Below are 52,029 nucleotides of genomic sequence, written 5' to 3' on the forward strand. Positions count from 1 at the left end.
CGGCCAACGAGTGGCCACAATCCGTCCCCGCTCCCCAGTCCGACCCGCTGGGCCAGGCCTCCCCGGGCGGCAACGGCTGGGCACAGGCCACCGCACCCTCGCACGACGGCTGGGCGCAGGCATCCAACCCGCAGCACGACGGCCGGACGCATCCGTCAGGCCCGCAGGGGGATGCGCGCGGACAGCAGGTTCCCGGCGGGGGGGAGGCGTGGCAGGCCACGCCAGCGCGCGACGCCTCCGGCCGCCCTCCGGCTCAGCCAATGGAGAACAGCGTGTGGCCGCCCACCCCTCCGGCGTCCGGCGCCACCTGGCCACCCGCTCCCCCCATGGGAAACCAGGGTTTCACCGAGGCACAGACGTCGACGTTCCCCTCCTCCTGGGCCGGCCCTCCCACGGAGGGCCCCGCCGCCCATTTCGGCGACGCCCCCGCAGGCACCGTTCCCGCCACCTCCCCTGACGGGGGCGCCGGAAACGCGCGGCGCAGTTACGGCGTGCCGGACAATCCCGCCATGTGGGCCATGGCCGCGGCGAACGCGGCGGCGGCCTCCCAGGCCCCCTCGCAGGGAACTCCCGTTCACCCCGGAGCCGGCCCCCAACCGCCACAGCCCCAGCCGGGACAGCCCGCGCATCCGGGGCAGCCCGGCCATCACCTGAGCCGCGACCCCTCCGACCCGAACAAGCCGTTCGTCACCGCCGGCCAGATCAGCGGTCCGAAGACCCCTCCGCCCGAGCGCCAGCAGGAGCTGTGGAACACGGTCTTCGGCGACAACTACCAGGCCATGGAGGACGAGGACGAGTTCGAGGAGCGGGGTCGGCCGGTCTGGATCTTCGCGCTGGCCGGATCTGTGATCATCGCGCTGGTCGGCGCGGTGCTCTGGGCGTTCCTGGCCGGGCCGCTGGCCTCCGCGGAGGAGGAGATCACCGAACCCAAGCCCTCGGCGACTCCCCAGAAGACCGCCAAGCCCGCCGCCATCGGTCGTCTGCCGCGATTCACCGGCGATCCCTCGCCGGTGGCCGGTACGCTCACCGACCAGCCCGCGGGGATCACCCTGGCCCAGCTCGGTGCCCCATGGCGGCAGGACCAGCGCCCCAGCGTGCCCACCACCTACGGCTTCACAACCCGCCAGTACCTCCCCGCCGGTACGGACTCCACGGGCAAGACCCAGTTCGCGCAGCTGATGTCGGGCCCGCTCTCACCTCGTTTGAAGAGCAGGTACACCTCCCCGGAAAACCTCGCCCCGGTGATCAACGCGGTGGCCTCCAGCGGCCGCAAGCGGTTCTTCCCCGAGGACAACACCGCCCGCAAGACCGCCCAGCAGACCCTGTCCGTGAACGGCCTGCCCGGCCAGCTCGCCGCGTACGAGATCACCTCGGGCGGTTCGAAGACGACCATGGTCGTGGCGGCCGTGAGCACCGGCGCCGACCTGCCGGCGATCGTCTACATGTCGGTGCCGGACAGCAAGAAGGAACTGCTCCCCGACATCAACACGGTCTTCAAGTCGATCCGCGTGCCGGGGCGGTGACCTCGCCGGCCCGAACGGCCCAGCGGGCGCGCTCCATGTTCTGACCGGGGCCGGAGTCGTCCCCGTCCTGCTGGTGGTCTCGTTTCGCCGATCACCACCGGCAGGGCGTCAGAAGTCACAGTCGAGGTGCTTGATCCCGTTGATGAAGCTGGATCGCAGGCGGTCGGGCTCACCGATCGAGCGGATCGTGGGCAGGCGGGTGAACAGCTCGCGGAACATCACGGTGATCTCGCGGCGGGCCAGGTGGGCACCGAGGCAGAAGTGCGGCCCGGGGCCGCCGAAACCGACGTGCGGACCCTCGGTGCGCAGGATGTCGAAGCGGTGCGGGTCGGTGAAGACGCTCTCGTCGCGGTTGGCGGCCCAGTAGTAGAGCAGGACCTTCTCCCCCTCGCGGTAGAGGTGGCCGTTCATCTCGTGGTCGCGGGTGAGGCTGCGGCGCATCCAGGTGACGGGCGAGGCGAGACGGACGATCTCCTCCACCGCACCGGGCAGGCGCCCGTCGATGTCCTCCAGCAGCAGGGCGCGCTGGTCGGGGTTCTCGGTGAACAGGTGCAGGCCGTGCGAGATGGCGTTGCGGGTGGTCTCGTTGCCCGCCACCACCAGCAGGATGAAGAACGAGCCCAACTCCTGCATCGTCAGCTTCTCGCCGTCGATGTTGGCACTGGTCAGGGAGGTGGTGAGGTTGTCCCCGCCCTCGGCGGCCAGGGAGACGACGAGTTCCTGGAGCCGTTGGCCCGTACCGAGGAGCAACTCCGCCACGCGGCTGATGTCAGCGATGAACTCGGGGTCGCCGCCCGACAGGATGATGTTCGTGGCGTCGAAGACCTCCTGGTAGTGCTCGGGTCCGATGCCCATCAGATCGCAGATGATCTTCAGAGGCAGCTTGGCGGCCACCTCGGTCACGAAGTCGCAGCCGGGTCCGGCGGCGATCAGCTCGTCCACGATCCGCGCGGCGGCCGCGTCGACGTCCGCCTCGAACTTCTTGATCATCTTCGGGGTGAACGACCGGGCGACGATCCGGCGCAGCCGCGCGTGCCGGGGGTCGTCCATGTTGATCATCGAGCCGAAGTACTCGTTGAAGTCGGGACCGAGGTCCTGGATGGACGTCGCCCCCCGGCCCGAGGAGAAGATCTCGGGGTGACGGCTGGCCTCGGTGATGTCCGCGTGCCGGACCAGGGCGTAGGAGCCGGGGCCGGGCGGCAGGAAGGGAATCTCGGGCTCGGCGAACAGGATCGGGCCCGGCTGCGCGCGGAGCAGCGCGAAGGCGGCCTCCCGTTCGGCCATCGGACGCTCCCAGAAAGCGATGTCCGACAGGTCGATGTCCGCGAGTGAAACCGTCACGCCAACCTCCACTAGAATCCCATTCGGTTTTACCGATCCTGCCACAGGATCCTCAGCGCAACCAGTCGAGAACGATGTCGTTGACTTCCCTGGGCCGTTCCAGATGCAGGAAGTGACCTGCCTGGAGAACATGCTCCACCCTGGAACCCTGCGGAAGGAAGGCCGCGGCCTGATCGACCTGCCCTATCCCCAGGCAGCCGTCACGAACCCCGTGCAGGTAGAGGATCGGAACCTGCCCGCCGGTCGCGGACTGCTCGGCGGCGTAGCGACCGGTGGGTGCCACCGTGCCGAGCATCGCCCGGTAGTAGCCGATCGCGGCGGCGAGATTCTCCGGGGAGCCCAGAGCACGCCGTACGAACGCGATGTCCTCGGCCGCGTCGTAACCCGGCGACCAGTCGCGCCACAACCCCTCGATGAACCCGTCCCGCGACATGGCGGCCTCGGCGAGCCCGGTCTGGCAGAGGAAGATGTAGAACGACCGCTTGAGCTGCTCGTAGTCGAAGAAGGCGGCCAGCATCGCGCCCATCGGGGGCACCGCCATCGCAACCGCCCTGCGCCAGCGCTCGGGGGCGAAGGCGGTGGCGCCGTAGACGGGGAAGGCGCCCCAGTCGTGACCGATGAGCACGGCGTCGCCGTCGCCGCCGAGCGCCTCGTGCAGCGCGCAGGCGTCGGCGACCAGCGCCCCGCCCTCGTAGGCGCCGTCGGCGGGGATCGAGGTGGGCGCGTAGCCGCGCATGAACGGCGCGACCGCGCGGTAGCCATGCCCGGCGAGCTCGGGTATCAGATGCCGCCAGGTGTGCGCGGTGTCGGGGAACCCGTGCAGGCAGAGTGCGAGCGGCCCCTCCCCTGCCGACAGGTACGCGAACTCGACGCCGTTGGCGGTGACGGTGCTGATGTCCATGAGGCGGAACCTAGCATTCGCTTGGCCGACGCGGCGGCGATCGCCCCAACCCCTCGCCCGGCGCCGGCGGTCAGGTCGTGTACGACAGGTGCTTGACCCCGTTGATGAAGTTGGAGAGCAGATAGGAGGGCTCACCGGCCGACCGGATCTCGGGCAGACGGGTGAACAGCTCGCGGAACATCACCGTGATCTCGCGGCGGGCCAGGTGGGCCCCCAGGCAGTAGTGGGGGCCGGGGCCGCCGAAGCCCACGTGCGGGTTGGGGTGGCGGGTGATGTCGAAGGCGTCGGGGTCGGTGAAGACGCTCTCGTCGCGGTTGGCGGAGTTGTAGAAGAGCAGGACCTTGTCGCCCTTGCGGTACCGCTGCCCGTTCATCTCGTGGTCGCGAGTGACCGTACGGCGGAACTGGATGACCGGGGTGGAGTAGCGGATGATCTCCTCCACCGTACCGGGAATGTGCTTTTCGAAGTCGCCGACGAGTAGTTCGCGCTGCTCGGGATTGTCGGTGAGCAGCTTGAGGCCGTGCGAGATGGCGTTGCGGGTGGTCTCGCTTCCGGCGACCACCAGCAGGATGAAGAACGAGCCGAGCTCCTGCGGGGTGAGGTGCTCGTCGCCGTTGACCAGCATGCTGGTCAGGTCGCCGGTGGAGGCGCCCCGGCGCTCGCGGCCGAGCCTGGCCGCCAGCCTGTTCAGCTCGCGCCCGGCCGCCAGCAGTTTGACCAGACCCCGGGCCACGTTCCAGCGGTTCAGCTCGGGATTGATTCCGGTGTACTCGGAGTCGGCGTTGCCCAGGATGATGTTGGTCGCGCGCAGGACCCGGTGATGGAACTCCGGGGGGATGCCCATCATGTCGCAGATGACCTCGACGGGCAGCCGGGCGGCCACCTGGGTGACGAAGTCGCCCGGCCCCTCGACGATCGCCTCGTCCACGATCCGGGTCGCCGCCCGCTGTAGATCCTCCTCCATCTTCGCCAGGACCCTGGGGGTGAAGGCCCTGGAGACGATGCGACGGAGTCTGGCGTGCCGGGGGTCGTCCATATTGATCATCGAACCGAAATACACCGCCAGCCAGCGGGGCATGTCCGCGATGCTGTTGGCGGTCGGCTCACTGCTGAACACCCCGGCGTTCCTGCTGGCCTCGGAGACGTCGGCGTGCCGCACCAGGGCGTAGTAACCGGCCCCGTGCCCAATGAAGGGGATCTTGTTCTCCTTCGTGAACACCGGCCGGTCCAGCGCGCGGAGACGTCGGAACGCCTCCATGCGCTCCCGCTGGGAAAGCCCCCAGAACGGAATCTCTGACAGGTCGACATCCGCCATGTTCACGGTCATTGCCCTAGATTTATGCAAGTAGTTACTTACGTCAAGTGTGAGTCATAACACAATTTGTCCACATATACGGCTTAACGAGCTGCGGCGATGAGGTCGGCGGCCCTTTCCGCGATCATGACGGTGGGCGCGTGAGTGTGTCCCCGGTTGATGACCGGCATCACCGAGGCGTCGACCACCCTCAGTCCCGCGACCCCGCGGACCCTCAGGGCGGGGTCCACCACCGACTCAGGATCCTCACCCATCCGGCAGGTGCCGACCGGGTGGTAGAGGGTCTCGCTACGCTCGCGGATCCAGCGGACGAGCTCCTCGGTGCTCCTCGCCCCCCAGTACGGGTCCATCGGGGGTCCCGCGAGCGGCCGGAGCGCCTCGGTGGCGAACAGTTCCCCGGCCTTCCGCAGTCCGGCCACCTGCCGCCGGACGTCGGCCTCCGCCGTCAGGTAGCCGGGATCGATCACGACGTCGCGGCCGTCCAGCGAGACGCGGCCGCGGCTCTCGGGCTGGAGCAGGATCGAGGCGATGGTCAGGCCGTGGCCGGGCGGCGGGGTGAGGCCGTGGTTGACGAAGGGGCCCGGGGCGAAGATCAGCTCGATGTCCGGGGCGTGCTCCTCGGGAGAGGAGCGGATGAACGCCACGGCCTCGCCGACGTTGGAGGTGAGCATGCCCCGGCGGCCGACCAGGAAGCGGAGCAGGTTGCCCGCCGACTCGGCGCCGGCGAGCGTGATCGGCTCGGGGCAGTGCAGGACGACGCCCGAGGCCAGGTGGTCCTGGAGGTTGGCACCGACCTCGGGCAGTTCGTGGACCAGCTCGACCCCGGCGGCCCGCAGCTCGTCGGCCGGGCCGAGGCCCGACAGCATCAGCAGGTGCGGGGAACCGATCGCCCCCGCCGACAGCACGACCTCCCCGCGCGCCCGGACCACGGTGCCTCCACCGTCACCGCCGCCGTACTCCACCCCGATCGCACGCCCGCCCTCGATGAGCACCCGGCTCACCTGCGAGGAGGTCAGCACCGTGAGGTTGGGCCGCTTGGCCGCGGGTCCGAGATAGGCGTCGGCGGAGCTCCAGCGGCGCCCCCGGTGCTGGGTGACGGGCGTCGGCGAGCAGCCCTCGTTGGAGGGGCCGTTGAGCTCCTCCAGGCGGGCGATGCCCAACTCCTCACAGGCCCGCAGGAAGAGCGCGGTGGCGCGGTTCGGGGAGCGCAGCTCCGAGATGTGAATCGGGCCCTCCGTGCCGTACACACCGCCCCGGTTGGAGCCGGCGCGGCGCTCGGTCCGGCGGAAGTAGGGCAGGACCTCGTCGTAGGACCAGCCGGGCACGCCCCAGCCGTCGTAGTCCGCGCGGTGCCCGCGTACCCACATCTGGGCGTTCATCGAGGAGGAACCGCCGAGCATCCGGCCGCGCGGCCAGTAGAGCTCCCTGCCGGAGAGCTCGGGCTGCTTGGCGGTGGTGAAGTTCCAGTCGTGTTCGGTCTTGAACAGCTTGGCGAAGCCGGCCGGCATCCGGACCTCAAGCCTCTTGTCGGAACCGCCCGCCTCGATGAGGGCGACCCTCGTGCCCGGATCCGCGGAGAGACGGTTGGCCAGCACGCACCCCGCCGACCCCGCGCCCACGATGACATAGTCGTACTCCACGCTCACTGACCCCTCCTCGTACAGACGGTCAGCTCGCCTCCCCGTAAGCGGGCTCTTATCTACTTACTCCCCCATGGTTTGCCCGTCAATTTGTAATCAAAGTTACCTACCAGTAGGTATCTGAGGGCTGCCAGTATGAGCGAGTCAGAGCTCGCTCGGAGGAGGACGCACGATGCTCAACCTGTCGATCGCACTGGAGGACAGCGCCCGGGAGAACCCCGACCGCACCGCACTGGTCTTTGGTGATCTGCGGCTGCCGTACTCCCTGGTCAACACCGTCGCGAACCAGGTTGCCAACCTACTGGTCTCCAGGGGCGTCGGTAAGGGCGACAAGGTCGCGCTGGCCTGTCCCAACCTGCCGTACTTCCCCTTCGTCTACTACGGCATCCTCAAGACCGGCGCCACGGTCGTGCCGCTCAACGTGCTGCTGCAGTCCAGGGAGATCGCCTACCACCTGGACGACTCCCAGGCCAAGGCGCTGTTCTGCTTCGAGGGCACTCCCGAGTTGCCGCTCGGCGAGCGGGGCAGGGCGGGCTTCGAGGGGTCGTCGGCGGAGCACTTCTTCGTGCTGCCCGCCGCCGCGTTCGCCACCGAGTCCGAGTACGGCGAGACGCTCTGGGCGGCGCTCGACGGCGTGTCCGGCGAGTTCGAGACCGTGCAGACCGCACCCGACGACACCGCCGTGATCCTCTACACCAGCGGCACCACCGGCCAGCCCAAGGGCGCCGAGCTCAGCCATCAGAACATGCTGCTCAACGCCATGGTCTCCGATGAGATGTTCCCCCGCACCGAGAGCGGCGACGCCTACCTGGCGGTACTGCCGCTCTTCCACTCCTTCGGGCAGACCGTCATCATGAACGCCGGATTCCGGCGCCAGGCGACCATCGTGCTCGTGCCGCGCTTCGAACCGGGGCCCGCCCTGGAGCTGATGCGCACCGAGAACATCACGCTGTTCGCGGGCGTGCCGACCATGTACTGGGCCATGCTGACGAAGATCCACGCCGAGGGCGACGAGGTGCCCACCTCGCTCAAGGTCGCGGTGGCCGGCGGCGCGTCCTCACCCGTCGAGGTGCTCAGGGACTTCGAGAAGACCTTCGGGATCGGGATCCTGGAGGGGTACGGCCTGTCGGAGACCTCCCCGGTGGCCAGCTTCAACCAGTTGGGCAGGCCCACCAAGCCCGGCACGATCGGCACGCCGATCTGGGGTGTGGAGATGAAACTGGTGGACGGCGACTGGAAGACGGTCGAGGGCCAGGGCCCCGGCGAGATCGCGATCCGCGGCCACAACGTGATGAAGGGCTACTACAACCGGCCCGAGGCGACCGCCGAGGTCATGAGGGACGGCTGGTTCCGCACCGGCGACATCGCCACCCGCGACGCGGACGGTTACTACGCCATCGTCGACCGAGCCAAGGACATGATCATCCGGGGTGGCTTCAACGTCTACCCGCGCGAGCTCGAAGAGGTCCTGATCACCCATCCGGAGGTCTCCCTCGCCGCGGTGGTCGGAGTCGCCCACGACTCGCACGGCGAGGAGGTCAAGGCGTACGTCATCCGCACCCCCGGCGCGACGATCACCGAGGACGAGCTCATCGCCTGGGGTAAGGAGAACATGGCCGCGTACAAGTATCCGCGGATCATCGAGTTCCGTGACGCGCTGCCGATGACCGCGACAGGCAAGATCCTCAAGCGCGAGCTCCGTTGAGCGGTCCGCACCAGCCTGGCCGGTGAGGCCACGGCGACGGGGCCGGGTTCCGGGAGGCACGCGACGTGCCTCCCGGAACCCGGCCCCAAGGTGTCAGTCCGGGTAGACCCCGAACTCGCCCAGCCGCGTGGCCGGCCAACCGGTGTTGCCGGTGTACGGCCCTTGCCGCGAGGTGTCCGCGGCAAGGGCCGTACGGTCCGGTGTGAACGCGTCCGCGTGAGGGCCCGCGCGGATTCTCGTATAGGAACATCCCATATGAGCGTCTCCCGCGCGGGGTCCCGCGTGAGCGTGTGTCCCGGAGATCAGGGCCAGTCGAGCGAGGGGCGGAGCGGGACGCCGGCCGTGCCGTCGGCGTTGAGCTTCACCCCGAGGACCTGGTGGAGCTGGATCTTGTTGCGTTCGAAGCCGACCACGCAGGCCGCCATGTAGAGACGCCAGACCCGCGCCGTGCCCTCCCCTACCTCGGCGACCGCCTCGTCCCAGTGCTCGTCGAGGTTGGCGCACCAGTAGCGGAGGGTCTGCGCGTAGTGCTCACGCAGGTTCTCCTCATGCCGGATCTCGAAACCGGTGTCCTCGATCTGACGGGCCAGGTAGCCGACCGACTCCAGCTCCCCGTCGGGGAAGACGTAGCGATTGATGAAGCCGCCGGCGTTGAGGGTCTTCTCGGTGCCCGTCGGCCGGGTGATGCAGTGGTTGAGCAGCCGCCCGCCGGGGACGAGCTTGTCGTACAGGAAGCGGAAGTAGAAGGGCAGTTGCTCCTTGCCGATGTGCTCGGTCAGGCCGATAGAGCTGACGGCGTCGAAGCCCGTCTCCGGTACGTCGCGATAGTCCATGTGCCGGACCTCGGCGAGCTCGCCGAGACCGGCCTCCGCGATGGCCTTCTGCGCCCACTCGGCCTGCTGGCGCGAGAGGGTGACGCCCAGCGCCTTCACCCCGTACTCACGGGCGGCGTGGATGACCATGCCGCCCCAGCCGCAGCCGACGTCCAGCAGCCTCATCCCCGGCTTCAGGCCGAGCTTCCGGGCGACCAGCTCGAACTTGGCGTGCTGCGCCTCCTCCAGGGTGGACTCCTGCTCGGGGAAGACCGCGCAGGTGTAGGCCATGGACGGGCCGAGCACCCACGAGTAGAACTTGTTGGAGACGTCGTAGTGGTGGTGGATCGCCTCGGCGTCGCGCTGCTTGGCGTGTCTGCTGCCCATCCGGGCGAGCATGCTGCGCCGCACCTCCTGCGGAGGCGGCGGCATCCGGGTGAGCAGCGGGCGGACTCCGAGGGCTCGGATGGCCGCGAGCTTCTGCCCGACCGGGAGGTCGTTGACCGTGAGCGACCACATCCGGGAGAGCAGCGTGTACATGTCTCCCTGGACGTCGAGGTGGCCGGACACGTACGCCCTGGCCAGTCCGAGCTCCCCGGGAGCCTGTGCCAGGTACGCGACGGCCGCCGGGGTCTTCACCTCGACGCTGATGTCGGCGCTGGCCGATCCCGCCTTACTTCCGTCGTAGGCAACGAAGCGCACATCTGCCTCGGGGCCCATCACCTTTTCGAAGATCTCTGCGAGCAACACAGAATCAACCTCTCTTAACGCCCCCGCACACACTTGTCGTAGAGGTCGAGCAACCGGCCACCCCCGTCGTATGCCCGCTTGACCGGCCAGTAGGCGGTTCCGTTATAAAACCGCCAGAATTCATCCTCTGGGTAGAACGAGGTGGAGTACAGCGATTTATGGCCGTCCAGTTCGTGGACCCGGTTCTCGATGAGACGGTTGTGGTAACCGTCGAACTGCCCCCTGGGCAACGGGACCGTTCCCCAGAAGCCGAAGTTGACGTACAGCCGGCCGGGCTCCAGCGGATAGAGCGGCCACTCGCCCTCGGACCTCAGCGGGCACATCCAGACCGGCGCCATCCCGACCTTGTCATGGAAGAAGCTCAGGAACTCGGCACCGCGCTCGACGGGCACCTCGATGTCCTGGATGACCGACTCCTGCACCGGCAGGTCACGCCAGCGGTCGATCCTGGCGATCACCCCGTACTTGCGGTCAAGGCCCACGAGCTTGCGGTAGACGTCCGAGCGCATCCACTTACGCGGCATCAGGGAACGCACCAGCGCGGTCTGCACACCGAAGGCGCGCGAGCACCAGAACCAGTCGGTGTCCCAGCGCCACAGGTAGTCGCGGACGGTCAGCCAGTCGCGGGTCCTGGTCTGGATCGACCGGTAGTAGATGCGCATCCCGGTGTAGTCGGACAGGTACGGAGCACGCTCGGCGAAGCGTCCCACGGTGATGTAGAGCTCACCCGGACCGAAGAACGTGCCGTCCACGAAGTCGACGCGCTCGCCCTCGTACTCGCCGCTGTCACAGATCTCGCGCATCGCGAGCATGCACTTGTCGGCGTCCCCGAACGGGATGTGGGTCAGCCTGACGTACGGCTGGACGGGCTTGAGCTTGATCCGGATCCGCAGGGCGTAGCCAAGCGTGCCGTAGGAGTTGGGGAACGCCCGGAACAGGTCGCGGTGCTCGTTGTCGTCACGGGCCACGACGATCCGTCCGTCGCCGGTGAGGACCTCCAGCTCCTCCACCGACTCGTGCGGCAGCCCGTCCCTGAAACTGGTGGACTCGATGCCGAGTCCCGTCACCGCCCCGCCCAGTGTGATGGTCTTCAGCTGCGGCACCACGTACGGCATGAGCCCGTGGGCGAGTGTGGCGTCCACCAGGTGCTCGTAGGTGGTCATCCCCTGGACCTCGGCGGTCATCGTCTCCGGATCGACCGCGATGACCTGGTCCAGGTCCCTGGCGGAAAGCTTCGCCGACCGGGCGCCCTCTCTGAAGCGGAACAGGTTCGTGGTGGCCTTGGAGAGCCGGGGCACCGCGTCGCCGGGAATGGCGGCGTAGGAATCCCTGATCTGCTCCACCGCTTGCCGGTGCGCCGACATTTCTGTCATCTGTCGCACGGTAATCACCCCCATGACCATCGTTGGAAAGATCGCCCCTAGGCACGTTATATCTCGGATGTCTCCGGAGCCAGGCGGGGCGCGTTAAACACTGGAAAACTCTACGACTGTCCTTCCAGGAACCTGCGACCGACCACCGGATCGACTCCGTTGACCACGTTCGTCACCGGGCGACCGCCGATCGCAGCCTCCAGGTTGTCCAGCACGCACCGGATCAGGCGGCCGGTCGACTGCGGGGTCACCCCCGCCACATGCGGCGAGAGCAGGACCCTGGGGCTGTTCCGCAGCGGGTCGTCCGGTGGCAGCGGCTCGGTGTCGAACACGTCGAGCGCGGCGCCGCCCAGGTGCCCCGACTCCAGGGCCGACAGCAGCGCCGCCGAGTCGACCACCTGCCCCCGGGCCGCGTTGACGAGCAGCGAGCCCGCGGGCATCAGGGACGGGTCGATCAGCCTCCTGGTCCCCTCCACCAGCGGGATGACCAGGACGAGGACCTGGGAGCTCGCGACCAGCTCGGCGAGCCCCCGGTAGGTGTAGGGCACCTCGCGTGGCGTGCGCGTCCAGTAGGAGACCTCGCACCCGTGAGCGGCGAACATCCGCGCGCAGGTCTCGCCGATCGGGCCGAACCCGACGATGCCGACGCGCGAGCCGTACAGTTCGGTGGGCCCGAGATCCAGCTGCGGCCAGCGGCCGGCGCGGACCGCGGCGTCGGCCTCCATCAGCCGCCGTGACAGGGCGAGCGCGGCCGCGAAGCACCACTCGGCCACCCCTGTCGCGCTCACCCCCGCGGTGTTGGCCAGCGGCACACCGGCCTCGGCGAGCGCGGCGAGGTCGTGGCCGTCCACGCCCACCGACGGCTGCTGCACGAACGCCAGGTTCGGGGCGGACCTGACCGCCTCGGCGTCCAGGACGAGCTCGCCGCTCCAGTCGCCCACCACGATCTCGGCCTCGCCGAGCGCGGCGAGCAGCGACTCCCGGTCACGGGCCGCGGGGACCGACACCGCGACCCGGTCACCCAGCGAGCCGAGCAGGTTGCGTACCGCCCCCTCGGGGAGCGGTGGCAGCGCGAGCACCTTCCAGGTCATGTCACTCGCCTCCGCGGGGGTGGAAACTGCCGAACACTCGGTTCATGAGGGACCGCTGGGCGTCCCAGTCGTTGTCGTGGGTGGTCCAGCTGAGCAGCATCACCGTATCGCCCACCTCGATGAAACGCTGCACCTCGTGGTAGGTCACCCCGGCCGTGGCCCAGGGGGCTCCGCCGTTGTCCTTCATGCTCCAGGTGAACTCCCACTGAAGTCCGGAGCCGTAGGCCAGGGGGATCTTCGCCGTGTCCTCGGAGTGGATCTCGCTCCACTGGGCCACGTTCTCCTTGACGGTCTCCTGGAGGGAGACCAGACCGTCGGCGTTCGCCTCCAGCACCTCCACCGACAGGTGGGCGGCCCCGTCCCTGCGCAGCCACTGGGTGTAGCCCGTCTCGGCCGCCCAGTCGCCGTTCCAGCCGGCCGGATAGTTGATGGACCAGTTCTCCGGCGGACGGGCCCGCCACACCTTCAACCCTCCGGTGGGCACCACCGTTCTGGTCCTGGTGGGAGTGGGGGTGGGACTCGGGCTGGGCGTCCGGGACCTGGTCTCCTCCACCGGTTCGGGTGTCGCCTGCGCGGGGGCGGGCTCGGCGCGCGCCACCGGCTGCGACTCCGACTGTGACATCGCCACGGCCGCGACGGCGCCACCGGCGGCCAGCAGCACGACCGCCGCCAGGACCAGTGGGATCCGGCCGCCGCTCCGCCCCCCGCCGCGCCGGCGGCCGGACGCGGGTGAGGTCTCGGTCTCGCGCCTGTCCCACTTCCCGGTGCCACGCGGATTCTCAGCGGTCCGTGCCGTACGGTGGATCGCGCTCTCTCCGGTGCGCCGGGCCGCGGCCGACGGGTCGTCAAGGACCTCCGCCAACATGGCGTCGGCCTGCTGGGCGGTCAGCCGGTGGGCGGGCTCGCGCTGGAGCATGCCGGTGAGCACCGCGCGCATCTCCAGGGGCACCCTGCCGAAGTCGGGCTCCTCGGTGAGGAGCGCACCAAGGGTGGCGATGGCGTCTCGGCGCTCGAAGGGACCGTGCCCGACCAGTGCCGCGTAGAGGGTGGCGCCGAGCGCCCACAGGTCGGACCAGGGGCCCGCGTCGGTGCCGGTGGCGCGCTCGGGCGGCAGGAAGCTCGGCGAGCCCGTCACCATGCCGGTCTGGGTCAGCGAGGTGTCGCCCTCGATGGTGGCGATGCCGAAGTCGGAGAGCACCGCACGGCCGTCGGCCTCCAGCAGGATGTTGCTGGGTTTGACGTCGCGGTGCAGGATTCCGGCCTCGTGTGCCGCGCGCAGGGCCGAGAGGACCTGACGGCCGATGTCGGCGACCTGGCGCACCGGCAGCAGACCGACCTCGTCCAGCCCGCGGGCCCTGACCAGCTCCATGATGATCCAGGGGCGACCGTCCTGCTCCGCCACATCGTAGATCGCCACGATGCTCTGGTGGTTGAGCCGGGCCGCGGTCCTGGCCTCGCGGGAGGTACGGGTCAGCTGGAGCTGGTGCTCGGCCGGGGAGAGGTTGGGCGGCAGGAGCACCTCCTTGACCGCGACCGAGCGGTTGAGGAGGGTGTCGTAGCCCTCCCAGACGACGCCCATGCCGCCCCTGCCGAGTTCCCGCAACAGCCGATAGCGCCCAGCGACCACCCGTTCACTGTGCGGATATGTCATCGCAAAACCCCTAGGTCCCATTCGGCGAAGGCGCAAGTTTCCCATACGCGCGCGGGCGCCACGCGGCTACTCGCGATGTGTCTTGCCACAGAAAGCCGAATGTTGTTCTACTTGGGCGGAGGGAACGGCCGCGTATCACACCAAGCGCTTGCTTGCGTACGCCGTGCCGAACTAGAGTCGATACCGCATCTGAGGAGAATATCGATGGAGCGCGTGACCAGGAAGGGCCCGTTGGCCGGAGTCCGCGTGCTCGAACTGGCGGGGCTGGCTCCCGGGCCGTTCGCCGGGATGATGCTCGCCGACCATGGGGCCGAGGTGCTGCGCGTCGAGCGCGCGAGCGTCGTCGCCAAGGCGGGGGACGGCCCACGCGCCGACGTGATGGACCGTGGCAAGAGAACGGTCGGCCTGGATCTGAAGTCCCCCGAGGGAGTGGCCGCGTTCAAGGAGCTGGCCCGCCATGCCGACGTGGTCATCGAGGTCTTCCGGCCCGGGGTCGCCGAACGCCTCGGCATCGGCCCCGACGACCTGCACGCGATCAACCCGCGCCTGGTCTACGGGCGGATGACCGGCTGGGGCCAGGACGGCCCGCTCGCGCCGACCGCCGGGCACGACATCGACTACATCGCCATCTCCGGCGTGCTGTCGATGCTCGGCCGCGAGGGTGAGCGTCCCACCCCGCCGATCAACATCCTCGGCGACTTCGCCGGGGGCGGCCTCATGCTCGCGTACGGCGTGCTGCTCGCGCTGATCGAGCGGGAGCGGACCGGCGAGGGCCGGGTGATCGACGCCGCCATGGTGGACGGCGCGGCGACATTGTTCGCGATGTTCTACCACGGCGTGCAGACCGGTTTCTGGGGCCCGCGCGGCACGAACCTGCTCGACACCGGAGCGCCGATGTACGACACCTACGAGACCGCCGACGGCCGGCATCTGGCCGTCGGCCCGCTGGAACCGCAGTTCTGGGCGGAGATGGTCAAACTGATGGGGCTTGAGGACCTGCCCGACCGCAATGACAGAAAGCAGTGGCCGGCGCTTCGCGAGCGGCTGGCCGAGGCCTTCCGATCAAAAACTCGCGCCGAGTGGGAGGCGGTCTTCGACGGCTCCGACGCGTGCGTCTCCCCCGTCCTGGAGGTGGGCGAGGCCGCCGAGCATCCGCACAACAAGGCCAGGGGCACGTTCGTCGAGGTCGGCGGCATCCGGCAGCCCGCCCCCGCGCCGCGCCTGCTCGGGGTGGAGGAGCAGGACCTCTCCCCCGCCACCCGGCTGGCGGATCTGACCTCCTGGGGCCTGTCCGACGAGGCCGCGGCCGAACTGCGCGAAGCGGGGGTGCTGGCCTGATGGACGTCTTCGAGGCTCTCTACACGACCAGGGCGATGCGCCGGGTCAAGCCGGACCCGATCCCCGAGGAGGTCCAGCGAAGCATCCTGGACGCCGCGGTCCGCGCGCCCAGCGGCGGCAACGTACAGAGCTGGCGCTTCCTGCTGGTCGACGACCTCGCGGTGAAGGAGCGGCTCGGGCCGCTCTACCGGAACGCGCTCGGACAGCTCTTCGAGGGCCACTACCGTCCGATGCGGGAGAGAGCCGAGGCCGAGGGCGACACCCGGACGCTCAACGTCCTGAACTCGGCGAAGCACCTGGCCGACCACTTCGAGGGCTATCCGCTGCTCCTGTTCGCCTTCAACCGCAACGACCCGTCCGGCGGCTCTATCTTCCCCGCGGTGTGGAACGCGCAGCTGGCCGCCCGCGCCCACGGTGTGGGCAGCGCACTGACCAGCGTGCTCGGCCTTTTTCACGCGGAGGAGACACTGCGGGTGCTCGGTGTGCCCGAGGGCAAGGGCTGGACCCTGGCCGCCACGGTCACCTTCGGCTACCCGACCGGACGATGGGGCGTCGCGCCCCGCCGCCCGGTACACGAGGTGAGCTACCGCAACCAATGGGGCCAGGACGTGGGCTTCGAGATTTCCGAACCCCTGTGGAGGCCGGAGGACTGAGCCCCGGCGGCGCGGGCCGCCCATCCGAAGACGGCACGATTTCGCCCGGACGCGTTGGCGCGACCGATCGGGCGGCTCGGCACAATCACCCGATGTCCCGGAGCTGACCATGCTTGATCACGCCATTCACGCCGCGGCGGACGCCGGTGGCCCCGCCTCCCTCCCCGGACGCCTCGAAGGGCTCGGGAGGGATCTTCGATGACCAGTCCGTTCTCAGAGGTGGGCCAGGAGATCGGGCGCCGCGTCGCGGCGGCGCCCGCGTCTCCCGAGCCCCCCGGTGCCGCCGGGATCGACCTGCTCGACGGCGACATGTACGCCGGTGATCCGGGGCCGGTGTACGCCTGGCTGCGCGAGCACGCGCCGGTCTATCACGACGCGGAGAACGCACTGTGGGGCGTCTCCCGGCACGCCGACATCTCGGCGATCGAGCGCGATCCGAAACTGTGGTCCAACACGGGCGGCTACCGGCCGCAGCTCCCCAGCGACCCGTCGATGATCGGGATGGATGACCCGGAGCACGCCGAACGCCGACGCCTGGTCTACCGGCGCTTCACCCCGCGCCACGTGGCGGAGCGGTACGCCGGCCGGATACGCGCCGTCGTCACCGAACTCATCGACGAGGCGCTGGAGAGGCGTGCCGTGGACGCCGTGCCCGCGCTGGCCGCGCCGCTGCCGGGCCGGATGATCGGCTGGCTGCTCGGCTTCCCCGAGGAACGCTGGCCGCAGCTGGTGCACTGGTCGGAGACGACGGTCGCGGCCGGGGGCGGCCTGCGCTATGTCACTCATGAGGCCGCCGTCGCCGCCGTGGAGTTCGCCACCGCCGTCCTGGAACTGGCCGCCGAGCGGCGCGGCTGCCCGCGCGACGACCTGACGTCGATCTGGAGCCAGGAGGCCGGCTACGACGACGACCACCTGGCCAACGAGGCGCTGCTGCTGCTCGACGGCGGCGCCGAGACCACCAGGACCGTCATCGCCACCGCCATCGGCGCGCTGATCGACCACCCCGAGCAGTGGCGGATGCTGCGCGAGGACCCCTCGCTGATCGGAAACGCCGTCGAGGAGTTCATCCGCTGGACCACCCCGATCCTCAACATGTGCCGGAGCGCCACCCGCGACACGGTCCTGCACGGCCGGCGGATCCCCGCGGGCGGCCAGGTCCTGCTGATGTACGGCTCCGCCAACCGGGACCCCTCGGTCTTCACGGACCCGGACGTCTTCGACGTGACCCGTCCCGGCGGCGGCCACATCGCCTTCGGTCTCGGCACCCACTTCTGCCTGGGGGCGGCACTGGCCCGGCTGGAACTGCGGATCTTCTTCGAGGAGTTCGTCCGCCGGGTCGGTTCGGCCGCCCGGGCGGACGAGCGGGGCCCGCGCATCCTGCCCAACGCCTTCGTCCGGGGGGTCACCTCCTTCCCGATCGTCCTGGAACCCCGCTGAACGCGCACCCCCGGGGGCCGACTCCTTCCCCGCCGTCCTGAACCTGCCCCGGCGCGCCGGGGCGCTCAGCGCATCGGGGACAGGACCGCCGCGTAGATGTCCGCGCCCCCGGGGTGGTGCACCTCCACATCGGTGGTGAAGGCCCTCGGCGGGGTTCCTCCCGACTCGGTGTGCTTCCACAGCCGCTGCCACTCCTCGGTCAGCGCGTCCGGCATCGGCCCCCTGGCCTCAAGCTTCAGCGAGGGCACCCCCGGCACCCGTACCGCCACCATGCCCTCGGGCAGCGCCGCGGCACTGCGCACGGCGACCCCGACGATCTGGGTGTAGGCGCCGTTGTGGTCGCTCTCGTAGTCGGTGAGCACGGCGTAGATCTTCTCGTCGACCCGTCCCGGCACGTGCGCGAAGGCTCCGGGGGCTCCCGCCCTCGCCCACAGCGCGCGGAGCCTCCCCCGACCCGGCTCCGCCTCGTCGGCGTTCGATGTTCGTACGGCATGGCCTACTACGAGCATCTCGGGCCGATCAACCAGGATCACAACGCCTCCTCATGGCCACCTACTTATTCACGCAAACCGGATCTTAGCCTCCGCTCCGACCTGCTGGATCCTCTTGGAGAGCACGGAAAGGGGGAACGTTCACCTCTGGCAATTCGCGGGATAAGGTGGAATAACGTGAAATTTCTTAATGAGTCGGTACCGGCCTACGACCTGACCTACAGCGACGTGTTCATGGTGCCGTCGCTCTCCTCCGTCGGCTCACGGCTCGCCGTCGATCTCTCCAGCAGGGACGGCACCGGGACCACCATCCCCATCGTGGTCGCCAACATGACAGCCGTGGCGGGAAAGCGGATGGCCGAGACCGTCGCGCGCCGGGGCGGCATCACCGTGATCCCGCAGGACATCCCCATCGACGTGGTCGCAGGTGTCGTCGACTGGGTCAAAAAGCGCGACCTGGTCCACGACACACCGCTGACGCTCACTCCGCACGACACCGTCGGCGAGGCGCTCAACCTGCTGCCCAAACGGGCCCACGGCGCGATCATCGTCGTCGACTGGGAGAACCGCCCGGTCGGCGTGGTCACCGAGGGCGACTGTTCCGGCGTGGACATGTACACGCAGCTCTCCCGGGTGATGTCCGACAACCTGCTCACCCTGCCCGCCGGGCTCGACCCGCGCGAGGTCTTCGACCGCCTCCATGAGGGCCGCCACCGGCTCGCCCCGGTCGTGGACGGCGACGGCCGACTGGTCGGCATCCTGACCAGGACCGGCGCGCTGCGCGCCACCCTGTACCAGCCCGCGGTCGACGCCTCGGGCAGGCTCCGCGTCGCCGCGGCCGTCGGCGTCAACGGCGACGTGGCCGCCAGGGCCAAGGAGATCCTCGACGCCGGGGTGGACTGCCTGGTGGTGGACACCGCCCACGGCCACCAGGAGAAGATGATCAGCGCCCTGCGGGCGGTCCGCGCGCTCGACCCCGGCGTACCCGTCGCGGCGGGCAACGTCGTCACCGCCGAGGGCGTGCGCGACCTGGTCGACGCGGGAGCCGACATCCTGAAGGTCGGCGTCGGCCCCGGGGCCATGTGCACCACCCGGATGATGACCGGTGTGGGCCGCCCGCAGTTCTCCGCCGTGCTGGAGTGCTCCGCCGAGGCCCGCAGGCTGGGCCGCCACGTGTGGGCCGACGGCGGCGTCCGCCACCCCCGCGACGTGGCCCTGGCCCTGGCCGCCGGGGCCTCCAATGTGATGATCGGCTCCTGGTTCGCCGGTACCTACGAGTCGCCCGGCGACACCCGTACCGCTCCAGACGGGCGCAAGTACAAGGAGAACTTCGGGATGGCCTCGGCCCGCGCGGTGATGCTGCGCACCGCCGAGGACTCCCCCTTCGAGCGGGCCCGCAAGGCACTGTTCGAGGAGGGCATCTCCACCTCCAGGATGTATCTCGACCCGGCCATGCCCAGCGTCGAGGACCAGATCGACGCCATCGTGGCCGGCCTGCGCTCCTCGTGCACCTACGCGGGCGCCTCCACCCTGGAGGAGTTCCACGAGCGCGCGGTGGTCGGTGTGCAGAGCGCGTCCGGCTACACCGAGGGCATGCCGCTCCACCAGAGCTGGTAGTTCACCCACCGGGGTGAGGCGCCACCGTCCCCGCGGCGCCCACCCCTCCCGGGACGCCCTCACCGGTCACCACCGTCCACCCCGCACCACGCGGCCACCGCCTGGAGTCCCCTGCGGCAAGATGCCGATGCGGGCGCGCATCCTGTCGCCACCACGGGGTAGTCAGACCGTCGAGTCGTCCCCACCCCCGAAAGGCGAGCACCCATGAACGAGACGCCCACCGGCCTGGACACGCAGGTCGTGGTGGACCGGAAGGTCCTGGCAGGCTACGACAACTACCTCGCGGCGCAGCGAACCGTGGACGGTCTCTCCGACGCGGGATTCCCCGTCGAGAACGTGGCGATCGTCGGCAGCGACCTGAAACTTGAGGAGACCGTCACCGGCAGGGTGACCAACGGCCGGGCCGCGCTCACCGGAGCGGGCAGCGGCGCGGCCTTCGGCGCCGTGGTCGGGATGTTCCTCGGACTGTTCACCTCGACCACACTGTCGTTCATCGTGCTCGTGCTCTGGGCCGCCCTGTGGGGCGCCGTGATGGGCGCCGCGTTCGGGTTCATCAACCACGTCTTCACCCGCGGCAAGCGGGACTTCGCCTCGCGCAGCGCGATCGTCGCCGGCCGCTACGACGTGCTGGTCACGGCCTCGCACCTGGACCACGCCCGCGCCATCCTGGAGTCGTCGCTCCCCGGTCCGGCCGACACCGTCGTCGTGGAGGTCCCGCCGTCGGCCGGTATGTACGACCCCGCCGCCGCGCAGACCACCGCCCCCGGCCATGCCACCCCCGCGCAGCCGCTCACCACCGACATCCCCCCGCAGCCGACCGCCCCCGGCCTCTCCGGCCGCCCGGTCACCTCCGACCTCCCCCCGCAGCCGGTCACCCCCGGTCTCTCCGCGCGCCCGGCCACCTCGACTCCGCCGCCGGCCAGGCCGGTCACCCCCGCCCCTGACACCCCCGCCCCTGACGCCCCCGCCTCGGACACCCCCGCCGCCACGCCGCCGGGCACCGAGGACCGGCCCGCCCCGCTGCGGCCGAACGCCACGGAACACCAGGTCCCCTCGAAGGTGACCTCTCCCGACACCCGGCCGACCGCGCCGGAGCCGCCCCGCTCCTGAAGCACACCCGGTACGCCCCAGGCGCCCGGGGCGTACCGGGGAGGCGCGTGGCACATCGTCCTTCGCCCCGGAGATCCTCCGGGAATCCGAACGCGCCCCCTTCGCTCCCGCTTCTCGCCTCCCTCGGACGAAAGTGGGCGACGGCCGATCCCTGACCGTTTCGAACGCCGGAACCACAGCGGGGAAGCGATTCAACTGCCGGACAAAACCGACAATTACCTCGCTAAGCATAGCGATGTGGATTCCCAGCGAGAGCGTCCCAACAAAGCCTGATTTTCCGGTCAACCAGCTCTTTGCTTTAACCGTCTCACAAGCGCCACATTCCCCTTTTTTCAGGAGCCCTGCTTGTTGAGACGTTTACTCGCCGTCGCCGCCCTGGTCGGCAGCGCCATGATCGCGCCGACCGCGGTCAGTGCCGTCCACGCCGCCACCACGGTCTCCGCGCCCGTCGCGACCCCGGCTGCCGGATGCACCTACCGACGCGACGGTCAGGTCTGGCGATGCATCACACCGGGCGCGTTCTGCCCCGCGGCCGCGCACGGCAAGTACGGATACGCGAAGGTGACGAACAAGAAATATAACTGCATAAAGGCCAGCGGGGACATCAGATGGCGATGGAAGCCCGTTCGCTGACCCCGGGCACGAAACCCCGAAGAGAACCTGCGACACAATAGGGCATTTTCCAGATTTGTCGGAAATGTCCAGGGTGTCTCGCCCTCTTCACCCGGGTGTTCACAGCGTGTGTGAACACCCGGATCGAGGAGCGCCCGGGGCCGGTTCAGCCCTTGACACTGCCGGCGAGCAGGCCACGGACGAAGTAGCGCTGCATCGACAGGAAGACGATCAGCGGGATGACCAGCGAGACGAACGCGCCCGAGGTCAGGCGCTGCCACTCGTTGCCCCTGGTGCCGGCCATCTGCGCCAGCCGCACCGTCATCGGCGCGCTGTCCGGGGTACCACCGGCGAAGATCAGGGCCACCAGCAGGTCGTTCCAGACCCAGAGGAACTGGAAGATGGCGAAGGTGGCCAGCGCGGGACCGACCAGCGGCAGGACGATCGTGCGCAGCACCTTCCCGTGGCTGGCCCCGTCCACCCTGGCCGCCTCCATGAGCTCGCCGGGGAGCTCGGACATGAAGTTGTGCAGCAGGAAGACGCCCAGCGGCAGCGCGAAGCAGGTGTGGGCGAACCAGACCTGGATGAAACGGGCCGGCCCCTCCAGGTCCCAGGCGGGCAGCAGTTGGACGCCGAAGACGGCCACGCCCTCGGAGAAGAACGACAGCAGCGGCACGAGTGACATCTGCAGCGGCACGATCTGCAGCGCGAAGATGCCGATGTAGATCCACTCGCGCCCGCGGAACGGCAGCCAGGCCAGCGCGTACGCCGCGAAGGTGGCCAGCGCCAGCGGGAAGAGCACCGACGGGATCGTGATGACCACCGAGTTGATCAGGAAGCTCATCATCTGGCCGGACGACGAGGAGGTGCCGAACAGGACCTGCTGGTAGTTCTCCAGCGTGAGCTGCGGATCGGAGAAGAACGTCCACCAGCCGGTGGACTTGATCTGGTCCTCCGGGCGCAGCGAGGAGAGCAGCAGGCCGAAGGTCGGGGTGGTCCACAGGACGGCGATGACGATCGCGACGGCACTGGCGACCCGGCCGCTCAGCCGCCGCCGTACGCGTTGCGGCGCGTTCTCCGCCCGGGTCCGCACCGCGGTCTGGGTCAACGTGGCCACGTGGCCTCCTCCATCCGGGGCGTGCTCGCGCAGCCTGATCGCCCGGTCACCTCAGGGCCTCCCTGCGCTGGCGGATCTGGTAGATCACGATCGGGGTGACCAGTACGAACAGGAAGACCGCGAGGGCCGCGCCCTTGCCCGTCTCGCCGTACCTGAAGGCCTGGTTGTACATCTCGTTGGCGATGACGCTGGTGTCGAACTGGCCGCCGGTCATGGTGCGGACGATGTCGAACAGTTTGAGCGTGCCGATCGACTGGGTGACCATCACGACCACGATGGCCGAGCGGATGGACGGCAGCGTCACCCTGAAGAACATCTGCAGCGGGGTCGCCCCGTCCAGTTTGGCGGCCTCGACGATCTCGGCGGGGATGCCCTTGATGGCCGCCGAGAGCACCACGGTGGCGAAGCCCGCCTGGATCCAGACCATGACCACGATCAGGAAGAGTGTGTTGAGCGGGGGTTCCTGGAGCCACTGCTGCGGCTCGCCGCCGACGGCGACCACGAGCTGGTTGAGCAGACCGATCTGGTCCTGCTCCTCGGCGCGGTAGGCGTAGACGAAGCGCCAGATGATGCCCGCGCCGACGAAGGAGATCGCCATCGGCAGGAAGACCAGCGACTTGGCGAGCGACTCGAAGCGGGTGCGGTCCACCAGGACGGCGTAGACCAGGCCGATCGCGGTCACCAGCAGCGGGACGAGCAGCACCCAGATGAGGGTGTTGCGCAGTACGGTCACCGCTTCCGGCTGGGTGAACATCCAGCCGTAGTTGTCCATGCCCACCCACTGCTTGCCGTCACCGCTCATGAACGACAGCAGGGTGGTCCTTACGGCCGGAATGACCAGGCCGATGGTGAGAAGCAGGAGTGCGGGCAGCAGCAGGATGGTGGCGTGGGTCCAGGCGCGCCGTCGCATCGGGGCGCGGTCGACCAGCACCAGTATCACCGCGACCACCACGAGGAACGCGGCGACGCCGATCAGCAGTTGGACGAGTTTGGGCAGTTCGGCGGCGAAGTCGAAGTCCATCGGAGGATCTCCCGGGAGGATCGGGCCGGGGGGAACGACGGTCCGGTCCCGCACCACGCGGGACCGGACCTATCGAGTTATGTCAGGACTTGGGCCAGGAGGCATCGATGTAGTCGAGGACCGTCTTGGTGTCCTTGCCGTTGATCCAGTCGGTCATGCCCTTCCAGAACGTGCCCGCGCCCACCGCGGCCGGCATCAGGTCCGAGCCGTCGAAGCGGAAGATCGTGCTCGGGTCCTGCAGCATCTCCATGGAGAGCTTGTCGATCGGGTTCTGGGCGTTGGCCGGGTCGACGCCCTTGCGGGCGGTGACGTAGGTGCCCAGCTTCATCCGGGCGGTGGGGAACTCCGCGGAGGCGAGGTATGCCTGGACGGTCTGGACCTCGGGGCGGTCGGCGAAGGCCGCCACGAACTCACCCGCGCCGAGCACCGGCTTCTTGGCCGGGTCGTTGCCCGGCAGGTAGAAGGCGAACACGTCGCCGTCCTCGGCGACCTTGGTGCCCTCGGGCCAGAAGTTGGCGTAGAAGGACGCCTGGCGGTGCAGGGCGCACTTGCCCTGGGTGATCGGAACGCCGCCCTCCTGGAAGGCGGTGCTGGCGATCGACTTGACCGGACCGTAGCCGCCGTTGACGAACTTGTCGTTCTTGAGGATCGCGCCGACCTTGTCCACCGCCGCGACGACCTTGGGGTCGTTGAACGGCAGCTTGTGGGCCACCCAGTCGTCGTAGCCCTCCGGGCCGATCTCCCGGAGCAGGATGTCCTCGATCCAGTCGGTGGCCGGCCAGCCGGTCGCGTCACCGGACTCGATGCCCGCGCACCACGGCTTGATGCCGGTGCCGGCGATCGTGGTGCTGAGCGTCATGAGCTCGTCCCAGGTCTTGGGGACGGCCCAGCCCTTCTCGGTGAACATCTTCGGCGAGTACCACACGAAGGACTTCACGCTGGCGCCCAGCGGAGCGCCGTAGAAGGTGCCGTCGACCGTGGCGTACTTGGCCCAGTCCGCAGACCAGCCCTCGGCGGTGAGTTTCTTGACCTCTTCGGAGGCGGGCTTGAGCTTGCCGGCCTTGGCGAAGCGCTCCAACAGCCCCGGCTGGGGGAAGAAGGCGATGTCGGGGGGGTTGCCGCCGTCCGCGCGGACCTGGATCTGGGCCTCGAACTCACCGGTGCCCTCATATGTGATCTTGATGCCGGTGCACTGGGCGAACGGCTTCCATGCCTGCTCGAAGAGGTCGGCCTCCGCGTCGCGGATCGGCGAGTAGATGCTGACGGTCTTGCCCTCGTGCTTACCGTACTGGCTGAAGGCGGCGCATTCGGGGGACGTGCTGCTGCTGCCGCCCGCCGATGGCTTGGCCTCCGGGGATCCGCATGCGGTGGCGACCAGCGCCAGCCCTATGGTGCCCGCCACCAGGACGGCACGATTGGGCCGAGAGAGGAGCGACATGGACCTTCCTCCATATGTACATTGCCGGGGAGTGAGAGAGCGCTCTCTGGAAGAATTGTCCGCACACCACTCAATGTCAAGAACTGTGATATTACAGTTACAGTCTCATTTTTCTTGACACGATCCGTGCGGTACCGTGATGCTCGTGAGAGCGCTCTCACGAAACAGCCACACAGAATGGGACGGTGAGGACATGACCATGTCCGCCGAAAAGTCCTACGACCTTCGGGACTCCGGCGTGCTGAGGTTTCCCGAGGGCTTCGTCTGGGGTGCCGCGACCGCGGCCTACCAGATCGAGGGCGCCGCCCGGGACGACGGCAGGGGGCCCTCGATCTGGGACACCTTCTCCCGGACCCCTGGCAAGGTCTACTCGGGCCACACCGGTGACGTCGCGTGCGACCACTACCACCGCTATCCCGAGGACATCGCCATCATGCGCGACCTCGGCCTCGCGGCCTACCGCTTCTCCATCTCCTGGCCCCGCCTGCAGCCCGACGGCTCGGGCCCGGTGAACCCGCGCGGTCTGGACTTCTACGACCGCCTCGTCGACGAACTCCTCGGCGCGGGCATCACCCCGATCGTGACGCTCTACCACTGGGACCTTCCGCAGACCCTGGAGGATCTCGGTGGCTGGACCAACAGGGAGACCGCCGCGCACTTCGCCGACTACGCCGCGATCGCGCACGGCCGGCTGGGTGACCGGGTCGAGACCTGGACCACCCTGAACGAGCCCTGGTGCTCGGCCTTCCTCGGGTACGCCTCGGGCATCCACGCTCCCGGTCTCGCCGAACCCGCGCTGGGCTTCGCCGCCACCCACCACCTGCTGCTCGGCCACGGCCTGGCCGTCCAGGCCCTGCGCGCCTCGGGCGCCACCAAGGTCGGCATCACGCTCAACCTCGCCCCCGTACTCGGCGACGACGTCGCGGCGACCGAGCTCGTCGACGGCCTGCAGAACCGGATCTTCCTGGACCCGGTGCTCCGCGGCGAGTATCCCGCCGACGTCGTGGAACGGGCCCGCCGTTTCACCGACTGGTCCTTCGTGCGAGACGGGGACCTGGAGACCATCAGCCAGCCGATCGACCTGCTGGGCGTGAACTACTACCACCCGCAGACCGTGGCCGCCCGCACCGGCGAGCCCGCCAACCCCGTCTACCCGGGCAGCGAGGGCATCGCCTTCGGCCTCGCCGACGCGCCGAAGACCGCGATGGGCTGGCCGGTCCAGCCGTTCGGCCTGACCGATCTGCTCCTGCGGCTCTCGCGCGACTATCCGGGCACCCCACTGATCATCACCGAGAACGGCGCCGCCTACGACGACGTCGTCGAGGACGGCGAGGTGCACGACGTCGGCCGCCTCTCCTATCTCGACGGGCACCTGCGCGCGGCGCACGCGGCCATCGAAGGCGGTGCGGACCTACGCGGCTACCTCGTCTGGTCCCTGCTGGACAACTTCGAGTGGGCCGAAGGCTACCGCAAACGCTTTGGCGTCGTACATGTCGATTACGGAACCCAACGCCGTACCCCCAAGGACAGCGCCCTGTGGTACAGCAAGGTAGTACGCCGGAACGGACTGTGAGGGCCCGTCCAACCCTGGAGAAGGTGGCCGCCCGGGCCGGTGTGTCCCGGGCGACCGCCTCACGCGTGGTCAACGGCTCCACACGCGTGGCGCCGGAGATCCGCGAGGCGGTCAACCGCGCCGTGGACGAACTGGGCTACGTGCCCAACCAGGCGGCGCGGAGCCTGGTCACCCAGCGGGCCGACTCCATCGCCCTCGTCTTCCCCGAACCGGCGACCCGGGTCTTCTCCGAGGACCCCACCTTCTCCGGGATCATCCGGGGAGTCAGTATGGAGATCGAGGAGGCCGACAAGCAGCTCGTGCTGATGCTCACCGGCCTGGCCGGCGGTTACCAGCGGGTCGAGCGCTACGCCACCAACGGCCATGTGGACGGCGTGATCATCGCCTCGATGCACGGGACCGACCCGCTGCCCGGCATCCTCGCCAGACGCGGCGTCCCGGTGGTGTGCAGCGGCCGGCCCAGTGTGCCCAGCAGCCTGCCGTACGTGGACATGGACAACGTCGGCGGCGCCGAGCGCGCGGTGCGGCACCTGGTGGAGCAGGGACGCCGCCGGATCGCGACCATCGCGGGACCCCAGGACATGATCGCCGGGATCGACCGGCTCAACGGCTACCGCGCCGTGCTGCGTGACTCCGACCGTCGCTCCATCGTCGCGGTCGGCGACTTCACCCGCGAGTCGGGTACCTCGGCGATGCGGCAGTTGCTCGCCGACGACCCGGAGCTCGACGCGGTGTTCGTGGCCAACGACCTGATGGCGCTGGGCGCACTCACGGCCCTGCGCCAGGCGGGGCGGCAGGTCCCCGGCGACGTCGCGATCGTCGGCTTCGACGACATACCCGCCGCGTCCTACACCGAGCCCCCGCTGACCACGGTCAGGCAGCCGACCGTCGAGATGGGGCGGAGGCTCGCCCGCATGGTGCTCGACCTGGAGGAGAAGGCACAGGTGATGCTCCCCACCGAGCTGGTCGTCCGGGGGTCTACGACGACGCCCTGACGACCAGCTCGGTGGCGACGATCACGGTTTCGGCGGGTCCCCCGTCGAGGAGGCCGAGCAGCAGACGGACCATGGCCGCGGCCTGCTCAGCGTGCGGGGTGTGGATGGTCGTGAGCGGCGGGTCGGTGTAGCGGGCGGCCTCTATGTCGTCGTAACCGACGATCGCGACGTCCCCGGGGATCTGCCGCCCCGCCTGACGGAGCGCGTGCATGGCACCGATCGCCATCAGGTCGTTGGCGGCGAAGACCGCGTCGAGCTCCGGGTCGTCGGCGAGCAGCTGCCGCATCGCGACCGCCCCGGACTCCCGGGTGAAGTCGCCGACCGCGATGATGGAGCGGCGGTCGGAGTCGCGCAGCACGGCGCGGTACCCGGCCAGCCGGTCCTGGCCGCCGATCATGTCCAGCGGCCCGGCGATGGTGGCGATGCGCCGCCTGCCCTGCTCCAGCAGGTGCCGCACGGCGGTGGCGGCACCGGCGACGTTGTCGTTGTCGACGTACGGCATCGCGACCGGCACGGCCGGCCTGCCATAGGAGACGACCGGGACGCGCAGCCGGGTGAGCGCGACCGGCAGCGGGTCGGCGCCGTGGCTCGACACGAGCATGACGCCGTCGACGTGACCGCCGGCTATGTAGTTCTCCACCCGGGCGTGGCTCTCCGGCGACCCGGCCAGCAGCAGCACGACCTGCTTGTTGACGGCCTCCAGTTCCAGGCTGGCCGAGCGGATGACCGTGGAGAACATCGGGTCGTCGGAGAACACCCGGTTCGGCGACTCCGAGACGACCAGCGCGACCGAGTTGGTCCGCTGGGTCGCCAGGTTCCGCGCCGCCCCGTTGGGCACGTAGCCGAGCTCGTTCACCGCGCGCATGACCAGTTCTCGGATGTCGGCGGTGACCGTGGTCTGGCCGTTCACCACCCGGGAGACTGTCGACCGGGAGACCCCGGCACGGGCGGCGACCGCCTCCAGGGTGGGTCGTTTCATCCTGTTCCCCTACAGTCCGTTGCGCGCGATGACCTCGCGATACCAGAGCGCGCTGTCCTTGAGCAGGCGCCGCTGGGTGGCGAAGTCGACATGTACGATCCCGAACCTCCGCCGGTACCCCTCGGCCCATTCGAAATTATCCAGCAGTGACCAGACCAGGTAACCACGCACGTCCGCCCCGTCCGCCATCGCGGCGTGCACCGCGCGCAGGTGGCCGTCCAGATAGCCGGTCCTGCGCGCGTCGTGGACGCGGCCGTCCTCCACGACGTCGTCGAACGCCGCGCCGTTCTCGGTGATGATCAGGCCGACCTCCGGGTAGTCGTCGGAGAGCCGCACCAGCAGGCGGGAGAGCCCGTTCGGCACGATCGGCCAGCCCATCGCGGTGGCCGGCACACCGTCCGCCGGGCAGAACCTGATGTCCTCGCTGCCCGGCCACGCCGCGTCGGCCGCCCGGCCAGGATCCGACTCCACCACGCACGGGTTGTAGTAGTTGATACCCAGCAGATCGATCGGCTGGTTGATGATCGCCAGGTCGCCGTCCCGGATATGGTCGACGCCACCGTTGCGCCCGACGATGTCGAGGAACTCGGCGGGATACTCCCCGCGTACCGCCGGGTCGATGAACTGCCTGGTCAGCAGGGTGTCGATCCGGCTGACCGCCTCCGCGTCCGCCTCCGAGGGCGCGGCCGCCGGATCGGCCACCTGGGCCGGGGTGATCACCGGCGACAGGTTGAGGACCAGCGAGATCTCCCGCGCGCCCGCCTCGCGGAGCGCCCGTGCCGCCAGCCCGTGTCCCAGCAGCATGTGGTGGGCCGCGCGGAAGGCCGCCGCGGGGTCGGTCCTGCCAGGCGCGTGCACCCCGTTGCCGTAACCGAGGAAGGCCGCCACCCACGGCTCGTTGAGGGTCGTCCAGTTGTGGACGCGATCCCCCAGCCACGCGTACACGGCCGCCGCGTACTCGGCGAACCGGTAGGCGGTGTCGCGTTCGGGCCAACCCCCCGCGCCCTCCAGCGCCTGCGGAAGATCCCAGTGGTAGAGGGTGACGTACGGCGTGATGCCCGCCTCCAGCAGCCGGTCCACCAGGCGGCTGTAGAAGTCGAGGCCCCGCGCGTTGACAGGGCCGCTCCCGTGCGGCTGGACCCTGGGCCAGGCCACCGAGAACCGGTACGCCGCCAGGCCCAGCTCGCTCATCAGCGAGACGTCGTCGGCGTGCCGGAAGTAGTGGTCGCACGCCACGTCGCCGGTGTCGCCCCCGGCGACCTTGCCCGGGGTACGCGAGAAGGTGTCCCAGATCGAGGGCCCGCGACCGTCCTCCTTCGCGGCCCCCTCGATCTGGTAGGACGCGGTGGCCGCGCCCCAGACGAAACCGGTGGGGAAGTCCGCACGCCCTTCCGTAAGGGTGGCCCCCCGAGTGCCGACGACGGTCATCCCTTCACCGCTCCCTGCATGATTCCTCCGATGATCTGTTTGCCGAGAAGAGCGAACACCAGCATCAGCGGCAGGGTGCCGAGCGTGGTGCCCGCCAGGCCGAGCACGTAGTCGTTGACGTATCCGCTGGCCAGCGTGGACAGGGCGACCTGCACCGTCGGATCCTCCGGGGTCAGCACGACCAGCGGCCAGAAGTAGTCGTTCCAGACCGACATGAAGGTGAGCATGCCCAGCACCGCCGCCGCCGGGCGGGCGGCCGGAAGCACGACGTGCCAGAACAGGCCCCAGGTGCTGCAGCCGTCGACCCGGCCCGCCTCGAGCAGCTCGGTCGGCAGCGCCCGGGACAGGTACTGGGTCATGAAGAACACGCCGAACGCGTTGACGAGCGCGGGCACGATCAGCGCGTACATGGTGCCGGTCCACTGCAGCTTCACCATCAGCATGTACAGCGGGATGATGCCGAGCTGGGTCGGCACCATCATGGTCGCCACGGTGAGCAGGAGCAGGGCGTTGCGGCCGCGGAAGCGCAGCTTGGCGAAGGCGAACCCGGCCAGCGTGGAGAAGAACATCACCGCGATCGCGACGGAGCCGGAGACCAGGACGGAGTTGACCATCGCCAGGGCGAAGGGGACGGTGTCGAAGACGCGGGCGACGTTGGCGAAGAAGTTGCCGCCGGGCACCAGCGGCGGCGGGACGTCGGCCAGGGCCGCGTTGTCGCGGGAGGCCACCACGATGCTGTAGTAGAGCGGCAGCATGGAGAAGAACGCCACCGCCGCCAGCGTGAGATAGGTGAGCCTGCGGGCGGCCTCGGAGCTCCGGGTTCCGGAGACGGCGGTGCGGGCGTTCACGTCAGCCCTCCCTTCGCGCGGCGGGTGATCAGGTAGTTGACGCCGGCGACCAGGACGATGAAGACGAACATCATCCAGGAGATGGCCGAGGCGTAGCCGAAGTCGAGCTTGGTGAAGTTCTCGTAGATGAACAGCGAGAGCGTCTGGTACTGCCGGTCCACCCCTCCGGTGATCATGTAGGAGCCGAACAGCAGCGGCTCGGCGAGGATCTGCATGGCGCCGATCGTCGAGGTGATGACGACGAAGACGATGGTGGGCCTGATCATCGGGATGGTGATCCTGCGGAGCTGGGTCATGTCGCTCGCGCCGTCGATGGTGGCCGCCTCGTACAGCTCACGCGGCACGGCCTGCATGGCCGCCAGGAAGATCAGGGCGTTGTAGCCGGTCCACCGCCACATGATCATGGTGGAGATGGCCGCGTGGGAGGTGAGCACGCCCTCGTTCCAGGCGACACCGTCGACGCCGAACAGCGACAGCATCCAGTTGATCATGCCGAAGTCGCGGCCGAACAGCTGGCTGAAAATGACCACCACCGCGACCACGCTGGTCACGTTGGGCAGCAGCAGCGTGATGCGGAAGAAGGTCTGCGCGCGCAGCGGCCGGTTCAGCAGGTGGGCCAGCCAGATGGCCAGCAGCAGTTGCGGAACCGTGGACAGCACCCCGATGGACAGGGTGTTGAAGGTGGCGTTCCAGAAGTAGTCGTCGGCGAGCAGCGTCCTGAAGTTCTCCAGACCGACGAAGGGGTGCTCGTCCCGGAGCAGCGTCCACTCGTGCAGGCTCACCCAGGCGGTGTAGGCCAGGGGGAACAGCCCGAAGGCGGAGAACAGCAGGAAGAACGGGGCCACATACGCGTACGGCGAGCCTTTGACGTCGAGCCGGTGGACCAGGTGGCGTTGGAGGCGACGGCGACGAGGTCCCGTCGGCTTGCCCGGTGGGACCGCCGCCAGGCGATCGGGTGCCCGAGTGGCCATGGCAGCTCCTTTCGATGATTCGTTGGGAAGAGCGGCGTACGACTCATGTGAACGACAGGCGGGTGGCCGACCGGTGCGAGACCAGTCGGCCGAAGGGGCGGCTACTTGATCCGGCCGACGTCCTCAATCGCCTGCTTCCAGGCTTCCTCGGGGTTCTGCTTGCCCTGGTCGACCCGCTGGAGACCGTCGCCGATCGCCTTCAGCACGTCACCGGCCTTGGGACCGACGGGCTGCGGCTTGAGCGCCTTGGCGGCGTCGGTGAAGATCTTGCCGATCGGCGCGTTGCCGAAGTACGGGTTGACGTACTCGGACACCGCCGGGTCGTCGTACAGGGCGGGCAGCGAGGGCAGCGCGCTGGCCTCCTTGAAGAGCTTGATCTGGCTCTCCTTGCTGGTCAGCAGGTTGATCAGCTCCGCTGCCTCCTTGGGGTGCCTGCCCTGCTTGGGCAGCACCAGGTGGGTACCGCCCTGGTTGCCGCCGCCACCGGGCACCGCGGCGATGTCCCAGGTGCCCTCACCGGGCTTCTGGTCCTTGATCGTGCCGGTCTTCCAGGCCGGGCAGACCATGGTGGCGAAGGTCCCCTTGGCGATTCCGGTGTTCCACGGCGGTGAGAAGGCGGCGAGGTTGGCGGAGAGACCGTTGTCGATCATCTTCACGCCCGTGTCGAACGCCTTGCGCACTTCGGGGTTGGTGGCGGCGACGATGTTGTACTGGGCGTCGTAGAACCCGATGGGTGCCTGCTCGACCATGGCACGGAAGTGCTCACCGGGGCCGTCGGTGAACTTGGCGCCCTCCACCTTGGCCGCGACGAACTTCTTGCCCGTCTCGACGTAGGCGTCCCAGGTGGGCCAGAGCGCAGACACCTCGTCGCGGTCCGTGGGCAGGCCGGCCTTCTTGAACAGGTCGGGGCGGTAGCACATGGCCAGGCCGCCGACGTCGGTGCCCAGCCCGATGAGCGAGGAACCGTCGTTGGAGACGCCCAGCTTCCACTTCCAGTCGAGGTACTCGCTCTGGCGCGAGTCCAGACCGTACTCCTTGAGGTTGTAGAACTTGTCGGGCACGGGGGTGAAGGCACCGATGTAGCCGCCCTCGACCGCGACCACGTCCGCGGCGCCCGCACCGGTGGTGAGCTGCGTGATGAGGTTGGTGTGGTGGTCGTTGAACTGCGCGCGGCGCTCCACGATCTCCACGTTGGGGTGGGTCTTCTTGAACTCCTCGTACAGCGGCGCGAAGTGGAAGTCGCTGAACAACCCGACGGTCAGCTTGATCTTCTCAGCCGGCGGGGAGACCGCCCCACCGTCCGCGGTGGTACCGCCGCTGTCGCCGCCGCCGCAGGCGGTGAGGCCCAGGGCCAGGGCGGAGACGGCGACCATCGGGGCGAGGAACCGGTGGCGTGACTTACGCATGGAACCCTCCTAGGGTCCTCATTAATGATCATGGAGAGAGCGCTCCCTGAGCAGATTGAGGCCAACGGGGTTACCTGTCAACGGCCCCCTAGAACGCCGACCCGAGCCTGAAGTCGGCTTTTCCCGGAGAGCGCTCTCCCAGACTTTAAGACATTTCCCCAGGTCAGATATGTTTAAGAGTTAGATTTAGCGATGGATGGAGCGCTCCCACAATAAAAGGTCACATTAAGGTCGCGTTTCCATCGTGTTCCGCGATGCCGCTCCGCACCCTTGACACTCCTCGCGAGCCGGGTCACTCTCTCAACCAGAGAGCGCTCCCCAGCGACTCTCAGCAGGGCTCCACCCGTCGTCGGCCACCCGCGGCGTGGATGCCGTCGTCCGCCTACCAGGTGGCCCGACGACTCGTCGCGCCATGCCCACGCGCCGTCACTCCGGTGGCGAATCCCGTGCGCCTCGTCTCCCCACCCGCTCCACGGCCCTTTCCCGGAGGGCGACGCGGGAGCCGTCCCGTCCCCGTGGCTCTCGCGGCGGCGCCGGACCCCGTAGAGTCGTCCGGCCGGTCGGAAATCGACCGGCGCGTATCCAACCAAGGAGAACCACGTGGCACTGGAGAAGCCGGAGATCGACTTTCCGGAAGGCGCCCCGCCCTCGGAGCTGGAGATCGTCGACATCGTCGTAGGGGACGGCCCGGAGGCCAAGCCGGGGCACCAGGTCACCGTGCACTATGTCGGTGTGGCCTTCTCGACGGGCGAGGAGTTCGACGCGTCATGGAACCGCGGCGACGCCTTCCAGTTCCCGCTGGGCGGGGGCCGGGTCATCGCGGGCTGGGACCAGGGCGTCGCGGGCATGAAGGTCGGCGGCCGTCGCCGTCTCACCATCCCGCCGCACCTCGGCTACGGCGACGCCGGTGCGGGTAACCGCATCAAGCCGGGCGAGACGCTCATCTTCGTCGTGGACCTGCTCGGCGTGAGCTGAGACGGAACAGCGTCGGTGGGCGGACCGCCCCCGTCACCGGAGTTCTTCGGTGACGGGGGCGGTCCGCCCACCCCGCTCTCGCGCATGCTTTCGGGGACAGCTCCTCGCCATCGTGGACCACAGGGCCCCACGCTGCGATTCCGGTGAAAAGCAGGCCCCCCTGTCACCGAAATGTCGCTCACAGCTCTTAGGCTGGCCACTGTGTTGTTGATCGATCTCGCGCGCACCTCGGCGGCCGTGGCCGCCGGCTCCGCCCGGCTGGCGAAGACCGCGCATCTCGCGGAGTTGCTCGGCCGGGTCGAGCCGGACGAGGCGGAGATCGCCATCGCCTACCTCTCCGGAGAGCTGCCGCAACGCAACGTCGGCGTGGGCTGGACGAGCCTGCAGGATCCGCCCGAGCCCCGGCTGGCCGCCACCGCCACCCTGCGCGAGGTCCACGACCTCCTCGACCGCGTCAAGTCCCTGGCCGGTCCCGGCTCGCAGAGCGCACGCAGAGCGCTCGTCGCCGAGCTGTTCGGCGCCCTCACCCGCCAGGAACAGGTCTTCCTGTCACGCCTGCTCAGGGGAGAGCTACGCCAGGGCGCGCTCGAAGGGGTGATGATCGAGGCCGTGGCGAAGGCGGCCGGGGTGCCGGCCGCCGAGGTCAGGCGGGCGCTGACGCTTCGCGGCTGGCTTCCCGCCGTCGGTGCCGCCGCCCTGGCGGGCGGGGTCGAGGCGCTACGCGCCTTTCACCTGGAGGTCTGCCGGCCGGTGTCGCCGATGCTGGCCCAGAGCGCCATCTCCGTCGCGACCGCGTTCGGCAAGCTCGGCGGCCCGGTCGCCGTCGAGTGGAAGCTCGACGGGGTCAGGGTTCAGGCACATCGCTCCGGCGACCGGGTGTCCGTCTTCACCCGCGCCCTCGACGACATCACCACTCAGGTGCCGGAACTGGTCGAGGCGGTGAGCGCGCTGCCCTCCAGCGACCTGGTTCTCGACGGCGAGGTCATCGCGCTGCGCCCCGACGGCCGCCCCGAACCCTTCCAGGTCACCTCCGGCCGCGTGTCCAGCCGCACCGACGTGCCGCGCGCGCGGGAGAAGACCCCCTTGAGCGTCTTCTTCTTCGACGCGCTGCGGGTCGACGGCGCCGACCTGCTCGACCTGCCGGGCGCGGACCGTCACGCGGCCCTGGCCGCGGCCGTACCCCCGGAGCTGTTGACCCCGCGCCTTGTCACCGGCGACATCGCGGACGGCGAGGCGTTCTTCAAGGACGCGATCAGGGGCGGTCACGAGGGCGTGGTGGTCAAGTCGCTCCTGACGCCCTACGCCGCCGGAAGGCGCGGAGCCGGCTGGATCAAGGTGAAGCCCCGGCACACGCTCGACCTCGTCGTCCTGGCCGCCGAATGGGGCCATGGCCGCCGCGAGGGCAGGCTCTCCAACCTGCATCTGGGCGCCCGCGACCCGCGAAGTGGCGGGTTCGTCATGCTTGGCAAGACCTTCAAGGGCCTGACCGACGAACTGCTCGCCTGGCAGACCGACCGTTTCCTCGGCATCGCCGAGGGCCCCACCGACGGCTGGACGGTCACCGTCCGCCCCGAACTGGTCGTCGAGATCGCCTTCGACGGCGTGCAGCGGTCGAGCCGCTACCCCGGCGGCATGGCTCTGCGCTTCGCCAGGGTCATCCGCTACCGCCCCGACAAGACGGCGGACCAGGCCGACACCGTCGACATGGTCCGTTCCCTCATGCTCTGACGCCTCCCGGACTTCACCGGGTCACTTCACGAGGCGCAGCGTGAGGGGGTAGCGGAAGTCTCCGTCGCCCATCGCCGCGACGCCGCCGATGACGGACAGCACCACGCCACCGATCCAGAGCAGCGGCGTCAGGACGACGCCCACCACCGTGATCGCCAACACGATGGTGGCCGCGATCAGCGTCAGCTGGAAGTTGAGAGCCTCCACCGCGTGTGCCCGGATGTAGGGCGAGGTCTTGCCCGCGGTGAGCATCAGGACCAGCGGGCCAAGGATGGGCAGGCCGGCCAGCGGGAGCATGTGCGCCGCCGCCGCGCCCAGACGCTCCGCTCCGGTGTCGCCGCCCCGCCTGCCGAGGTGCCCGCGGTGGCCGTACGCCGCCCGGGGTGTGACCGGCGGCTGGAACACGGGCCGGACCGGCTGCGTACCGTACAGCTCGGTCATGATCGGCATGAGGTCACCGTGCACGCGGGCCGTCATCGCCCGCTCCAGCCTGTCGTCGAACTCGACTTTGTCGAGCCTTCCCTCCGCATAGGCGGCCTGGACGTGCTCGACCACCCGCTCACGATCCTGGTTGCTGACCCGGATCTCCGCGTAACCGGGCCCAGGACCGCCCACCGGCACTCCCCCGTGCCACTGACTCGCCGATGCCGTTGTGCCTGCCATGAGACCGATACCCTTTCGTCGCCTCTTCGACCTCAATGCTCGTCCAGATTGTCGGCCCCGTATATCAGGATGAACCCCTATAGGCCCCTGAAACCGACCCTTGGCCTTCCACCGCGGATCGAGCAGGAGAGGTATACAAAGAGACATGAGATGGCGAGATCGCTACGGGTTGAGGCGTAAGCGCGGGCCGAAAATCGCCAAGTTCGACCGCGACGCCACCGATGCCGACATCGAGACGCTCATCGCCTTCGCGAAGTCACGCCGGGGCGTGGAGTTCTACGTCGAGCCGGAGACATTCGCGACCGACACCACGGCGATGGCCGTCGCCGACGACGGCGAATGGACCCGGCGCCGGGTCGGCTCCCCCGCGGTGATTCGTAAGGTGGCCCGCGACCTGGCCCTGCCCGTCTACGACGTGCAACTGACCGGCTATCCCCCCCGGATGAGGGCCTACAACGAGCGCCAGAAGCGCGCGGAGAGCTGAGCCAGGAACCCGGTGGTCGCATCGTGCGCGGGGCCACCGGGTTCTTCCAGCAACGCGGCCATCGGAAGCAGCCAGGCCATCTTGGGGCTGCCCATCTCCTGATCCAACTCCTCGGGGCTGGGCATCCTGTCGTTGAGGGCGTGTGGCGGGACCAGGTGGTGGATCGCGTGCATGAGCAGGTGAGCCATCGAGTAGCCGGGATCGGCCTCAAGCGCCCGGGTGAGGGCGACGCCCGCCAGTGCGGAGTCGCCCCGCCGCCAGGCGACCAGGCCGAGCAGCGAGGCGGCCGGGGGCACGAACCTCGGCTCCAGTCTCCGGGTGAGGTCGTGCCAGAGCTTGAGATGCGCGTCATGACCGTCGTCGGTGACCAGCGCCCACGCCTCGTCCCGAATTCTGATCACCGCCAGGTCGAGCCCCAGCCTGGCCGCCTGATCGTCGTCGAGCCGGCTGCCCGAGGCGCAGGTGGCGATCGCCTCACGGACCCTGGTCACTCCCTCCGCGACGAACTCCACCGCGAGCTCGTCGGCGTCACGACATCCGGTGAGCCTGCCGCTCAACTCCTCCATGAGGCGGCCCGTCGCCGCACGCATGGCCACCCGCGCGGACCCGGTGACCGGGTCGAGTGAGCGCTCCAGCGCCTGCCTGTCCGGCCACGCGACCAGTCCGTGCAGGATCGCCTCGGCCGCGACGACGGTGGCCCGCCGCTCGTACGGCACCCCTTCGACGGGACAGCAGTCCGTCCGTGAGCAGCCGTACGACCAGTAACGACCGTCCTCCACCCGGAGCGCGTCGACGACGGTGAGACCGCCCCCGCGGAACAGTGCACCGGCCTCGTCGATGGCCGGGGTCACCAGCTGGCCCGGACCGTAGCCGACCATGACGACCTGCGTGACGTCCTCCTTCCGGAAGAGCGGAACGATGTCGCCGAGACCGCCGGATGCCAGGGGCAGGTCCCATCGGACGGTCAGGTGCAGCCTGCTCCTGGGCAGACCGCCCGTGAGGCCGATGACGACCAGGCTCTCCGCGGGATGGAAGCCCAGCAGGTAGGGGACCGCGCCCAGGACGTCCTCGGTGGAGCCGAGCAGGAGCCGGGGCTGGGAAACGGGCGGAAACGGGGACTCGGGCGAGTCCGGGCTCTCTGTTGTCATGGCCGGAAGCCTCCCGGACCCGCTCCCGTGCCTTTCGGCCCGAACTCCTTTCTGTGGACGGAACGTGCGGCCCTCCACAGCCGGGCCGGCCCCGATCACCGGTCCGTTCCCTCACCACCGTCGCCCTTGACGCGATCAGCCGGCCCCCGGAGCGAGGCGCTGAGGCCGGGTGCTCCCTCAGGCGCCTCTCATCTCGCCCGCTCCGCCGACAGGAGGGGCGGGGCCAGGCGGGTGCGGACCATGATGGCCGCACCGGCCACGGCGGGAGGCATCGCGATGATCGCGACGAACGGGACGAGGAAGAGCAGGAAGAGCAGCACCCCGAAGCCGAGCGTGGGAGCCTTGTTCGCGCGGAGCAGGCCGAAACGGCTCTTACGCACCAGTCCCCTGCGCTCCAGGGCCAGTGCGGTCAGCTCGATCGTGAGGAAGAAACCCGAGACCAGGGCGCCCAGGACCGGAACCACCGTCTGCCCGACCACCGGTACGAAGCCGAGGAAGAACAGCGGGATCGTGAACAGCAACAGCCAGCCGAGGGTGACCAGGCTGTCCCTGATGGATCTGGGGATCGACTTCCACAGTGGCAGTTCGTACCCTGTCGGCACCTCCCCGTAGGTTTCCTCCACCTTCTCGGAGAGCTTCTCGTAGAAGGGGTCGCCCAGGGTGAGGGTGACCGCCGTGAAGGTCACCACGGCCAGGAGCAGCCCCGCGCCGAAGAGCAGCAGCCCGACCAGCGCGCGCAGCGCGGTCCGTGCCCCCTCACCCCATCCGTCGGCGAACGGCGTGCCCCACGCGGCGATGTCCAGCGCGTTCTTGCCGAAGAAGTAGAGGCCGACCGCGTAGAGGACGAACGCGATCAGCGCCGGGATCAGCCCGAACAGCCACCAGCGCGGATATCGCGCGACCCAGCGCAGTCCCTGGAAGAAGAACCCGATGCCGTCCAGAAAGGAGCGGAAATGACCCATGGCGGAAGATTATCGGGATCGGACGTCAACCGGGACTGCTCCTGGTCGGCCCGCCGGGCATGGGTCAGGCGCGCTGCCAGAGGCCGGGTACGGAGACACCGAGGGCGGCGAGGAGGCGGCGGAGCAGGGGCAGGGAGATGCCCAGGACGTTGCCGTGGTCGCCGTCGATGCCGTCGACGAACCAGCCGCCGCGGCCGTCCAGGGTGAAGGCCCCGGCCACCTGGAGAGGCTCACCGGTGGCGACGTAGGCGGCGATCTCGTCGTCGGTGGCGGTGCCGAAACGCACGACCGTCGCGCCCACCTCCGCCACCTCGCGCCCGTCCGCGGCGTCGATCACGCAGTGGCCGGTGAGCAGACGTCCCTCTCGGCCGCGCATGCCCCGCCAGCGGGCGACCGCCTCCGCAGGAGAGGACGGCTTGCCGTAGGCCCGGCCGTCGAGCTCCAGCACCGAGTCGCAGCCGATGACCAGACCGTCGGTCAGGCCCTCGGCCACCACAGCCGCCTTCGCGCGGGCCAGTGCGAGGCAGAGTTCGCTCGGACTGTCGGCGGTGACGGCCTCCTCGTCCACACCGCTGACGATCACTTTAGGATCGAGTCCGGCGCTGCGGAGCAGGGCGAGGCGGGCGGGGGACGCGGAGGCGAGGACGATCTGGGTCACGCCGATCGAGCCTAGCGCGGCTCCGGCCGTCCCCTCGCCGCGGGCGGAGGCCTCCGCAGGCCGGGCGTCCGGCCGAAGGCAGTGAGCAGCGGGCTCAGGCGACGGCTCGCGGGTCAGGCGCGGGGCGAGGGCGGGAGTCGCGGGGGCGGCCCCAGCGGGGGAGGCCCCAGAGAGGGAGGTTCGGGGGCGGCGCCCTGCGAAAGGCCCGCGGCGGCGTACGCCTCCGCCTCACCGAGGGTCTCGTGCTCCAGCAGGGCCGCGACGATGCCGTCCAGGCGCTCACGGTTCTCCGCCAGGACCGCCAGGGCGACCTCATAGCACTCGTCCACGATGTGCCGGACCTCCTGGTCCACCGCGGCGAGGGTGTCGGGGGCGGCGGCGGGCTGGCCGTCAGCGGTGCCGGGCAGCACGCTCAGCGGGCCGATCCTGGAGGACATGCCCCAGCGGCCGACCATGCCGCGGGCGATCACGGTGACCTGCTCCAGGTCGTTCTCCGAGCCGGTGGTGATCACCCCGTAGACGACCTGCTCCGCCGCCATGCCTCCGAGGGCACCGACGATCCGGTCGCGCAGGTACTTCTCATCGTAGGCGTACTTGTCGGTGTCGGGCGTGGAGAGCGTGACACCGAGCGCCCGCCCGCGCGGGATGATCGACACCTTCCTGACCGGGTCGGCGCCGGGCTGGAGCATCCCGAGGAGCGCGTGGCCGGCCTCGTGGTAGGCGGTGCGTCTGCGCTCTTCCTGCGGGATCACGACGGCGCGGGCCGCGCCGAGCAGGATCTTCTCCAGCGCGTCGGCGAAGTCGGGGGCGCGCACCTTGTCGTGGCCGCGCTTGGCGGCGAGCAGCGCCGCCTCGTTGACCAGGTTGGCCAGGTCGGCACCCGTCATGCCGGGGGTGGTCCTGGCCAGCCGTTCCAGGTCCACGTCGTCGGCGAGCGGCACGCCCCTGCTGTGGACCCGGAGGATCGCCAGCCGCCCCTCGACATCCGGCACCGACACCACGACGGTGCGGTCGAACCGGCCGGGACGGAGCAGCGCCGGGTCGAGGACCTCCGCCCGGTTGGAGGCGGCGATCACGATGACGCCCTCGGAGCCGGTGAAGCCGTCCATCTCGGTGAGGATCTGGTTGAGAGTCTGCTCGCGCTCGTCGTGGCCGCCGATGGTGCTGCCGCCGCGGACCCTGCCGATCGCGTCGATCTCGTCGATGAAGATGATCGACGGCGCGACCTTGCGGGCCTCGTCGAACAGCTCGCGTACCCGCGAGGCACCGACCCCCACGATCATCTCGATGAACTCCGAGGCACTCGCCGAGAAGAAGGGCACGTCCGCCTCGCCCGCCACGGCGCGGGCCAGGAGTGTCTTGCCGGTGCCCGGTGGCCCGGTGAGCAGCACCCCCTTGGGCAGCTTCGCCCCCAGCCTCCGGTACTTGTCGGGGTCCCTGAGGTAGTCGACCACCTCGGCCACCTCGTTCTCGACCTCGTCGATGCCCGCGACGTCGTCGAAGTCGACCCGGACCTTGGCCGGTTCCACCGGCTTGGCAGCCTTCGACCTGCCGAGACCACCGAGCCCGCCGAGGCCGCCCATCCCTTCGCCCATCGCGGACGCCGAGCGCCGTATGAACCAGATCCACAGGCCCGCCAGCAGCAGGGAGAGCAGCAGGTTGGACAGGAAACTCCGGCCGCCGACGGGCTCGGCCTTGATGTTCACGCCCGTCGCGGTGAGCTGCCGGTAGAGGGCGGCCTGGTCGGCGAAGACCGGTATCTCGGTGGAGAACTTGTCGTACTCGGCGTTGCCGCTGTCGGGGTCGCGGGCGGGTTTTTTGAGGCTGCCCTGGATCGAGGTGCCGGTGGCGTATATGTCCTTGACGTTCCCCGCCCGCACCTGATCGGTGAACTGGGTGTAGGAGATCGGCTCGGTGACCTCGCCGAAGAACGAGGAGACGACGAAGAAGCCCGCGTAGACGATGAACATGGTCACCAGGAAACGCACCCAGTTGATCCTCGGGCTCTGCGGGGTGGGCGGCCCGTCGGGCAGGCCCTCGGACCGCCAGGGCTTGGATCCGCGCTCCTTGTCGGCCGTGTCCTGTTCAGGCCCCTTACGCTCCCGAGACGCCGGTCGCTTCAAGACTTCCCCCTCGACGGCTGGGGGAGCCTGCCTGGACGGATACCCAGGACACCCGGCTCGGTCCGGGCTCTCGAACCGAGGCCGTCCTTCGCCTGCGCCCCGAACCCGGAACCTCGCGCCCGGCGAGCGGATGGGAGGCCGTCACGTGTGGCGATGGAGCGGCCTGCCGTGAAATTCCCCCGAGTTTCACCAGATCACATAGATATGGCGATTCCTGCCCAGATGAGGCTTACTTCAACCTGAGGGAGGAGATCGCGGTGTTGATATCGCGCCAGCGCTTGCTCTGGGTGTCGGGGATCGTCACGAAGAGCATCGCGGGCTTGGCGCCGGGAGCCTCGACCACGGCGACGGCGGCCATGGAGGAGCGCGTCTTTTTCTTGATCTTGTACTTCACCCGGTAGGCGAGCAGCCAGCCGTCCTTGATCGGCTGCGAGGCGACCCACGCGATCCTGCTGCCCTTGGGGTGGTGGTTGAGTGTCCACCGGGCCGCCAGCAGCGCGGTGTCCTTCGCCTTCCGCTGTACCAGGATCGGCACCGGGCAGCTCACGAGCATCGCCCGGTGAGCGATCCCCTTCACCTTGGGCAGCACCTGCCTGGTGGAGAACGGCGACGCGCCGAAGACCTTCCAGGGCTTGCCGAAACGGATCAGCGACACCCCCGACCTGTCGTCCTCGACGCGGCGCTTGCTCTTGTACGCCTTGCCGGGGAGCCGGCCGAGCCGCTTGTCACGCGGCAGTTCGGGCACCCGGGGGTCGGCGAGGGCCGCGATGACGGCGCTGCGGTCGGGTGCCGACTCCCAGTCCTCGGACGAGGAGGACGGGGCGGTCGTCTCGGCAGGACTCTCCGACGGGGACGCCTGCTCCGACGCCGAGGCCGACACCGGAGCGGACGGCTCCGGCGAGCCTGGACCGGGCGAGGGTGGCGCGGCAGATGGCGCGGCGATCTGCCCCGTCTTTCCCCCGCCCGGTTGATCTGAGGAGCCCGAGGAGACGAAACCGACCACGGCCGCGACGGCGGCCAGGACCAGTGCGACGCCCACGGCCAGGATGCGGTAGATGACTCGCATCGGCAGGTCGCCGATACGGGACCGCTTCACCGGTGAGTCCGATGGTTTCGGGGGGCTCTCCACCACGATCTTCGGCAACTCCGACGTCTCCGCCTCGGCGGTCACGTATGTCGGCGCGGGACCCGTCTCCCGGGTCCCCTGAGTCCCACCCAACCCATCGAGCACGATCGGGAGCGTACGACAAATCCGGTTTTCTCGTGCGGGATCCCCATCACACTTCGGGAACGAGTACCTTCCGCACCGGTCCGCCCGGTGGCCGTGGCCTGGCCGCCCGTCCCTTCGGGAAAGGGCGGAGGTCAGACCTTCAAGGACGCCTGCTTCCTGGTGATGACCACCGACATGAGCGCGGCGGCGAAGCAGAGCGACCCCGCGGTGTACCAGGCGAGATCGTAGGCGCCGAAGTGGTCACGGGTGACTCCCGCGGCGGCCGCGGCGATCGCCGCGCCGACCTGGTGGGAGGCGAAGACCCAGCCGAACACCACGGCCCCGTCGGGACCGTAGATCTGGCGGCACAGAGCGACGGTCGGCGGGACCGTGGCCACCCAGTCGAGGCCGTAGAAGATGATGAAGACCAGCATGCTGGGCTCGGCGGTGGCCCCGAACAGGCTTGGCAGGGCCATCAACGACAGGCCCCGCAGCCCGTAGTAGGCGCCGAGGAGGACGCGCGAGTCGATCTTGTCGCTCAGCCACCCGGACGCCACGGTGCCGACCACGTCGAAGATCCCGACCAGCGCGAGCAGCCCGGCGGCGACCGGCTCGGCCATGCCGTGGTCGTGGGCGGCGGGGATGAAATGGGTGCCCACCAGGCCGTTGGTGCTCATCCCGCAGATCGCGAACCCCCCTGCGAGCAACCAGAAGGGGCGCGTACGCGCGGCGCTCCGCAGCACGCCGAGAGCCCGCGAGGCGGCGCCACCGGTCCGCGCGGGCCGCATGGCCGGGGGTGCGGTGGGGTCGGCGCCCAGGGCCGTGGTGCCCACGTCCTCAGGCCGGTCACGCAGCAGGAACCAGACCAGGGGGACCACGGCCAGAGCCGCGACGGCGACCGTGACGGCGGCCGACCGCCAGCCGCTGTCGGCCGCCAGGTGCGCGAGGACGGGCAGGAAGACGAGTTGCCCGGTGGCACCGCCCGCGGTGAGCACACCGGTGACGAGGCCGCGGTGGCGGACGAACCAGCGTTCGGTGAGGGTCGCGGCGAAGACCAGGGCCATCGAACCGGTGCCGAGGCCGACCAGGACACCCCAGCACAGGACGAGCTGCCAGGGGGCGTTCATCAGGATGGTCAGCCCGCTGCCCGCGGCGACCAGCAGCAGGGCGTACGTCACGACCCTGCGCATTCCGAAACGGTCCATGAGCGCTGCCGCGAAGGGCGCGGTCAGCCCGTAGAGCATGAGGTTGACCGAGACGGCCAGCGAGATCGTGCCCCGGGACCAGCCGAACTCCTCCTGGAGCGGTGTGATCAGCACGCCGGGTGTCGCCCGGAACCCGGCCGCGCCGAGGATGGCCACGAACGCGACTCCCGCCACGATCCAGGCGCGGTGCAGCTTACGTTCGGGCGCCCGAAGAGTCGTTGTCATGCGCCCCATAATCGGGGGGGCGAAACGCTCCACGCGAGTGGCCCGAGTGCCAATATCCACAAGGATCGGGCCATGTTCGCTCCGAAGTACCACCGCCTTTCCCCGTGCGAGCGCCCTTCCGTACGCGGGCACGCCGGGAACTCGGTAGTGGCCATCTCACATACTGGGAGAATTCGCTCAAAGGTTCCGTTTTTTCTATTCTCGTCAACTGGAGGTCTCGCATCCGGCATGGTCACGGGGAGACGCGAGGCCGGTCTCCGGTCCCGCGCGGCCATGAGGGAGCGACGGCACTCGCACTCCGCGGGACCGGTCGGAGAGCGGGCGATCGAAGGAGTGGTGCCGTGTTCCACAGGCGAAGGTCGGCAGGGGTCCTGGCACTGCTGACGTGCGGCTCGCTCCTGCTCGGCGCCTGCGCGAGCACCGATCCGACGGATGACCCGACGTTATCGGGCTCGGAGCCGAGCCAACCGGCCGAGACCATCACCTACGCGTACGAGCAGGAGTTCCACTCCTACAACAACAACACCACCGCCGAGAACGCCACGCGCAACGCGGCGCCCCTGCAGCGGGTGCTCACAGGTTTCTGGTTCTACGGCGACAAGGGCGCGATCGTCCCCGACAAGGACTTCGGAACCTACGAGAAGATCTCCGACGACCCGCTGAGTGTCAGGTACACCATCAACCCCAAGGCGGTCTGGTCCGACGGCACCCCGATCGACTGCGACGACGTCATGCTGTGGTGGGCCTTCCGGTCCGGCAAGGTCAAGGGCTTCGCCTCCGCCGACACCAACGGCGTCCAGGACACCGAGGTCCCCGACTGTGAGAAGGGCGGCAGGGAGTTCACCCTGGCCTACGACAAGCCGTTCGCCGACTGGGTGGCCGGCGGCCCCGGCGCGACCGAGATGCTGCCGGCCCACGTGGTCGCCGAGCAGGACGGCCTGTCCGAGGCGGACTTCATCGCGGCGGTCAAGAACACCGACTCGGAGAAACTCGCCGAGGGCATCAGGTTCTTCAACGACGGCTGGGTCTCCGAGGGCCGGCTGCCCGAGGCCAGGCTGATCCCCTCCTCGGGACCGTACAAGCTCTCCAAGTTGGACGCCGGGCAGCGGCTGACCCTCATCGCCAACGACAGATGGTGGGGCACCCCCGCCGCGACTCCGACGATCGTCGAGCGTTTCATCACCCTCGACGAGCAGGCGCAGGCGCTGCAGAACCGCGAGGTCCAGATCGTCGAGCCACAGCCGGGACCCGAGGTGCTCAAGCAGTTGCAGTCCCTGCGGGGGGTGAAGGTGAGCGCCTCCGACAAGTACACCTACGAGCACCTGGACTTCAACTTCCACTCCAGCCCGTTCCGCGACAGAAGGCTGCGCGAGGCGTTCGCCAGATGCGTGCCCAGGCAACTCATCGTCGACCATCTGATCAAGCCCGTCGCCCCCGCGGCCAGGCCCCTGCAGGTTCGCACCGTGGCTCCGTTCCAGGCCAACAGCGCCGCGGTCGTGGCCGCCAGCGGCAGCGCCGACGTGTACACCCGGCAGGACATCGCGGGGGCCAGGGAACTGCTGCGGAACGCCGACAGGACGGGGCTGGAGGTCAGCATCGGCTACCAGACCCCGAACCCGCGCCGCACCGCGGCGGTGCAGCTCATCATCGACTCCTGCAACAAGGCCGGGTTCAAGGTCGTCGACAAGGGCTCCGAGGATTTCCTGGGCACCGTGATGCCGACCAACGGCTACGACGTGGCGCTGTTCGCCTGGTCGGGTTCGGCCCTGGTCAGTGGCTGGGCCTCCAGCTTCACCTCGCCGCAGAAGTGCGACGCCCACAGCAAGGGCAACAACAACGGCTGCTACTCCAGCAGGCGGGTCGACCTCCTCATCAAGGAGTTGAACTCGACCGTGGACCTGGCCGCCCAGGATCCGATCATCGGTGAGATCGAGAAGCGGCTCTGGGACGACCTGGCCACCATCCCGCTGTTCCAGCATCCGGGCCTCAGCGCGTGGGACGAGACGCTCCAGAACGTCGTCCCGAACCCCGCACAGTCGACCATCACCTGGAACATGGACAAATGGCGCCTTTCCTAGGGCATCCCTTCACCGCCGCGGTCACGGATGGAGATTCCCATATCTGACATTAGATGACAGGTATGGGTGTCAGGGTGAGCGCAAGAGCCGAAACCTCCAGAGGGAGCCCACATATGCCTCGTGCCACCGGAACCTTCACCATCGACAGCTGGGATCCGCATCCCTACGACGAGGCCGAAGGTGCCACACTCTCCCGCGTCCACATCACCAAGACCTTCGACGGCGACCTGGTCGGCACCAGCACCACGGACATCATCACCGCGATCGCCCCGGTCGAGACGTCGGCGGCCTACGCGGGCTTCGAGCGCTTCACCGGCACCGCGCACGGTCGCAAGGGCACCTTCGTGCTCCACCATACGGCCACGCAACACGCCGGGGAGTCGGCGCTGAGCTGGACGATCCTGCCCGACTCCGGCACCGGGGAACTGCTGGGCATCCGGGGCGGGGGGCAGATCGTCAACGACGACGGCGACCACTCCTTCCACCTCGACTACGAGCTCGACTGAGAGCGAATCGTCCGGGGAAACAGCGAAGGGCGGCCATCTGGCCGCCCTTCGTGAGGAGTGGAGCTATGGGGATTCGAACCCCAGACCTCCTCCATGCCATGGAGGCGCGCTACCAGCTGCGCCATAGCCCCTCGGTGTCAACCGATGACGCCGGGCCCGGCCCGGCGTCCACGCCAGTGTATAGGAAATCACTCCACACCCTGTAACCGCCGAGGCGAGCCGCCATGGGGGCCGGCTCGTCTCGGGGCACGGGCGACACGGGCGGGCGCCTACCGTAGCGACATGGCCTTCTCGATCAGCGTGGCGAGCTCGGTCACCGCGGGGTCCTCGGTGGACGTGGCCAGACGGGTGGCATGGGCGGCGAGCTCCTTGGGGTCCGCTCCGGCGATCCCCTCTCGAACGCGGAGGTACTCGGCGAAGCCAGCGGCCACCACGTCGACCTGGAACCTCGGCGTGGAGTCCTGCCAGAGCGAGGCCGCCAGCTCACCGGCCGCGAGGGAGCGGGTGGCCTCGGCGGGATCACGGGTGTCGGGGTCCTGCCAGCGTACGGTGGCGGTGGCCAGCTGACCCGACGCCCCGCCGCGCAGCCGCACCTCGTACAGAGCGGTCACCGAGTGACCAGGACCGATCTCGCCGCCGTCCTTGGCGTCGTCACGGAAGTCCTCGGTCGCGAGCTGCCGGTTCTCGTAGCCGATCAGCCGGTACGACTCCACGACCGAGGGGTTGAACACGACCTGTGCCTTGGCGTCGCGGGCGCGCAGGTCGAGGTTGGTGGCGAGCTGCTCGACGAAGACCTTGCGCGCGTCGTCGACGGAGCTGACGTAGACCGCGGCACCGTCCCCGTTGTCGGCCAGCTGCTCCATCAGCTGGTCGCCGTAGTCGCGGCCGACGCCGACGCACAGCAGGGTTATCTTCTTGCCCGCGGCCTCCTCGACCCGGGCGAGGATGCCCTGCCAGGTGATGTCACCGACGTTGGCCAGTCCGTCGGAGAGCAGGATGACGCGGTTGACCGCCACCGCCCTGAAGCTCGTCGCGGCCTCTGCGTAGCCACTGGTCAGCCCCTCCTCCAGGTTCGTCGACTGTCCTATGGCGAGGCGCTCGACGGCGGCATGGAGCCGGTCCCTGTCGGTTGCCGGGGTCATGGACAAAAGGACGTCCGCCCGGTCGCTGAAGGCCACGATGGAGACCTGGTCCCCGGGCCCGAGCTGGTCGACGAGCTTGTGCAGGGCCTCCCTGACCAGGTCGATCCTGCCGGTCTCGCTCATGGAACCGGATACGTCCACCACGAAGGTGAGGTTCGCCGGGCGCCGGGCCTCCGCTGCCGCCCTGCGGGTCTGCAGGCCGACGCGGAGCAGCGCGGTGCCATTCCCCGGTGCACGAGCGCCGTCCATGTGCACGGTGAAGCCGTCATCGTCCGGCTCCCGGTAGCCCTGCGCGAAGGAGTTGACGAACTCCTCGGGCCGGACCTGACCAGGCTCCGGCAACCTGCCCTCCTGAATGATCCGCCTGCTGTAGCCGTACGAGGCGGTGTCCACGTCGAGGGCGAAGGTGGAGATCTGCTCGGCGGTGGTGTCACGTTGCCTGGCGGCGTCGGCCTCGGAGTCCTCACTCCTGGAGGTGGCCGGGCCACCGGTTTCCACGAGGGAGGGCCGCGGGGCCTGCTTGCCGGATTCGGGCATCGGCTGGCCGGCGGCACCCTTCTCGGCCGACGGCCCTCCACAGGCGGCGGACAGCAGGGCGATCACGGCGAGGGCAATGGCAAGCGGGCGTGACTTCATGTCGCCTCCTAGGGATGCGTGTCATCCCCTACGACGGCTCCTTCCACCTTCCCGCCGGGAGCTTGACCCAAGCGAGCGCAAACCGTGCTCGGCACGTGATCAGGGCTTCCAGGCCGGATCCCGCACATCGAAGTTTTCGCAGGGAGCGGGCAGACCCAGCCGGCCGGCACAGACGTCGCGGCCCACGGTCGCCGTACGGGTGACGGAATGTGACAGCATCTCGGCCATGCTGTCCGGCCGGACTCCCAGCCATCTTGAAAAAACGCGACATAGGATCCTTCGTCATGCGCGTGTACCTCGGCCTCGCGGCCAAAGATCCGGAAGCCGGGATACCGGAGGCGATGCTGCACCGTGTCAGGAGCGCGATCGACAGCGCGTTCCCCGTACCGCCGGAGGTCATCAGGTCGCGCGAGTGGCACCGCCCCGGCATCACCATGTTCGCCTGGACCAACGAGCCCGACGACTCGCGGCGGCCCCCGCCGCTGATGACCGAGCACGACCGGGTGACCGGGGTGAACGGTTACCTGGCCGCACCGGACGACGTGAACCGGCTGGCGGGCATGACCACGCTGGACAGCGCGGCGGTCGGCGGGTGCTTCTCGGTGTTCCGGGCCACCGGGGGCGAACTGTCGGCCGCCACCGCGATCCACCGGGTCTGCCCGGTCTACTATGCCGAAACGCCCGACGTGCACGTGATCGGCAGCCGGGCCCTCCTGGTCCATCTGGCCTGCGGCGAGCGCGTCGACTGGGACGTGCTCGCGCTGCAGTCGATGGTCCGGCAGGGATACTTCCTGTCCGACGAGACGCCCTACCTCGGGGTGAGCGCGCTACCGCCGTCCTCGTCGGTGACCGTCAGGGACGGCGCCCGTACGATCACCACGACCCCGCTCCCGACCGCCGTGCCGGCACCGGAGTCGCGCAGGCGGAAGAAGGAGCTCGTCGGAGAGCTGGCCGAAGCGCTGCTGGCCACCGTGGAACCGCTGCGCGCGGCGGGAGAACCGGTGAACCTCGCGCTCACCGGTGGCAGAGACAGCCGTCTGATCGCCGCGGTGCTGCACGCGGCCGGCATCCCGCTGCGCGCGACCACCAACGGCCTGGACACCCATCCCGATGTGATCCTCGCCGGGCGCGTCGCCCAGGCGCTCCGCGTCGAGCACACCGTCATCCCCCCGGCCCGCGCCGAGAAGAAGGACGCGATCGTCGTCGAGCATCCGCTCGCGCGGGCCTACGAGACGCTGCGCGCCTGTGAGGGCATGACATCGGCGTACGAGTCGGTCGTCGGTTACCTCCCCTACAGCGCCAAGCCGACCATGTCCGGGCAGAGCGGCGAGATCCTGCGAGCCGGCGGCCTGCTGCTGCTCCAGACCGACCTGGCGGAGAAAGCGCTGCGCCGCCGGGTGGACGTGACCTTCCTGCGAGATCCGGCGCTGTTCAGCGAGGCGGCCAACGAGCACGCCCGCGAGCTGGCCGGACCGTGGCGAGAGCGAGCTCCGCTGGAGGCGCTCGACCACATGTACATCTCCTACAAGGTCGGCCGCTGGCACGCGGGGGCGCGGGCGGGCTCGCTGCGCCGGGGCGACCAGATCTGGCCCTTCCTCGACAACCGAGTGGTCCGCGCCGCATTGGGTCTCGACCAGAACTGGCGACTGTCGGAGGAGGTCATCTACGACCTCCTCGGCATCCTGGCCCCGTCGCTCAGGGACATCCCGATCGAGGGCAAGCCGTGGCGATTCACCGCCGGGAGACGGTACTACCCCTGGCAGCGCAGGCCGCAGGTGCTGACCGCGCCGAAAACCGGCGGCGGTGGCTGGAACTGGCGGACCAGCCCCGGCACGGAGCTGACCGGCCTGATCCGGGACCACGTCCTGGGCCGCCTCGACCTGCTGACGCCCATCGTCAACCCCGACGAGGTTCGTGCGCTGTTCGCCGAACCCGTCCTCAAAAAGCCCAACCAGGCCTGGCATCTCTACACAGTGGCCACCATGCTGGGTGGAGACTATCCCGGCAAGGAACCCGAGGGCCTGCCCAGGATCCACATCCCCATCCCGTCCTGACCTACCTCCAGGGTCGAAGCCGGGAGGTCCGCCCCTTGCCGACTCCGTGGCCGGGCCCGACAGCGGCATGAGTAGAAGAGATCACGGCGACCTTCCGGCACCACTTCACCCGGGCGATGCGCATCTCTCCCTCCGCCTACCGCAGGGCGTTTTGCACCCCGGTGTCGCCCATCCGCCTTCCGCCTCCACCGGGTAGTCGCGAAAACTTCGCCCCGTTCGGGCCGGGAACCTCCCGGCCGTACGCATCACGCAACGTTACGCGCACGACGCACGAAGATCGTGTTCGATGAGTGCTTCCCGACGTGGAGCGTGTTCCGCGAGCAGGCGTTCTCAGCGGTGACGACGACGGCTCCGGCCTCGGCCCACAGCCGGTGCCGGACGGCGCTGAGACCGGCCCTCAATCACTGTTCGACCAGCCCATTATCCGACTTAAGTGAATATAATTCACTTATCCAATTAATTGCCACGACAAGGATATTAGGCTTTTGTGTGGCGATTCAAATTTACCGCGAGCAAAGAAACGCGCACCCCTCATCAAGCTTCCACACCTAATTGGATCGACACTTCTCTCGCCGCTTCCCGAGCGTCCAAAGAATGGCCGCACAGTGTTTTCATAGAATGCAACGGGAGAGACAACGCACGTGTCTATTTTCATGAAACGGACCCTTGCGGGCGGCGCGCTCGCCGGGGCCGTCCTTCTACTGCACTCCCCTGTCCCAGTTTCAGCCGATTCGCAACTTTCAACTTCGGCGCAGGCTCGTCCCGAGAGAATCGAATCTGCCAGGGGAACGCAGGTTGACCCCTGTCTTCTGGCGATTTCCACTATTTGCACGAGCTTCATCTCCGTCCCCGGAACAGTTAGCGCCCACGACCTCTCCAGCACCAAGGCAATCATCCAGGGCGCATTGCAGCCGCAGCCGACCTCGGACAGTTCGGCTTATATCCCGCTGTGCAGGTGGCTGGGCCTGCCAAACTTCCTGTGCCGGATTCCCGATGGAGTCCAGGGTCCTGCTGGACCCGCAGGGCCCAGAGGCCCAGTGGGGCCCCGAGGCCCCGTGGGCGCGACCGGACCTGAGGGCCCCGCAGGACCGGCAGG

At 69.2% G+C, this 52,029-nt stretch carries 42 protein-coding genes and 1 tRNA gene; 17 read left to right on the forward strand and 26 right to left on the reverse strand.

Features of this window, described 5'->3' with window-relative positions:
• Positions 1 to 326 precede the first annotated feature (326 nt).
• Complete coding sequence (locus tag IG98_RS0131255; RefSeq protein WP_157594615.1) at positions 327 to 1,523, forward strand: hypothetical protein; 1,197 nt, start codon at positions 327 to 329, stop codon at positions 1,521 to 1,523.
• Between the two features lie 108 nt (positions 1,524 to 1,631).
• On the opposite strand, the gene IG98_RS0131260 is transcribed toward IG98_RS0131255, so the two are convergent.
• The 4 genes from IG98_RS0131260 to IG98_RS0131275 all read right to left on the reverse strand — a co-directional run bounded on the left by IG98_RS0131260 (position 1,632) and on the right by IG98_RS0131275 (position 6,726).
• Positions 1,632 to 2,864 carry a cytochrome P450 gene (locus IG98_RS0131260; RefSeq protein WP_030920327.1) on the reverse strand — a complete coding sequence of 411 codons (1,233 nt, stop codon included), beginning with the start codon at positions 2,862 to 2,864 and terminating at the stop codon, positions 1,632 to 1,634.
• 52 nt (positions 2,865 to 2,916) lie between these two features.
• Positions 2,917 to 3,765, reverse strand: a complete 849-nt coding sequence (locus tag IG98_RS0131265) for an alpha/beta fold hydrolase (RefSeq protein WP_030920330.1) — start codon at positions 3,763 to 3,765, stop codon at positions 2,917 to 2,919.
• 70 nt (positions 3,766 to 3,835) lie between these two features.
• Positions 3,836 to 5,092, reverse strand: coding sequence for a cytochrome P450 (locus IG98_RS0131270; protein ID WP_030920333.1), 1,257 nt, complete (start codon positions 5,090 to 5,092; stop codon positions 3,836 to 3,838).
• A 71-nt stretch (positions 5,093 to 5,163) separates the two neighbouring features.
• Entirely contained in the window at positions 5,164 to 6,726 is a 1,563-nt protein-coding gene (locus tag IG98_RS0131275) for a GMC family oxidoreductase (RefSeq protein WP_245651793.1), read from the reverse strand.
• 166 nt (positions 6,727 to 6,892) lie between these two features.
• On the opposite strand from IG98_RS0131275, the gene IG98_RS0131280 reads away from it, so the two are divergent.
• A complete protein-coding gene (locus IG98_RS0131280; RefSeq protein WP_030920339.1) occupies positions 6,893 to 8,425 on the forward strand; it encodes a long-chain-fatty-acid--CoA ligase in 1,533 nt (510 codons plus the stop codon).
• A 302-nt stretch (positions 8,426 to 8,727) separates the two neighbouring features.
• Here IG98_RS0131280 and IG98_RS0131285 read toward each other — a convergent pair whose 3' ends face one another.
• The 4 genes from IG98_RS0131285 to IG98_RS54405 form a co-directional block, all read right to left on the reverse strand.
• Positions 8,728 to 9,987 carry an SAM-dependent methyltransferase gene (locus tag IG98_RS0131285; RefSeq protein WP_030920342.1) on the reverse strand — a complete coding sequence of 420 codons (1,260 nt, stop codon included), beginning with the start codon at positions 9,985 to 9,987 and terminating at the stop codon, positions 8,728 to 8,730.
• A 14-nt stretch (positions 9,988 to 10,001) separates the two neighbouring features.
• Complete coding sequence (locus tag IG98_RS0131290; protein ID WP_030920345.1) at positions 10,002 to 11,360, reverse strand: FAD-binding oxidoreductase; 1,359 nt, start codon at positions 11,358 to 11,360, stop codon at positions 10,002 to 10,004.
• Positions 11,361 to 11,470: 110 nt separating this feature from the next.
• Entirely contained in the window at positions 11,471 to 12,451 is a 981-nt protein-coding gene (locus tag IG98_RS0131295; RefSeq protein ID WP_030920347.1) for an NAD(P)-dependent oxidoreductase, read from the reverse strand.
• A gap of 1 nt (position 12,452) precedes the next feature.
• The gene (locus tag IG98_RS54405; protein ID WP_169750217.1) at positions 12,453 to 14,102 is read right to left on the reverse strand and encodes a serine/threonine-protein kinase; all 1,650 of its coding nucleotides are present in this window, start codon (positions 14,100 to 14,102) and stop codon (positions 12,453 to 12,455) included.
• A gap of 204 nt (positions 14,103 to 14,306) precedes the next feature.
• Between IG98_RS54405 and IG98_RS0131305 the strand changes: the two genes are divergently transcribed.
• The 3 genes from IG98_RS0131305 (at position 14,307) to IG98_RS0131315 (ending at position 17,530) form a co-directional block, all read left to right on the forward strand.
• Complete coding sequence (locus IG98_RS0131305) at positions 14,307 to 15,440, forward strand: CaiB/BaiF CoA transferase family protein (RefSeq protein WP_030920352.1); 1,134 nt, start codon at positions 14,307 to 14,309, stop codon at positions 15,438 to 15,440.
• Complete coding sequence (locus tag IG98_RS0131310; RefSeq protein WP_030920354.1) at positions 15,440 to 16,093, forward strand: nitroreductase family protein; 654 nt, start codon at positions 15,440 to 15,442, stop codon at positions 16,091 to 16,093. Before IG98_RS0131305 ends, IG98_RS0131310 begins: the two co-directional genes overlap by 1 nt.
• A 198-nt stretch (positions 16,094 to 16,291) precedes the next feature.
• Positions 16,292 to 17,530 (forward strand): cytochrome P450, encoded by a 1,239-nt coding sequence (locus IG98_RS0131315; RefSeq protein WP_051753211.1) that lies wholly within the window; start codon positions 16,292 to 16,294, stop codon positions 17,528 to 17,530.
• Between the two features lie 65 nt (positions 17,531 to 17,595).
• Here the strand turns inward: IG98_RS0131315 and IG98_RS0131320 are convergent, their stop codons facing one another.
• Positions 17,596 to 18,063 (reverse strand): GyrI-like domain-containing protein, encoded by a 468-nt coding sequence (locus IG98_RS0131320; protein WP_030920360.1) that lies wholly within the window; start codon positions 18,061 to 18,063, stop codon positions 17,596 to 17,598.
• A gap of 135 nt (positions 18,064 to 18,198) precedes the next feature.
• Here IG98_RS0131320 and IG98_RS0131325 point away from each other — a divergent pair, with 135 nt between their 5' ends.
• The 3 genes from IG98_RS0131325 to IG98_RS51015 all read left to right on the forward strand — a co-directional run bounded on the left by IG98_RS0131325 (position 18,199) and on the right by IG98_RS51015 (position 21,381).
• On the forward strand, positions 18,199 to 19,638 hold the full coding sequence (locus tag IG98_RS0131325; RefSeq protein ID WP_030920363.1) for a GuaB1 family IMP dehydrogenase-related protein: 1,440 nt from the start codon (positions 18,199 to 18,201) through the stop codon (positions 19,636 to 19,638).
• A 204-nt stretch (positions 19,639 to 19,842) separates the two neighbouring features.
• Complete coding sequence (locus tag IG98_RS54410) at positions 19,843 to 20,748, forward strand: YflT domain-containing protein (protein WP_063766320.1); 906 nt, start codon at positions 19,843 to 19,845, stop codon at positions 20,746 to 20,748.
• A 345-nt stretch (positions 20,749 to 21,093) separates the two neighbouring features.
• Positions 21,094 to 21,381 (forward strand): hypothetical protein, encoded by a 288-nt coding sequence (locus IG98_RS51015; protein WP_157594616.1) that lies wholly within the window; start codon positions 21,094 to 21,096, stop codon positions 21,379 to 21,381.
• Between the two features lie 145 nt (positions 21,382 to 21,526).
• Here the strand turns inward: IG98_RS51015 and IG98_RS0131345 are convergent, their stop codons facing one another.
• The 3 genes from IG98_RS0131345 to IG98_RS0131355 form a co-directional block, all read right to left on the reverse strand.
• Positions 21,527 to 22,477, reverse strand: coding sequence for a carbohydrate ABC transporter permease (locus IG98_RS0131345; protein WP_051753212.1), 951 nt, complete (start codon positions 22,475 to 22,477; stop codon positions 21,527 to 21,529).
• 46 nt (positions 22,478 to 22,523) lie between these two features.
• On the reverse strand, positions 22,524 to 23,498 hold the full coding sequence (locus IG98_RS0131350) for a carbohydrate ABC transporter permease (protein WP_030920373.1): 975 nt from the start codon (positions 23,496 to 23,498) through the stop codon (positions 22,524 to 22,526).
• Between the two features lie 82 nt (positions 23,499 to 23,580).
• Entirely contained in the window at positions 23,581 to 24,936 is a 1,356-nt protein-coding gene (locus IG98_RS0131355) for an ABC transporter substrate-binding protein (RefSeq protein ID WP_030920376.1), read from the reverse strand.
• 193 nt (positions 24,937 to 25,129) lie between these two features.
• Between IG98_RS0131355 and IG98_RS0131360 the strand changes: the two genes are divergently transcribed.
• Together IG98_RS0131360 and IG98_RS0131365 are read left to right on the forward strand one after the other, a co-directional pair.
• The gene (locus IG98_RS0131360; RefSeq protein ID WP_051753213.1) at positions 25,130 to 26,509 is read left to right on the forward strand and encodes a GH1 family beta-glucosidase; all 1,380 of its coding nucleotides are present in this window, start codon (positions 25,130 to 25,132) and stop codon (positions 26,507 to 26,509) included.
• Positions 26,506 to 27,504: a LacI family DNA-binding transcriptional regulator gene (locus IG98_RS0131365; RefSeq protein WP_030920382.1), complete on the forward strand. Its 999-nt coding sequence runs from the start codon at positions 26,506 to 26,508 to the stop codon at positions 27,502 to 27,504. Before IG98_RS0131360 ends, IG98_RS0131365 begins: the two co-directional genes overlap by 4 nt.
• On the opposite strand, the gene IG98_RS0131370 is transcribed toward IG98_RS0131365, so the two are convergent.
• The 5 genes from IG98_RS0131370 to IG98_RS0131390 all read right to left on the reverse strand — a co-directional run bounded on the left by IG98_RS0131370 (position 27,488) and on the right by IG98_RS0131390 (position 33,136).
• The gene (locus IG98_RS0131370; RefSeq protein ID WP_030920384.1) at positions 27,488 to 28,483 is read right to left on the reverse strand and encodes a LacI family DNA-binding transcriptional regulator; all 996 of its coding nucleotides are present in this window, start codon (positions 28,481 to 28,483) and stop codon (positions 27,488 to 27,490) included. The genes IG98_RS0131365 and IG98_RS0131370 overlap by 17 nt on opposite strands.
• Before the next feature lie 9 nt (positions 28,484 to 28,492).
• Entirely contained in the window at positions 28,493 to 29,911 is a 1,419-nt protein-coding gene (locus IG98_RS0131375) for a GH1 family beta-glucosidase (RefSeq protein WP_030920388.1), read from the reverse strand.
• Positions 29,908 to 30,759 (reverse strand): carbohydrate ABC transporter permease, encoded by an 852-nt coding sequence (locus IG98_RS0131380; protein WP_030920390.1) that lies wholly within the window; start codon positions 30,757 to 30,759, stop codon positions 29,908 to 29,910. Before IG98_RS0131380 ends, IG98_RS0131375 begins: the two co-directional genes overlap by 4 nt.
• Positions 30,756 to 31,730: a carbohydrate ABC transporter permease gene (locus tag IG98_RS0131385; protein ID WP_030920392.1), complete on the reverse strand. Its 975-nt coding sequence runs from the start codon at positions 31,728 to 31,730 to the stop codon at positions 30,756 to 30,758. Before IG98_RS0131385 ends, IG98_RS0131380 begins: the two co-directional genes overlap by 4 nt.
• Positions 31,731 to 31,831: 101 nt before the next feature.
• Positions 31,832 to 33,136: an ABC transporter substrate-binding protein gene (locus IG98_RS0131390; RefSeq protein WP_030920395.1), complete on the reverse strand. Its 1,305-nt coding sequence runs from the start codon at positions 33,134 to 33,136 to the stop codon at positions 31,832 to 31,834.
• A 600-nt stretch (positions 33,137 to 33,736) separates the two neighbouring features.
• Here IG98_RS0131390 and IG98_RS0131395 point away from each other — a divergent pair.
• Positions 33,737 to 34,111: an FKBP-type peptidyl-prolyl cis-trans isomerase gene (locus IG98_RS0131395; RefSeq protein ID WP_030920398.1), complete on the forward strand. Its 375-nt coding sequence runs from the start codon at positions 33,737 to 33,739 to the stop codon at positions 34,109 to 34,111.
• A gap of 201 nt (positions 34,112 to 34,312) precedes the next feature.
• The gene (locus IG98_RS0131400) at positions 34,313 to 35,839 is read left to right on the forward strand and encodes an ATP-dependent DNA ligase (RefSeq protein WP_030920401.1); all 1,527 of its coding nucleotides are present in this window, start codon (positions 34,313 to 34,315) and stop codon (positions 35,837 to 35,839) included.
• 21 nt (positions 35,840 to 35,860) lie between these two features.
• On the opposite strand, the gene IG98_RS0131405 is transcribed toward IG98_RS0131400, so the two are convergent.
• Entirely contained in the window at positions 35,861 to 36,454 is a 594-nt protein-coding gene (locus tag IG98_RS0131405) for a DUF1707 and DUF4870 domain-containing protein (RefSeq protein WP_245651794.1), read from the reverse strand.
• Between the two features lie 193 nt (positions 36,455 to 36,647).
• Between IG98_RS0131405 and IG98_RS0131410 the strand changes: the two genes are divergently transcribed.
• Complete coding sequence (locus IG98_RS0131410) at positions 36,648 to 36,986, forward strand: hypothetical protein (protein ID WP_030920408.1); 339 nt, start codon at positions 36,648 to 36,650, stop codon at positions 36,984 to 36,986.
• Here IG98_RS0131410 and IG98_RS45505 read toward each other — a convergent pair.
• The 5 genes from IG98_RS45505 to IG98_RS0131435 all read right to left on the reverse strand — a co-directional run bounded on the left by IG98_RS45505 (position 36,953) and on the right by IG98_RS0131435 (position 42,943).
• Positions 36,953 to 38,134 (reverse strand): DUF4192 domain-containing protein, encoded by a 1,182-nt coding sequence (locus tag IG98_RS45505; protein ID WP_051753215.1) that lies wholly within the window; start codon positions 38,132 to 38,134, stop codon positions 36,953 to 36,955. The two genes, IG98_RS0131410 and IG98_RS45505, sit on opposite strands and share 34 nt — an antisense overlap.
• Positions 38,135 to 38,322: 188 nt before the next feature.
• Positions 38,323 to 39,096 (reverse strand): EI24 domain-containing protein, encoded by a 774-nt coding sequence (locus IG98_RS0131420; RefSeq protein WP_030920415.1) that lies wholly within the window; start codon positions 39,094 to 39,096, stop codon positions 38,323 to 38,325.
• A gap of 64 nt (positions 39,097 to 39,160) precedes the next feature.
• Complete coding sequence (locus IG98_RS0131425) at positions 39,161 to 39,754, reverse strand: Maf family protein (RefSeq protein WP_030920418.1); 594 nt, start codon at positions 39,752 to 39,754, stop codon at positions 39,161 to 39,163.
• A 113-nt stretch (positions 39,755 to 39,867) separates the two neighbouring features.
• The gene (gene ftsH, locus IG98_RS0131430) at positions 39,868 to 41,877 is read right to left on the reverse strand and encodes an ATP-dependent zinc metalloprotease FtsH (protein ID WP_084195786.1); all 2,010 of its coding nucleotides are present in this window, start codon (positions 41,875 to 41,877) and stop codon (positions 39,868 to 39,870) included.
• 229 nt (positions 41,878 to 42,106) lie between these two features.
• Entirely contained in the window at positions 42,107 to 42,943 is an 837-nt protein-coding gene (locus IG98_RS0131435) for a hypothetical protein (protein WP_030920424.1), read from the reverse strand.
• Here IG98_RS0131435 and IG98_RS51020 point away from each other — a divergent pair.
• On the forward strand, positions 42,933 to 43,085 hold the full coding sequence (locus tag IG98_RS51020) for a hypothetical protein (protein WP_157594618.1): 153 nt from the start codon (positions 42,933 to 42,935) through the stop codon (positions 43,083 to 43,085). The genes IG98_RS0131435 and IG98_RS51020 overlap by 11 nt on opposite strands.
• 154 nt (positions 43,086 to 43,239) lie before the next feature.
• Here the strand turns inward: IG98_RS51020 and IG98_RS0131445 are convergent, their stop codons facing one another.
• Complete coding sequence (locus tag IG98_RS0131445; protein ID WP_037971718.1) at positions 43,240 to 44,517, reverse strand: MFS transporter; 1,278 nt, start codon at positions 44,515 to 44,517, stop codon at positions 43,240 to 43,242.
• Positions 44,518 to 44,858: 341 nt separating this feature from the next.
• Here IG98_RS0131445 and IG98_RS0131450 point away from each other — a divergent pair, with 341 nt between their 5' ends.
• Together IG98_RS0131450 and IG98_RS0131455 are read left to right on the forward strand one after the other, a co-directional pair.
• Positions 44,859 to 46,595, forward strand: a complete 1,737-nt coding sequence (locus IG98_RS0131450; protein ID WP_030920430.1) for an ABC transporter family substrate-binding protein — start codon at positions 44,859 to 44,861, stop codon at positions 46,593 to 46,595.
• 113 nt (positions 46,596 to 46,708) lie between these two features.
• Positions 46,709 to 47,101, forward strand: a complete 393-nt coding sequence (locus tag IG98_RS0131455) for a DUF3224 domain-containing protein (protein ID WP_030920433.1) — start codon at positions 46,709 to 46,711, stop codon at positions 47,099 to 47,101.
• Positions 47,102 to 47,159: 58 nt separating this feature from the next.
• On the opposite strand, the gene IG98_RS0131460 is transcribed toward IG98_RS0131455, so the two are convergent.
• A tRNA-Ala gene (locus IG98_RS0131460) sits at positions 47,160 to 47,232 on the reverse strand.
• Between the two features lie 138 nt (positions 47,233 to 47,370).
• Entirely contained in the window at positions 47,371 to 48,879 is a 1,509-nt protein-coding gene (locus IG98_RS0131465) for a vWA domain-containing protein (RefSeq protein WP_030920436.1), read from the reverse strand.
• 284 nt (positions 48,880 to 49,163) lie between these two features.
• Between IG98_RS0131465 and IG98_RS0131475 the strand changes: the two genes are divergently transcribed.
• Positions 49,164 to 50,933, forward strand: a complete 1,770-nt coding sequence (locus tag IG98_RS0131475; RefSeq protein WP_030920439.1) for an asparagine synthase-related protein — start codon at positions 49,164 to 49,166, stop codon at positions 50,931 to 50,933.
• Positions 50,934 to 52,029 lie beyond the last annotated feature (1,096 nt).

The sequence above is a fragment of the Streptosporangium amethystogenes genome, from assembly GCF_000721075.1.
GTDB classification, from domain to species: domain Bacteria; phylum Actinomycetota; class Actinomycetes; order Streptosporangiales; family Streptosporangiaceae; genus Streptosporangium; species Streptosporangium amethystogenes.

Bases quoted from the DNA above. Each gene is read 5' to 3' on its own strand.
- IG98_RS0131445 (WP_037971718.1), bottom strand. From the start codon at position 44,517: ATGACAACGACTCTTCGGGCGCCCGAACGTAAGCTGCACCGCGCCTGG.
- IG98_RS0131420 (WP_030920415.1), bottom strand. From the start codon at position 39,096: ATGGGTCATTTCCGCTCCTTTCTGGACGGCATCGGGTTCTTCTTCCAG.
- IG98_RS0131255 (WP_157594615.1), top strand. From the start codon at position 327: ATGGGAAACCAGGGTTTCACCGAGGCACAGACGTCGACGTTCCCCTCC.
- IG98_RS51020 (WP_157594618.1), top strand. From the start codon at position 42,933: ATGACTCGCATCGGCAGGTCGCCGATACGGGACCGCTTCACCGGTGAG.
- IG98_RS0131370 (WP_030920384.1), bottom strand. From the start codon at position 28,483: ATGAAACGACCCACCCTGGAGGCGGTCGCCGCCCGTGCCGGGGTCTCC.
- IG98_RS45505 (WP_051753215.1), bottom strand. From the start codon at position 38,134: ATGACAACAGAGAGCCCGGACTCGCCCGAGTCCCCGTTTCCGCCCGTT.
- IG98_RS0131295 (WP_030920347.1), bottom strand. From the start codon at position 12,451: ATGACCTGGAAGGTGCTCGCGCTGCCACCGCTCCCCGAGGGGGCGGTA.
- IG98_RS0131360 (WP_051753213.1), top strand. From the start codon at position 25,130: ATGACCATGTCCGCCGAAAAGTCCTACGACCTTCGGGACTCCGGCGTG.
- IG98_RS0131270 (WP_030920333.1), bottom strand. From the start codon at position 5,092: ATGACCGTGAACATGGCGGATGTCGACCTGTCAGAGATTCCGTTCTGG.
- IG98_RS0131435 (WP_030920424.1), bottom strand. From the start codon at position 42,943: ATGCGAGTCATCTACCGCATCCTGGCCGTGGGCGTCGCACTGGTCCTG.
- IG98_RS0131290 (WP_030920345.1), bottom strand. From the start codon at position 11,360: ATGACAGAAATGTCGGCGCACCGGCAAGCGGTGGAGCAGATCAGGGAT.
- IG98_RS0131455 (WP_030920433.1), top strand. From the start codon at position 46,709: ATGCCTCGTGCCACCGGAACCTTCACCATCGACAGCTGGGATCCGCAT.
- IG98_RS0131475 (WP_030920439.1), top strand. From the start codon at position 49,164: ATGCGCGTGTACCTCGGCCTCGCGGCCAAAGATCCGGAAGCCGGGATA.
- IG98_RS0131265 (WP_030920330.1), bottom strand. From the start codon at position 3,765: ATGGACATCAGCACCGTCACCGCCAACGGCGTCGAGTTCGCGTACCTG.
- IG98_RS0131385 (WP_030920392.1), bottom strand. From the start codon at position 31,730: ATGGCCACTCGGGCACCCGATCGCCTGGCGGCGGTCCCACCGGGCAAG.
- IG98_RS0131305 (WP_030920352.1), top strand. From the start codon at position 14,307: ATGGAGCGCGTGACCAGGAAGGGCCCGTTGGCCGGAGTCCGCGTGCTC.
- IG98_RS0131390 (WP_030920395.1), bottom strand. From the start codon at position 33,136: ATGCGTAAGTCACGCCACCGGTTCCTCGCCCCGATGGTCGCCGTCTCC.
- IG98_RS0131465 (WP_030920436.1), bottom strand. From the start codon at position 48,879: ATGAAGTCACGCCCGCTTGCCATTGCCCTCGCCGTGATCGCCCTGCTG.
- IG98_RS0131315 (WP_051753211.1), top strand. From the start codon at position 16,292: ATGACCAGTCCGTTCTCAGAGGTGGGCCAGGAGATCGGGCGCCGCGTC.
- IG98_RS0131410 (WP_030920408.1), top strand. From the start codon at position 36,648: ATGAGATGGCGAGATCGCTACGGGTTGAGGCGTAAGCGCGGGCCGAAA.
- IG98_RS0131350 (WP_030920373.1), bottom strand. From the start codon at position 23,498: ATGGACTTCGACTTCGCCGCCGAACTGCCCAAACTCGTCCAACTGCTG.
- IG98_RS54405 (WP_169750217.1), bottom strand. From the start codon at position 14,102: ATGACATATCCGCACAGTGAACGGGTGGTCGCTGGGCGCTATCGGCTG.
- IG98_RS0131310 (WP_030920354.1), top strand. From the start codon at position 15,440: ATGGACGTCTTCGAGGCTCTCTACACGACCAGGGCGATGCGCCGGGTC.
- IG98_RS0131375 (WP_030920388.1), bottom strand. From the start codon at position 29,911: ATGACCGTCGTCGGCACTCGGGGGGCCACCCTTACGGAAGGGCGTGCG.
- IG98_RS54410 (WP_063766320.1), top strand. From the start codon at position 19,843: ATGAACGAGACGCCCACCGGCCTGGACACGCAGGTCGTGGTGGACCGG.
- IG98_RS0131355 (WP_030920376.1), bottom strand. From the start codon at position 24,936: ATGTCGCTCCTCTCTCGGCCCAATCGTGCCGTCCTGGTGGCGGGCACC.
- IG98_RS0131280 (WP_030920339.1), top strand. From the start codon at position 6,893: ATGCTCAACCTGTCGATCGCACTGGAGGACAGCGCCCGGGAGAACCCC.